Origin of the sequence: Micromonospora humi, from assembly GCF_900090105.1 — a bacterium.
Classification (GTDB): Bacteria; Actinomycetota; Actinomycetes; order Mycobacteriales; family Micromonosporaceae; genus Micromonospora; species Micromonospora humi.
Genome location: NZ_FMDM01000002.1, coordinates 55104 through 110126, shown reverse-complemented (window position 1 = coordinate 110126; position 55023 = coordinate 55104). Strand labels below are relative to the sequence as shown.

The window sequence follows — 55023 nt, the reverse complement described above, 5'->3', positions numbered from 1 at the left end:
CGGCGACGCCTTCGACGTGGCGAAGCTCGTCGACGTGCACACCCTGGTCCTCACCGCCGGCCGGCACCGCACCGAGGCGGAACTGGTCGGCCTGCTCTCCGACGCCGGCCTGCGGCTCGACCGCGTCGTCGGCACCCCCACGCTCACCGTGATCGCCGCCGGTCCCGCCGGGGCGCGGCCGACCACCCCCTAGGAGGTAATCGATGGCCCCGAGCCGACCCCGGATCGACATCGAATCGGTGTTCCGACTGACCGAACTGGCCGACTACATCGTGCCGTTCACCGTGCGCGCCGTCGCCGACCTCGGCATCGCCGACCAGCTCGCCGACGGCCCCCGCCCGGTCGACGACCTCGCCGAAGCCACCGGCGCGCACGCGCCCGCACTGCTGCGGGCGCTGCGCGCGCTGGCCGGCAAGGGCATCTTCACCGAGGTCGAACCCGAGGTGTTCGGCCTCACCCCGCTCGCCGAACCACTGCGCACCGACCACCCGCTGTCCCTGCGCGACGCCTACCCGCTGCTGGAACCCGACATCGAAGCGTGGGCGCACTTCGACCACAGCATCCGCACCGGCAGGGCCGCCTTCGACGAGGTGCACCCGGAGGGCTACTGGTCCTACATGGCCGCGCACCCGCGCGACAGCGCCCGCTTCGACGCCTCCCAACAGGCCGCCACCCGGCTGGAGCTGCGCGCCGCGCTGCCCGCGTACCCGTGGGGCGACCTGGCCACCATGGTCGACGTCGGCGGCGGCAACGGCGCGTTCCTCGGCGGCATCATGGCCCGGTTCCCGAACCTGCGCGGCACCCTGTTCGACCTGCCGCACGTGGTCGCCGAGGCCGAGCCGGTGCTGCAGAAGCTCGACGTCGCGCAGCGCTGCACCGTCACCGGCGGCAGCTTCTTCGAGACGGTCCCGGCCGGCGCGGACGCCTACATGCTCAAGCGCATCCTCTACGGCTGGGACGACGACAACGCCGTACGGCTGCTCAGCGCCGTGCGCGCGGCGATGCGGCCGGACAGCCGGCTGCTGGTGCTGGAGCCGGTGGTCGAGCCCGGCGACCGGTTCGACGTCGGTCGCCTCTACGACCTGCTGCTGCTGGCCATGGTCGGCGGCGGCGCCCGCTCCCGCGAGCACATCGAACGGCTGCTGGACGTCGCCGGCCTGCGGCTGGCCCGCAGCCTGCCGACCATGATGTTCCCCATCCTCGAGATCGTGCCGAAGACGGAGGCGTGAGCGATGCGACTGGTCGTGGACTACTCCCGCTGTGAGAGCAACGCCGTGTGCGTGGGGCAGGCGCCCGAGGTGTTCGACGTCGGTGAGGACGACCTGCTGCACGTCACCGAACAGCCGCTGGAGGGCGCCCTGGGCAAGCGGGTCCGCGAGGCCGCCCGCCGCTGCCCGAAGCAGGCACTCTCCGTCGTCGACGACTGAGCCGACAGTGTGCGGTCGCCGCCCGTCGGGCCCGGTCGGGCATCTTCCGGCCGGGCCCGGGTCCTGCTCGCTCGCCTAGATGGCGCTGTGGGTCGGGGGCAGCGCGTAGCCGAACCTGCCCGCCAGGGCGCGCACGTCGACAAGATCCTTCGGGGCCGGGTCGTAGGCGGTCTTGAATCGGAACATCCACTCCGGTGCGACGCAGTGCACATCGAGTCCGCCGAGAGTGGCGCGCCCGGTCAGCGACTCCGCCGGGTACGCGATGCCGTAGACGTTCTTCCCCTGCCCGTCGAACTCGAACACGTGCACGTCGACCTCCCGCCCCCGGGCGTCACCGAGCACGAAGTTCCACGCCGACTCGCCGGCCCTCGGCCGGTGCTCGTAACCCCGCCCGCCGAACCAGCCGCGCAGAGCCTCCTCGTCCGCGCGACTCACGGCGACGTCGAGGTCGGCGTGCTCGCGCAGCTCGCGCCCGACAAGGGCGTCCACGCACCAGCCGCCGTCGACCCACACGGTGATCCCGTCGGCGGCGAGGCCACCGACGATCTCGGTCACGTCCCGCACGGTCATCTTCGGCATGGCGCCACGGTATCGGCACCCTCGCCGCCGGCGGATCAGGCGGTCGCGGCCCGGATCGCCGACCAGACCCGCTCCGCGGTCAGCGGCATGTCGACGTGCCGCACGCCCAGGTGGCGTACGGCGTCGACCACCGCGTTCTGCACCGCCGGCGGCAGCCCCACCGCGCCCGACTCGCCCAGGCCCTTGGCGCCCAGCGGGTTCACCGGCGTCGGCGTCTGCATCGCCACCGTGTCGAACGAGGGCAGCTCCGCCGCACCGACCATCGCGTAGCGGTGCAGGTCGCCGTGCAGCGGCGTGCCGTCGGGGGCGAAGCGGACCTCCTCCACCAGCGCCTGCCCGGCGCCCTGCGCCAGCCCGCCGTGCACCTGCCCCTCGGCCAGCAGCGGGTTGAGCAGCACCCCCGCGTCGTCCACGGCCACCACCCGCAACAGCGTCACCCGGCCGGTCTCCACGTCCACCTCGACCACCGCCAGGTGCGCCCCGTACGGGCAGGTGGCGGCCGACGGCTGGAACGTCGCCTCGGCGGACAGGCCGTCGCCGCCGGCCAGGTCGGCCCAGCCGACGTCGACCCCGGAGGCGGCCCGGAACCGCCCGCCGGTGAACTCGACCGTCCCGGCCGGCACGCCCAGCCGGGCGGCGGCCGCGTCCCGGCCCCGCTCGACGAGCGCGAGTGCCGCCTCGCGGACCGCCATCCCCCCGGTCTGCAACGAGCGGGACCCGCCGGTGCCGCCGCCGGCCGGGACCGCGCCGGTGTCGGAGAACACCACGTCGACGCGCTCCACCGGCACGCCCAGCACGTCGGCGGCGAGCATCGCCCAGGCGGTGCCGTGCCCCTGACCGTGCGGGCAGGTGCCGGAGTGGACCGTCACCCGACCGTCCGGCTGGATCCGCGCCGAGGCGTACTCGCTGCGGGTGTCCGCGCCGGTCAGCTCGACGAAGGTGGACAGTCCGACGCCGAGCTGGCACACGTCGCCGCGAGCCCGGCGGGCCGACTGCTCGGCGCGCAGCGCCGGATAGTCGGCCTCGGCGAGCACCCGCTCCAGGGCGGCCGGGTAGTCGCCGTTGTCGTAGCGCGCGCGGGTGAGGGTGGTGACCGGGAAGCTCTCCGGCGGCAGCAGGTTGCGCCGGCGCACCTCGGCCGGGTCCAGGCCGATCTCGGCGGCGTACCGGTCGATCATGCGTTCCAGCGCGGCCACCGCCTCGGGCTGCCCGGCGCCCCGGTAGGAGACCACCGGGGTGGTGGTCGTGGTGACGCTGGCCGAGGAGAACCGGGCCCGGTCGATCCGGTACGGGCCGGTCAGCATGGTCCGGGTCCAGAACGGCAGGATCGACCCGATGCGCGGATAGGCGCCGGCGTCCTGCACCACGTCCAGCGCGTACGACACGATCCGCCCGTCGCGGGTGCCGCCCAGCTCGGCGCTCTGCTGCTGCGCCCGCCCGTGCCCGGCGGCGACCATGCTCTCGCTGCGGGTCTCCGCCCAGCGCACCGGCCGGTCCAGCCGCCGGGCCGCCCAGGCGAGCAGCACGTCCTCGCGGCTGGCGAACGCCTTGGAGCCGAACGCGCCGCCGACGTCGCCGTTGACCACCCGGACCCGGTCCTCCGGCTCGCCCAGCGCCGCCGCCAGCTGCGCCCGCCACAGGTGCACCGCCTGGCTGCCGGCCCGGTAGCGCAGCCCGTCCGGCCCCCACTCGGCAAGCCCGGCGCGCGCCTCCAGCGGACCGGGCGCGACCCGCTGGTTGGTCATCCGTTGCCGGATCACCACCTCGGCCCCCTCGTGCAGCTCGGCCCGGCCGGCCGGACGGCGGAAGCCGAGCTTGAGCACCATGTTGGTGCCGGCGTCGGGGTGCAGCACCAGCGCGTCGGTGAGCGCCTCGTGCGGGTCGACCAGCGGCGGCAGCGGGTCCACGTCGACGGTGACGAGCGCGGCGGCGTCGACCGCCTCGGCCCGGCCGGTCGCCACCACCGCGGCGACCGGTTCACCGACGAACCGGACCACGTCGTCGGCCAGCAGCGGCGTGGTCATCTTCTGGTTGAGCACCCCGGCCTCGGGGGGCAGCGGCGGCAGGTCGACGTCGGCGGCGGTGAACACGGCGACCACGCCGGGCGCCCGGCGGGCGGCCGCGGTGTCGACGCCGCGCAGCCGGCCGTGCGCCACCGTGGACCGGACGAAGACCAGTTCCAGGGCGCCGGGCACGACGACGTCGTCGACGTACGTGCCGCCGGTGGTGAGCAGGACACGGTCCTCGGTACGCCGGACCGGGCGGCCGATCAGGGACATCTGGTGACTCCTCGCGCTGCCGGCTCAGGCCGGGGTGACGGCGAGCGGGATCGACGCGTAGGACCGGAACAGGGCGCTGGGCTCCCGCTCCGGCGGCGCGGCCAGCTCCAGGCCGGCGAGCCGCCGGGCGAGCCGGTCGAAGATCACCGCTCCTTCGATGCGGGCCAGCGCCGCGCCGAGGCAGCCCCGGACGCCGCCGCCGAACCCGACGTGCGGATTGGGCCGGCGTCCGATGTCCACCCGGCCGGGGTCGGCGAACACCTCCTCGTCGTGGTTGGCGCAGCCGAGCAGCAGGAACACCGAGCGGCCGGGGCGGATCACCCGCTCGCCGACGGTGATCGGCTCCAGCGCCAGCCGGGCGGTGTACTGGATCGGCGCGTCGAACCGGACGAACTCCTCGGCGGCGGTGCCGGCCAGCGACGGGTCGGCGCGCAGCCGCCGCCACTCGTCCGGCTGTCGCGCCAGCGCCACGGTGCCGGTGCAGACCATGTTCATGGTGGTCTCGTAGCCGGTGAAGCAGAGGAAGACGACGTTGTCGACGACCTCCTCGACGCCCTCGGCCGGGTCGGCCACGGCGAGCATCCGGTCGAGCAGGTCGCCGTCGGGGTCCGCGCGCCGCTCGGCGAGCACCTCGCGCACGTAGCCGCGCAGCCAGCTCAGCGCGGCGTCGGCGGCCGGCCGGTCGGCCGCCGGCAGGAACGGGGTGAACGCCCGGCCGAGCGCCGCGGCGCGCGGCCACACCTCCGCCCGGGTACGCGCCACGGGCAGCCCGATCAGCTCGCAGACCACGCTCGCGGCGACCGGGAACGCCAGGTCGGCCACCGCGTCCAGGCGGCCGGTGTCGCACCCGGGCGTGAGCAGTTCGTCCACCAGCGCGCCGATGCGCTGGGCGCTGCGCCGGGCCACACCGGGGCTGAAGGCGCGCACCATCTGCTGGTGCAGCCGGCTGTGGTCGTCCGGGTCACGGGTCGGGATGATCCGCCGGAACACGTCGCGGGACAGGTCCGGCGCCATCCGGAACTGCGGGTCCTCCTCGGGGAAGGTGTTGCTCAGCCGGCGGTCGCGCAGCAGGGCGGCCACGTCGCGGTGGCGGGTGACGCCCCAGCTCGCCGGGCCGAAGCGGCACAGCGGGCCGGCGGCGCGCACCCGCGCGTACGTGGGGTAGGGGTCGGCGACGACCTCGGGGGAGAGCGGGTCCATCCGCGCCGGCAGGACCCGGCCGGCGGGCGTCACGGTCCGACCGCCACTGGCACGCTCGCGTACGAGCGCAGCGTCCCGTCGGTCTGCCGGCGCGCCGGGCCGGCGGCGGTGAGCGTGGGGAAGCGGCGCAGCAGCGTCTCGAACGTCACCTGTGCCTCGACGCGGGCCAGGTAGCCGCCGAGGCAGTGGTGGATGCCGCCGCCGAAGGACAGGTGCGGGTTGTCCTCGCGGGTGACGTCCAGCCGGTCCGGGTCGGGGAACTGCTCCGGGTCGCGGTTGGCGCTGCCCAGCAGCAGGATCAGCACCCGTCCCGCCCGGATGGTCCGGTCACCGACCACGACGTCCTCGCGGGCCAGCCGGGCCACACCCTGGATCGGCCCGTCGTAGCGGAGGAACTCCTCGACCGCCCGGGGTGCCAGCGCCGGGTCGGTCCGCAGCAGGGCCTGCTGGTCGGGGTGCTCCAGCAGCGCGGCGACGCCGGTGGCGATGAGGTTGGTGGTGGTCTCGAAGCCGGCGAAGAACGCGAACACCGCGTTGTCCACGATCTCGTCGGCGGCGAGCACCGCGCCGTCGTCGTCGGTGGCCGCGAGCATCCGGGACAGCAGGTCGTCGCCGGGTTCGGCGCGGCGCCGGTCGAGGATCTCGCCGAGGTAGCCGCGCAGCCACTCCACCGCCCGGTCGGCGGCCGGCCGGTCGGACTCGGGCACGATCGCGGCGAACGCCTTGCTGAGGTCCAGGGCGTAGGGCCGGATCTTCTCGTGGTCGGCCGGCGGGATGCCCATCAGCGCGCAGACCACCATCACCGGCAGCGGAAAGGCGAGATCCGAGACCGCGTCGAACCGGCCGGTGCGCGCCGCCGGGTCGAGCAGCTCGGTGACCATGGCCTCGATGGTGGGGCGCAGTCGGCGGACCAGGGCGGGGTTGAACGCCCGGGCCATCAGCCGGCGCAGCCGGCCGTGCTCGGGCGGGTCGCGGTAGAGGATGATGCTGCCGAAGAACGACCCGGCGGGGCCGTCGCCGGCCGACATCCGGTGGTAGTCGGGTGGGAACTCGCTGCCCAGGCGGGGGTCTCGGACCAGCCGGGCGACGTCGGCGTAGCGGGTGACGCCCCAGCTTCCGGGTCCCATCCGGCACAGCGGCCCGGCCGCGCGCAGCGCGGCGTAGGTGGGGTAGGGGTCGGCGACCACGGCCGGGTCGCGCGCGTCGAATCTCGGCGGCATGCGGGTACGGGCCGTCGTCATGCCCGCCAGTATGCGGAACCAAAGATACGAGAAACAAGTGCTTCCGAGATACGGGAAACGCGATTAGGCTCCGGTGTCATGACCGAGACCGTGGCGAGCGCTGATCCGTCGATCATCGCGATGGAGTTGCTGATGAAGGCCCCGGCCACCGTCAGCAGCCCCTACCCGCACTACCACGCGCTGCGTACCGCGGCGTCGAAGTACCGGATGGAACAGCCCGGCCAGGGAGTCGGCTGGGTGCTCACCGGCTACGACGAGTGCCGCGCCCAACTGCGCAACCCGGCGCTGGACAAGTCGGCGCAACGCCCCCGCATGGGCGACTCCCGTGGCCGCCAGGGCGCCCGTACGCTGCTCTTCCTCGACGGGCCGGAGCACACCCGGCTGCGCGGGCTGGTCAGCCGGGTGTTCACCCCCCGCCGGGTGGAGACGCTGCGTCCCCGGCTCGCCGGCTTCGTCGACGGGTTGCTCGACGACGTCGCCCGCCAGGTCGGCCCGGGCGGCGGCGAGGTCGACATCGTCGGCTCGTTCGGCTTCCCGCTGCCGGTGATGGTGATCGGTGAGCTGGTCGGCGTGCCGCCGGAGGACTGGCCGCTGCTGCGCCGGCTCACCCGCGCCGCCTCCGCCGGGCTGGAGATCTTCGCCCCGGAAGAGGTGCTCAAGGCCTCCGACCAGGCGCTCGGTGAGATGGAGGAATACTTCACCGACCTGGTCCGCAAGCGCCGCGAGAACCCCCGCGACGACCTCGCCTCCGCACTGGGGCAGGTCGAGATCGACGGCGACCGGCTCGGGCTCGACGAACTGATCCAGGTCATCGTGCTGCTCTTCGGCGCCGGTTTCCAGACCATGACCGACCTGATCGGCCTCGGCACCCACGCCCTGTGCCGCAACCCCGACCAGCTCGACCGGCTGCGCGCCGAGCCGGACCTGACCCGCTCGGCGATCGAGGAGCTGCTGCGCTACGACTCCCCGGTGCACGTGCTGGGCCGGGCCGCGGTCGAGGACACCACGTTCCTCGACGGCACCCCGCTGCACGCCGGCGAACACGTCATCACGCTGATCGGCGCGGCCAACCGGGACCCGGCCCGCTACGCCGACCCGGACACCCTCGACATCGCCCGCTTCGCCGGCGCCGAACCGCCGGAGACGCCACTGTCGTTCGCCTGGGGCCCGCACCACTGCCTCGGCGCCCAGCTCGCCCGCGCCGAGGGCCAGATCGCGTTCCGCCGCCTGGTCGACCGGTTCGCCGTGGTCGAACTGGCCGACCCGGACATCGACGAGATCGACCTGGAGTGGCGGCACAGCAGCACCTTCCGCGGGCTGGAGGAGCTGCGGGTGCGGCTCGTGCCCGCCTGAGCAGCCACACCACCACACGCCGACAGCCGAGAAGGGGGACCGATGCCGGACGCGGTGATCGTCGAGGCGGTCCGCACCCCGATCGGCAGACGCGACGGGGCGCTGTCCGGCCTGAAGGCCGTGGAGCTGCTGCGGCACGTCCAGGTCGAGGTGCTGCGCCGCGCCGCTGTGCAACCCGGCGACGTCGACCAGATCATCGGCGGCTGCGTCACCCAGGTCGGCGAGCAGAGCCTCAACGTCACCCGCAACGCGTGGCTCAACAGCGGCCTCGACTTCGAGGTCGCGGCGAGCACGGTGGACGCCTCGTGCGGCTCGGCGCAGCAGGCCAACCACCTGATCGCCGCGCTGGTCACCGCCGGCGCGATCGACGTCGGCATCGCCTGCGGCGTGGAGTCGATGAGCCGGGTCCCGGTCGGCACCAACCTCTACCAGGGGCCTGGCCACTACAAGACGCCCGACTACCCGTACGACGATCCGCCGCGGGCGCAGTTCGGCGGCGCCGAACGCATCGCCGCCCGCCAGGGGCTGACCCGCGCGGACCTGGACGCCTACGGCCTGCGCTCGCAGCGCCTCGCCGCCCGGGCCCGCGACGAGGGCCGCTTCGACCGGGAGACCAGCGCGGTGCCGCTGCCCGACGGCACACTCGTCACCACCGACGAGGGCATCCGCGACAGCACCGCCGAGGGCCTGGCCGCGCTGCGCCCGGTGGTCCCCGACGGCCGGCACACCGCCGCCACCATCTCCCAGATCTCCGACGGCGCGGCGGCGATCCTGTGGATGTCGCGGGAGCGCGCCACCGCCCTCGGGCTGCGGCCCCGCGCCCGGCTCGCCCACCAGGTGGTCACCGGCGCCGACCCCTACTACCTGCTCGACGGACCCGTCGTCGCCACCCGCAAGCTGCTCAAACGCGCCGGGATGAGCCTGTCCGACATCGATCTGGTCGAGGTCAACGAGGCGTTCGCGTCGGTCGTGCTGTCGTGGGCCGCGCACCACGACGCCGACCTGGACCGGGTCAACGTCAACGGCGGCGCGATCTCGCTCGGGCACCCGCTCGGCAGCAGCGGCACCCGGCTGCTGGTCACCGCGCTGCACGAGCTGGAACGCCGCGACCGGCACAGCGCCCTGGTCACCATGTGCTGCGGCGGCTCGCTGGGCACCGCCTCGCTGCTGGTGCGGGAGTAGGCGGGCATGGACACCGACACGAGCGCCACCACCGACGCCGCCGCGTTCTACGCCGACGCGCGCGCCGACCTGCCCGGACCGCTGCACGGCGTACGGGTGCTCGACGTGACGAAGGTCTGGTCCGGCCCGGTCGCCAGTTGCGTGCTCGCCGACCTCGGCGCCGACGTGCTGCGGGTGGAGATGCCCGGCAACCGGGAAGGGCTGATGCCGCCGCACATCCCCGGCACCGGGCTGTCCTGGTTCCGGCAGAGCGTGCACCGCAACAAGCGCAGCATCGGGCTGGACCTGCGGCGCCCCGGCGCCGCCGAGGTGTTCCTGCGGCTCGTCGCCACCGCCGACGTCGTGGTGGAGAACTACAAGCCCGGCACCCTGGACGCCTGGGGCGTCGGCTACCGGGCCTGCCGCGAGGTGCGCCCCGACGTCGTGCTGGTCTCCATCTCCGGCTACGGGCAGTACGGCCCGGACGCCGGGCGCCCCGGCTACGACCCGACCACCCAGGCCGCCGCCGGCTGGATGTCGCTCAACGGCGAACCCGACGGCGCCCCGCTCAAGGCGCCCACGTTCCTCGCCGACGACATCGCCGGCCTGCACGCGGTGATCGGCGCGCTCGCCGCCCTGCGCCACCGCGACCGCACCGGCGAGGGCCAGCACGTCGACGTGAGCATGCTGGACGCGCTGCTCTTCTCCAGCAACGGCTACCTGACCCTCGGCGCGACCGGCGTGCCGCTGCGCCGCTGGGGCGACCAGGCCGACTTCGTGGTGCCGGCCGGCTGCTTCCGCTGCGCCGACGGGCACGTCTACGTCGCCGTCGCGCTGGACCGCTCCTGGCGCGGCCTCGCCGAGGTGATCGGCCGGCCCGAGCTGGCCCGGGCGCCCGGCTACGCCACGAACGAGGAACGCCGGGACAACCGCGCCGAGGTCAACGCCGTGCTCGCCGGCTGGTGCGCGCAGCGCACCTGCGCCGAGGTGGTCGCCGCGCTCGACGGCGCGGGGATCACCGCCGAGCGGGTCCGCACCTTCGCCGACGCGGCCGCCGACCCGCAGGTGCGGGCCCGGGCCATGGTGCAGCAGACCGTGCTGGCCAACGGCAGCACCGCGCCGCTGACCGGGCCCGCGGTCAAGTTCTCCCGCACGCCGACGGCGGTGCGCGCCGGCGCCCCCGAACCGGGCGCCGACACCGAGCGGATCCTCGACGAACTGAAGGTGGACCCGGCCACCCGGGCGCGGCTGCGGGCGGAACGGGCGATCGGATGACCGGAGGTGGCATGGACACGGCGGGTGACACGGCGCGCTGCGCGCTGGTGACCGGCGCGTCGCGCGGCATCGGGCGGGCGGTCGCGCTGCGGCTGGCGGCCGAGGGCTACGCGGTCGCCGGATGCTTCAACACCGCCGGCGAGGCGGCCGAGAAGACCCGGGCGGAGGTCGAGGCGTACGGGGTGCCGAGCTGGTTCGCCCCGTGCGACGTCACCGACCGCGCGGCCGTCGACGAGTTCGTTGCCGCCGCCGAGAAGCGCCTCGGCCCGCTCACCGCGCTGGTCAACAACGCCGGCATCACCCGGGACCGGCCGCTGGTGCTGATGGGCCCGGACGACTGGCACGACGTCATCGACATCAACCTGACCGGCACCTGGAACGTCTGCCGCACTGTCGCGTTCCGCTTCCTCAAGCGCCGACGCGGCGCCGTGGTCAACCTCTCCTCGGTCGCCGGCGTCACCGGCAACACCGGGCAGAGCAACTACGCCGCCAGCAAGGCCGGCATCATCGGGCTCAGCCGCTCGCTGGCCAAGGAGGTCGCCGGGCACGGCGTCCGGGTCAACGTCGTGGCGCCCGGCTTCATCGAGACCGACATGACCGCGGCGCTGGCCGGCAAGCTGCGCGAGCAGGCGCTCAAGCAGATCCCGATGGGCCGCTTCGGCACCCCGGAGGACGTCGCCGAGCTGGTCGAGTTCCTGCTGTCCGACCGGGCCGCGTACCTCACCGGCCAGGTCGTGCGGGTCGACGGGGGGATCGTGCTGTGACCGTCGCCGCGCCCGCGTTCGCCCCGGACCGCACCCCCGCCCAGACGTACGCCGAGGCGGCCGCGCCGCTGCCGGCCGTCGCGTGGGTCGAGGTCGCCGCCGGCCCGCGCGGCGGGATCACCCTGCGCGCCGGCACCACCGTCGACCCGGACGACGTCTACCTGACCGGGCACTTCCCCGAGCTGACCGTCTACCCGGGGGTGTTCACCCTGGAGACGCTGCGGCAGGCGGTCACCGCGGCGGTCGGCCACTGCGCCGGCCGGCCGCCGGAGCTGCACCGGCTGCGCTCGGCCCGGTTCCTCGCCCCGCTGCTGGCCGGCGACACGCTGACCGTCGAGGCGTCCGTCGGCCCGGTCGCCCAGGACCAGTCCTTCGAGGTCACCGCCCGCTGCGTACGCGGGGACGGGGTGCGGACCGCGACCGTGCGGGCGGTGTTCCGCTGGCCGGTCGAGGACGGGGACGACGGCCGATGAGACTGGAGCACGCCGCGCTGCGCGCGCTGCTGCCGCACCGGTACCCGATGCTGCTGCTCGACCGGGTCGAGGACGTGACGCCGGGGGAGAGCCTGACCGGCGTCAAGGCGGTGAGCGGCTGCGAGCCCTGCTACCGGGGCATCGCCGAGGGACAGCCCGCCGACCGGTACGCCTACCCGGCGTCGCTGCTGATCGAGTCGTTCGGTCAGGGCGCGGCGGTGCTCTGGCTGCTGTCGCGGCGGGCCGGCACGGCGGGCCTGCCGATGTTCACCGCGGCCCGCGACGTCGCCCTGCTGCGCCCGGTGCACCCGGGCGACGTGATCCGCCACCGGGTCCGGCTGGAGCAGGTCGTCGACGGCGCCGCGTTCGCCTCCGGATCCAGCTGGGTCGGGGAGCGACGGGTGGCCGAGTTCGACTCGATGATGGCCGTCGTCCGGGCGGTCGACGCCATCGTCGAGCCGCGAGATGAGAGGGAGGAACCGCGATGAGTGAACGCGACAAGCACCTGGAGCAGCTGCGGGAGATCGTCGCCGAGGTGCTCGAGATGGAGCCGGAGGAGGTCGCCGACACGGCCGACTTCGTCGAGGAGTACGAGGCGGACTCGCTGCGGGCGATCGAGATCCTGGCCCGGATCGAGAAGACCTACAAGGTGGAGATCCCGCAGGCCGAGCTGAACGAGATGCGCAGCCTGAAGGCCGTGCACGAGGTGGTGGCGCGGTACGCCGGCTGGCAGGACTGAGGTGCACCGGGTCGTCGTCACCGGGCTCGGCCCGGTGTCGGGCATCGGCATCGGCGTCGACGAGTTCACCGACGGGCTGCGCCGGGGCCGCTCCGCCGCCGCGCCGATCACCAGCTTCGACGCGTCCGGCTTCCCGCACCGGTACGCCGGCGAGGTGCCCGCGTTCCGGCCGGCGGAGCTGCTGCGGCGGGTGCGGGTCGCGGAGTGGGGCCGCTCGGCGCTGCTGGCCGCGGCCGCCGCCCGGCTGGCCGCGACCGACGCGGACCTGCCGCTGCCGCTGGCCGACCCGGGGCGCGCGGGCGCGGTGATCGGCACCACCAGCGGCGAGTCGACGGTGGTGGAGCAACTCGTCGCGGACCTCGTCGCCGGCGGCTACCCGAGCATGTCGGCGCGCTCGCTGCGCCAGGCGCCCGCCGAGCGGCTGGCCTACGCGGTCAGCGCCGAGCTGGGCCTGGCCGGTGAGTCGGTCACGCTCACCACCGCGTGTTCGGCCAGCAACTACGCCATCGGCTACGCCTACGACCTGCTGCACACCGGCGAGGCGGACGTGATGGTGGCCGGCGGGGCGGACTCGGTGTGCCGGTGGGCGCACGCCGGCTTCTACCGGCTGGGCGCGCTGACCGAGCGGCAGTGCCGCCCGTTCGACCGGGACCGCTCCGGGATCCTCACCGGTGAGGGCGGCGCGGCGCTGGTGCTGGAGACGCTGGAGCACGCCCGGGCCCGGGGCGCCCGGATCTACGCCGAGGTGCTCGGCCACGGCCTGAACTGCGACGCCCACCACATGGTGGCGCCGAACGAGGACAGCGTCGCCGCCTGCATGCGGCTGGCCCTGGACAACGCCGGGATCAAGCCGGTGGACGTCGACTACGTGAGCACCCACGGCACCGGGACGCCGGCGAACGACCTGTGCGAGGCGCGGGCGATCCGGGCGGTCTTCGGCGACCGGGTGCCGCCGGTCAGCTCGATCAAGTCGATGCTCGGGCACACCATGGGGGCGGCCAGCGGCTTCGGCGCGATCGCCACCACCCTCGCCATCCGGCACGGGTTCCTGCCCCCGACCATCAACTGGGCGAATCCGGACCCCGAGCTGCCGTGGATCGACCCGGTGCCGAACGTCGCCCGGCCGGCGACGGTCCGGGTGGCGCAGAACAACGGGTTCGCCTTCGGCGGCAACAACGCCATCACGATCTTCGGGGCGATCCGGTGAGCGGCGTGGTGACCGGCTGCGGGGTGGTGTCCGCCGCCGGGGACTCCGTCGCCGAGGTGCTCGCCGCGATCCGCGCCGGCACGGCCGTCCGCACCGACGTGCACGACCGGTTCGCCGAGCCGCTGCCGGAGGCCGAGGCACCGGCGATCGCCGGCTTCGACGTACGCGGCCTGCTCGGCCGCAAGGGCACCAGCTTCCTGGACCGGGCCACCGCGCTGGCGATGGTGGCCTGCGGACGCGCGCTCACCGACGGGGAGTTGACGCCCGACGACGACAACCGGCACCGCATCGGGGTGGTGCTGGGCACCACCACCGGCAGCCTCAGGTCGACCATGGACTTCTCCCGCGAGACGCTCGTGCAGGACAAGCCCTACCTGGTCAACCCGGTGCTGTTCCCCAACACGGTGATGAACTGCGCCGCCGGCCAGGCGGCCATCCGCTACGGCCTGCGCGGCGTCAACGCCACCGTCGCCGGTGGACCGCTGGCCTTCCTCTACGCGCTGCGCTACGCGCTCAACGCCATCCGTCGCGGCTACGCCGACGCGCTGCTGGTCGGTGGCGTGGAGGAGTACACCCCGAACACGGCCTGGGCGGCGCGGCTGACCGACGCCGGACCGGCCGGCGAGGCGTCGGCGGTCTACCTGCTGCGCCGTCGCGGCGCCGAGGCGGGCGGCGCCCGCGCCGAGGTGCTCTCGGTGGCCACCGGTTTCGCGCCCGACGACGCCGACGCCGGGCTCGCCGGCTGCGCCGGCCGGGCGCTGGCGGCGGCCGACGTCCGGACGGCCGACGTCTGGGCGCTCGCCGGCGACGACGCCGACGGCCTGCGGAATGTGGTGCCCACCACCGTGGAACGGCTGCCGGTGCGTCCGGCGCTCGGCGACTGCCAGGCCGCAGCCGGTGCCCTGGCCTTCGGCGCGCTGCTCGCCCGGTGCGCCGAAGAGCCCGAACAGGCCGGACGCCCGGCGCTGCTCACCGCGCGTTCGCGCGACGGCGGGGTAGCGGCGGCCGTGGTGAGGGGGTGGGCCGGTGGCGGCGACGATCACCGCTAGCGCGGTGCGCACCTGCTTCGGCGACGGGCCGGCCACCTGGGACGCGCTGCGGCGCGGCGAGTGCGGCGTCGCGCTGCTGCGGCGGGTGGACCCGCGACGCGTCGGGGTGGCGCACGGCTACCCGATCGCCGACGACAGGCCGTTCGGGCCCGGTCGCTGGCTCGCCGACTGCGTCACCGAGGCGCTCGCCGCGGCCGGCGTGGATCCGCGGCGTCGCCGGGTGGTCAGCCTGGTCGGCACCGGGCTGCGCGAGTCGGCGGAGGTGGAACGCGCGGCGCTGGCCGGCGCGGTCGACTTTCCCGCCGAGCGGCTGCACTTCGGCCCGGCCGTCGCCGGCGCGGCGCCCGGCGTGGGTCCGGTGGTCACGCTCGCCAACGCGTGCAGCGCCGGCGGGCACGCCCTCGCGCTGGCCCAGGACCTGGTGGAGACCGGCGAGGCGGACGCGGTGCTGGTCGGCGGCGCCGACGGCAGCAGCGCGTCGATGCTGGCCATGATCGGTCGGGTGGCCGCCCGGCCGACCGGGCGGGTGCGGCCGTTCGACACCGACCGCACCGGGGTGCTGCTCGGCGACGGCGCGGTCGTGCTGGTCGTCGAGGCGGACCGGCCGGGCGCGGGGCTGGCCCGCCTGCTGGGCACCGGGCTGTCCTGCGACGCCGGGCACGAAACGGCCCCCGACCGGCACGGCATCCTGCGGGCCGTGCACGACGCGTACCGCCGGGCCGACCGCCGACCCGAGCAGGTCGACCTGGTGCTGGCGCACGGCACCGGCACCGCGCTCAACGACGAGACCGAGGCCGGAGTGCTCGCCGAGGTCTTCGCCGGCTGCGAGCCCGGACCGCTGGTGACCGCGCTCAAGGGCGCGGTGGGGCACACCTCGGGCGGGTCGGCGCTGCTCAGCGTCGCCGTCGCGATCGAGGCGCTGCGCACCGGGCTGGTCCCGCCGGTGGTCGGGCTGAGCCGGCCCACGCCCGAGGCGGCCGGGCTGCGCCTGGTGCGCGACCGGGCGGTGGCGGCGGCCCCGCGGGTCGCCCAGGTCGACGCGTTCGGCTTCGGCGGCCTCAACGCGGTCACCCTCCTGGAGACGACATGACCACCGTCCACGCCGTGCCGTCCCCGGCGACGGCCGGCTTCCGGCCGGTGGCCGCGGTGCTGAGCGTCGCGCTGAACGTGCCCGGGCTCGACCTGCCGACCCTGCTCGCGGGCGCCGGCCGGCTCGCACCGGACGCGGCTCTCGGCACACGTGGCGCGGATCCCGACCCGGCCGGCGGGCCCACGGTCCCCACCGACCCCGGCGCGGGACCCGGCGGAGCCGGTGCACCGGGCGACGCCGCCGACGGGCCGGGCTGGCCGGCGGAGCGGGCCGCCGAACTGCTCGGCCGCAAGGGCCTGCTGGCCAAGGAGCCGGCCACCCGGTTCGCGCTGTGCGCCGTGCACCGGGCGTTGGGCCTGCCGCCGAAGGCACCACGGCGCACCGGGCCGGCCGACCCGCGTACCGCCGTGGTGGTCAGCTCCAACCTGGGCAACGTCGCCACGGTGGGCGACCTCGCCGGACGACTGCGCGACGGCGGACCGCGGGAGGTCGGACCACTGGAGGCCCCGAACGCCTCCAGCAACGTCATCGCCGGGGCGATCGCGATCTGGTTCCGCTTCGGCGGCCCCAACCTCACCGTCTGCTCCGGCGCCACCGCGGGCCTCGACGCGATCTGGCTCGCCGGCCTGCTGCTGCGCGTCGGCCGCGCCGACCGGGTGGTGGTGGTCGGCGTCGAACCGGACGACCCGCAGGCCCGGGCCCTGCACGCCGCACGGCGCGGCGCCACGCCCGGTCGGCCGCTGCGCGCCGGCGCCGCCTGCCTGCTGCTCGGCCCGCCCGACCCGTCGGAGCGGCCGCTGCCGCCGCGCGACCCGGCCGACGTGGCGGGGCGAGAGCCGGCGTTACCCGACCCCACCGAGACGCCGGAGCGTCCACTGGCGCTGCTCGGGCCGGTGCGCGACGGCACGTCCTTCGGCGGTGCGCCGGTCGACGAGGCCCGGCTGGGCGCCGACCACTACGGCGCCGCCGGGGTCGTGCACACCGCGCTCGCCGTGCGGCTGACCGCCGGCACGCCGGCCGTCGCCGTGCGCTGCGGCGACCCGGTCGACGGCGTACGCGAGACGACCGTGCGGGCGGTGCCGCGATGACCCGGACCGCACCCGCCGCACCCGTGCACCCGGTAGCGGGCCCGGACTCCGGCGCGCCGACCGTGCTGCTGGTGCACGGCATGTCCGACACCTGGCAGAGCTGGCGGCACCTGGCGGCACGGCTGCCGGGCACCTGGCGGCTGCTCGCGGCCGAGCTGCCGTGGAAGGCCGGCACCGACCACCACTGGCGGCGGCGGGGCACCCCGGGCGCCTGGCTCGCCGGGACCGTCGAGGCCATGCCCGCGCCGCCCGACATCGTGGTCGGCCACTCGCTCGGCGCCAACGCGGTGCTGGAGATGCTGGCCACCGAGACGGCGGTGCGGCCGCGCGGCGCGATGCTCATCGCGCCCTTCTACTGCCCGCCGGACCTGCCGATCACCTGGGCGGTGCACGAACGGGCCCAGGCCAACTTCGTCCGGATCATCGACGAGGGACTGCGCAACCGGCTCGGCGCGCGTCTGGCCACGCTGGACGCCGCCACGCTGGCGTCGATGCGCGACATCATGGTGGACCGGATCGGCCCGGTCGGGTTCACCGCGCTGTTCGACCACTTCACCGCCACCGCCGGCCTGCCGCTGCATGCGGTGACGGTGCCGACCAAGGTGCTCACCGGCGGCCGGGACCCCAGTCTGGACGGCCCCCGCGCGAGCGCCCTGCGCGCCCGGCTGCCCGGCGCCGAGGTCATCGTCGAGCCGGAGTTCCACCACTTCTGCCACCTCGACCGCGCCGCCGAGGTGGCCCGGCACATCGCGGTCTTCGTCGCGCAGGTGTGCCCCGATCCCGCGATCCGAGGAGGTACGCCGTGACCACGGCGGTCCAGCACGAGCCCGTGACCCTGTCCGCCCGGCCCGGGTTCGAGGGCGCCAACATCCGCACCTGGATCGGGTTCAAGCACTTCGCGTACCTGGTGGAGCAGGGTGTCCTGCAGTGGTTCCGGGAGCGTGGCCACGGCCCGGGCCGGCTCTACCTGGAGCACGGCGTGGGGCTGTCGGTGCGGGAGTGCTCGCTGCTGCTCCCGGCCGTGCTGGAGGTCGACGACGAGGTCGACGTGACGGCCACCCCCGGTGCGGGCGGCCGGTTCGCGGTGCGGATCGCGCGCGCGGGCGGCACGGCCGGGGCCGAGACGGTCACCGCCTGCCGGGCCCGGGTCCGGGTCGCGCTGGTCCGCGAGCCGGACGCGCCGGCCTCGGCGCCGCTGCCGGCGGACCTGGCCGGCCTGCTGGAGGAGCCGGGCGCCGGGGAGCCCGGCCCGGCCGCCGGTGCCGACCCGGCCGCCACCCTGCGCGCCGCCGGCGCCGGCTTCGTCTGGGCCTGGCGGGTGCCCTACTTCTACTGCCAGTACTCGCAGCGCATGCAGCACGCCGGCTACGTCCGGCTGCTGGAGGAGGTGGTGGACCGCTACCTCGCCGACCGGGGCGTCTCGGTCGGGCGGATGCTGCGCGAGCGGGGCTGGATCCCGGTGGTGTCCCGGGCCCGGGTGGAGGTGCGCGGCGACGCGCGCGTCGAGGAACCGATGTGGATCACCTTCACGGTGACCGACGTGCTCAAGGACGTCACCTACGACGCCCGGATGACCTGCCACGTGGTGCGCGACGGCCGGTTGGTGCAGGTGGCGACCGCCACCATCCTGCACGGCTACGCGGCCAGCCGCGGGCCGGACGCGGGCAGCCTGGCCACCCTCGACCCGGAGACCGTGGCCGCGCTGACCGCGGGGAGCCGGTGATGGCGCCCCGGCCGCCCCGGTTGTACTTCTCCTTCCGCAGCCCGTACAGCTGGCTGGCGGTGGAGCGGCTGACCCGGGCGCTGCACCGCCCGCAGGAGGTGCTGGAGTTCATCCCCTACTGGGACCCGGACCCGCGTACCGAGGCGGCGCTGACCGCGGCCGGCGGCACGTTCCACTACGTGCAGATGAGCAAGCCGAAGCACCTCTACCTGTTGCAGGACGCCAAGCGCCAGGCCCGACGACTGGACCTGCCGATGCGCTGGCCGATCGACGTCGACCCGTGGTGGGAGCGGCCGCACCTGGGCTTCCTCGCGGCCCGGGAGCGGGGCGCGGGGGAGGCGTTCTACCGGGAGGTGATCGCGGCGCGCTGGCAGCGCGGCGAGGACGTCTGCACGCCGGAGGTCCTCGCCGGGGTCGCCGAGCGGGCCGGCGTCGACCCGCAGGTGGTGCTCGGCGCCGTCGACGACGACGCGGTCCGGGCCGCCGGGGTGGACTGCCTGATGCGCGCCTACGACGACGACATCTTCGGCATCCCCTACCTGCGGCTCGGCCCGCACCGGTTCTGGGGCGTGGACCGGGTCGACGACTTCCTCGCCGCCTACGCCGACCGGCCGGGCGCCCCGGCGGAGCCCGTGCCGGCCGGCGCCGGCGGGTACGACACCGACACCGGAGGCGGCTGTGGCTGAGCGACGCACCCCCGAGCAGGAGCGGGCGTACCGGCGTCGGCAACTGGTGCTGACCGTGCGCGCCTTCGCGCTGGCCGGCTTCGACGAGGGTGCCGGCGGGCACGTGACCGCCCGGGACCCGATCGAGCCGGACACGTTCTGGATCAACCCGTTCGGCCGGCACTTCGGCCACGTCCGCGACGACGACCTGCTGCGGGTCGACCACGCCGGCGAGGTGGTCGACGGCACGGGTCGGGTCAACCCCGCCGGGTACGCCATCCACTCCGCGATCCACAAGGCGCGGCCGGACGTGGTGGCCGCCGCGCACACCCATTCGATCCACGGCCGGGCGTTCGCCGCGCTGGGCCGGCCGCTCGCGCCGATCACCCAGGACGCCTGCGCGTTCTTCGAGGACCACGAGGTCCACGACGAGTACGGCGGGGTGGTGCTCGACGGCGCGGAGGGCGACCGGATCGCCGCGACGCTGGGCGCCGGCAAGGCGGTCGTGTTGCGCAACCACGGCCTGCTCACGGTCGGCGGCTCGGTCGCCGAGGCGGCCTGGTGGTTCCTCGCCATGGACCGCTGCTGCCAGGTGCAGCTGCTCGCCCAGGCCGCGGGCGAGCTGGTCCTGATCCCCGACGAGGCGGCCCGGGCGGCGCGCGCGGACATCGGCGCCCCCGGGATCGCCCGGCTCAACTTCCGGCCGGTGGCCGAGCACGTCCTGGCGGTCAGCCCGGACCTGACGGCCTGAACCACGCACAGACAGGAGGTTCGGATGGCCGAGCTGCTGGAGAACATGGTGCGCGACGCCGGCGCCGACACCGCGCTGGTCGACGAGGACGGCACCCGGACGTGGGCGGAGCTGGACCGGGCGGTCGACAGGTGGATCGGGGTGCTGCGCGGCGCCGGCCTGACCGGCGGCGACCGGGTGGCGTTCGTGCTCGGCAACCGGCACGAGACCTTCGAGGCGCTGCTCGCCTGCGTGCACGCCGGCCTGGTGGCGGTGCCGGTCAACTGGCACCTGACCGCGCCGGAGATCGCGCACATCCTGGCCGACTCCGGCGCCCGCGCGGTGCTCACCGAGGCCGCCTACGCCCCGACCGTACGCGCCGCCGTGGACCGGGTGCCGGACACGCCGGCCGTGCTGGTCACCGTGGACGGCGGGGACGGCTTCACCCCGCTCGCCGAGCTGCCCGTCGCGGACGCCGCCCCGGCGGTCTCCGGCGGCGTGCTGCTGTACACCTCGGGCACCAGCGGCCGCCCCAAGGGCGTGGTCAACCCGTTGCTCACCGTCGGCGCGCCGATCGAGCGGGTGGCCGCCACCACGGCCGCGCTCGGTGGCGGGCTGGGCATCCCGACCAGCGGGCGGGCCCTGCTGGTGGGCCCCTGGTACCACTCGGCGCAGCTGTTCTTCGCCCAGTTCCCGCTGCTGCGCGGCTGCGCCCTGGTGATGCGCCGACGGTTCGACCCGGTCGAGGTGCTGCGCGTGATCGACGACGAGAAGATCACCATCAGTCATCTGGTGCCGACGCAGTTCATCCGCCTGCTGCGCGTCGACGACGCCACCCGCGCCGCGTTCTCCGGCGCCGGCCTCACCCGCATCTGGCACGGCGGCGGTCCGTGCCCGCCGGAGACCAAGCGCGCGATGATCGACTGGTGGGGTCCGGTGTTCGTCGAGTACTACGCCGCGACCGAGGCCGGCATCGTCACCCTCGCCGACTCGCACACCTGGCTGGCCCGGCCCGGCACGGTGGGCCGGCCGGCGCCGCCGACCGAGGTCCTGGTGGTCGACGACGCGGGCCAAACGGTCCCGAGCGGGCAGGAGGGTCGGGTCGCGGTCCGGCGTCCCCCGGGCCGCGGTTTCCACTACCACAACGCCCCGGAGCAGACCGAGAGGGCGCACGTCGCCCCGCACACCTTCACCCTCGGCGACCTCGGCCGCCTCGACGACGACGGCTATCTCTACCTGACCGGCCGCTCGGCGGAACTGATCGTCTCCGGCGGGGTCAACGTGTACCCGGCCGAGGTGGAGGCGGTGCTGCTGACCCACCCGGCGGTGGCCGACGGGGTGGTCGTCGGGGTGCCGGACGCCGAGTTCGGCGAGCAGGTCAAGGCGCTGGTGCAGCTCGACCCGGCGTGGCCGGCCGAGGGCGTCGAGGCGGTCCTGGACGCGCACTGCCGGGCCGGCCTGGCCGGCTTCAAGGTGCCGCGCTCCTACGAGCTGGTCGACCGGATCCCCCGGGAGCCCACCGGCAAGGTGCCGCGCGCCGCGCTGCGCGAGCGCCACCGGCACGCGCCGGCCCCGCCGGGCCTGCTCGCCGACCCGGGTACGTATCTGACCGGCGTGCCGCACGCCGAGTTCGCCCGACGACGCCGGGAGGCACCCGTCGCCCGGGTCGACGAGGTCGCGCTGACCCGCACCGACCGGGACGGCGAGAGCACGACGCGCGGGCGGGGCTTCTGGGCGGTCACCCGCTACGCCGCCGTGTCGGCGGTCTCTCGGGACCCGGCGCTGTTCTCCTCGGCCGCCTGCGGCGCGTTCCTCGCCGACCCGCGTACCCCGGCGGACCTGGACCGCAACCGGCAACTTCTGATCAACATGGACGCGCCGGAGCACACCTGGGTACGCCGGCTGGTGGCCGGCGCGTTCACCCCGCGCGCCGTCGGGCGCCTGCGTGAGCTGGTCACCCGGCACGCCGAGGAGGTGGTGTCCCGGGCGGTGGCCGCCGGGGACGTCGACGTGGTGGCGGACCTGGCGGCCGAGCTGCCGCTGCTGGTCCTCACCGACCTGCTGGGCATGCCGGCCACCGACCGCAAGCTGCTGTTCGAGTGGAGCAACAACCTGGTCGGCTTCGACGACCCGGAGCACGGCGGCGGCAGCGTGGCGCGCTACCGGGACACCTTCGCCGCCGCCTTCGCCTACGTCCGGCAGCTCGCCGAGCAGCGGCGGGCCCGACCGGGCGACGACCTGATGAGCCTGCTGGTGCACGCCGAGTCCGACGGCCGGGGGCTGACCGACGCGCAGTTGTGCCAGCTGTGGCTGCTGCTGGTCATCGCCGGTAACGAGACCACCCGACACCTGATCTCCGGGGGCGTGCAGGCCCTGGTGGAGCACCCGGAGCAGCGCGACCGCCTGATCGCCGAGCCGGACCTGACCGGGGCGGCGGTGGAGGAGCTGCTGCGCTGGGTCACCCCGATCATGCAGTTCCGGCGGACCGCCACCCGCGACACCGTGCTCGACGGCGCCCGGATCGCCGCCGGCGACAAGGTCGTCGTCTACTACAGCTCGGCCAACCGGGACCCGGAGGCGTTCACCGACCCGGACCGGCTGGACCTGGGCCGCGACCCGAACCCGCACCTGGCGTTCGGCATCGGACCGCACTTCTGCCTCGGCGCGCACCTGGCCCGGCTGGAGATGGCGGCCTTCCTCACCGCGGTCCGACCGCACCTGGCCGGCCTGCGGCTGACCGGACCGGTCCGCCGGATGCGGACCAACTTCATGAACGCGATCACCGCGATGCCCGCGCGCTTCGACACCGCGCCGAGGGGGGAGTGACCCGATGCCACTGGAACTGCACTGGTTCCTGCCCTCGCACGGCGACGGCCGGGACCTGGCCGAGCCCACGCGGGGCGGCGCCCGGCCGGCGCGGATCACCCGCCGCGCACCGGACGTCGGCTATCTCGCCCAGGTGGCCCAGGCCGCCGACCGGCTCGGCTTCGCCAGCGTGCTCACCCCGGCCGGGCTGTTCTGCGAGGACCCGTGGATCGTGGCGTCCGCGCTGGCCGCGCAGACCGAACGGCTCAAGTTCATGATCGCGCTGCGGCCGGGGCTCGTCTCGCCCACCCTGGTCGCCCAGATGGCCGCGACCCTGCACCGGGTCACCGGTGGGCGGGTGCTGCTCAACATCGTCGCCGGCAGCGACCCGGACGAACAGCACCGCTACGGCGACTGGCTGGACCACGACGACCGCTACGCCAGGGCCGAGGAGTTCCTGGCCATCCTCAACCGGCTCTGGTCCGGTCGGCCGGTGGACCACACCGGCGCGCACTACCGGGTGCGGGGCGCGCTGCTGGCCCGGCCGCCGGAGGCCCCGCCGACGGTGTTCCTCGGCGGCTCGTCACCCGCGGCCCAGCAGGCGGCGGCCCGGCACGCGGACGTCTACCTCGCCTGGGGCGAGACTCCCGCCCTCCTCGGCGAGCTGCTGAACCGGGCCCGCGACCGGGCGGCGGAGGAGGGGCGGACGCTGCGCACCGGCAGTCGGCTGCACGTGATCAGCCGGGACACCGCCCGGGAGGCCTGGGCCGAGGCGGAGCGGCTGCTCGCGGGCGTGGACCAGGCGCGCATCGACGCGGCGCGCAAGCGGTTCTCGCGTACCGAGTCGGAGGGGCAGCGGCGGGCAGCGGCGCTGCACGCCGGCGGCAACGCCCGGATGGAGGTCCACCCGAACGTCTGGGCCGGCTACTCGCTGGTCCGGCCGGGCGCCGGCGCGGCGCTGGTGGGCAGCCACGAGGAGGTCGCCGAACGGATCGCCGAGTACCACGCCGCCGGCGTCGACCACCTGATCCTCTCCGGACAGCCGCACCTGGAGGAGGCGTACTGGGTCGGTGAGGGGGTGCTGCCGTTGCTCCGGCACGACGGCCTGCTCGCCGCCGACGCCGGCCGGGCGCCCGAGCCGGTGGCGCGGTGATGGCGGCGCCGGCGCGGCACCTGCCGCTGACCGTGGTGATCGGCAATCCGAAGCCGCACTCCCGGACCCGGACCGTGGCGCTGAGCACCGCGGCGGCGCTGCACGAGCGGCTGGCCGACGGCCGCACCCCGGTCGGACGACCCGGTGTGATCGACCTGTCCGAGCTGGCCGCCGAGCTGGTCGGTCAGGGCAGCCGCCCGGAGGCGCTGGACGAGGCACTGGAGTCCGTCCGCCGTCCCGGGCTGCTGCTGGTGGCCAGCCCCACCTTCAAGGCGGCGTACAGCGGCCTGCTGAAGCTCTTCGTGGACGTGCTTCCCCGCGGCGCGCTGGCCGGCGTGGTGGCGGTGCCGCTGATGACCGCGGCCCGGTCCGGGCACCGCCGCGTCGTCGACACCCACCTGGGTGCGCTGCTGGCCGAGGTGGGCGCCTGCGTCCCGGTGCCCGGGCTGTGCGTGCTCGAACGCGAGCTCGACACCGCCGAGGTGGGCATCGGGCGGTGGCTGGACGGCGCGGCGCCGGCGGTCACCGAGGCGTTGGCCGGCACGGTCGGACCGGGTTGAGCCGGTACGCCCTCCGGCCCGCGGGCTGGTCAGCCCGCGCTCACCTCGGTGCCGTGCTTGCGTCGCAGCCGGCTGATCCAGCCCTGCGCGGTGTGCACCGGCACGTCGAAGTGCTCAGCGACCCGGCTGATGGTGCCGACCTGCTCGTAGATCGCCTCGAGGTCGGCCGCGTCGGGCGCCCGCCGGTAGGCCCGCCCGCTCTTGAGTCGGCTGAGGCGCTCCGGCTCGGCCGGTCGGCGGGCGGGGCGCGGCGGCGCCGGCGGCGCGGCGGCGGGGGTGACGGCGGTGGCCGCGGGGACCGGTCCGACACCCTGTTCCGGGCGACCGCCGGAGCCGGCGCTGCGGCCGCGCTCGCGGTCCTGCGGCGGGACGAAGGCGCGCAGCAGGGCGTCGAAGTCGACGTACGGCAACTCGCCGGTGAGGCCGGCGCTCTGCGGAGCGCGGACGGTGAGCTCGCGGACGACCGGGTGACCGTCACCGGTGTCCAGACGCACGACGGTCTGGGCCACCGGACCGGTGATCTGCTCGCCGTCGTCCTCCACCGGGACGATGGTGATGATGTATTGGCTCACGGCGATGCCTTCCTGCGCATGTCCGGTGGGGCAGCGAGGCCGTCCGATCTGCTTGAACGGGGGTGCTCGACGGTGGGAGACAAGATATCGGATCTCAGTATGACAGGAGGCTAGATGTCCGACACCATCCTGCGGTCGCCTATCCTTCATCTCTCTTCGGGCCACCGGGGTGAACAGGGGTGCTAGGCGGGACCCCGATAGTTGACAGCGCCGGTGGCCAGCAGCGCCGCCAACGCCGCCCGGGAGGACACCCCGGTCTTGCGGAAGATCCGGGTCAGGTGGGCCTCCACCGTCTTCACTGTCACGTACACCTGCTCCGCGGCCTCGGCGTTGCTCGCTCCCGCCGCGACCAGCCGGGCGATGTCCCACTCCCGCCGGGTCAGCGTCAGCTCGCCCCGGGCCGCGCTGTCCGGGCGACGCCCCGCCGCGCCGGCCGCCCGGCTCTGCACACCGGCGACCGCGCGCCGCAACGGCGGCGAGCCGACCAGGTCGGCGATCCGGCGGGCCTCGGCCAACTCCACCTCCGCGGCCGCCCACTCCCGCACGTCGCACAGCGCCCGCGCCCGGACCAGCCGGGCCGACGCCTCGTCCAACCGCCAGCCGATGTCGGCGAAGCTGTCGGCGGCGGCGCCGGCGAGTTCCGCCGCGCCACGCGGATCGGCGTCGAGGGTCAACCGGGCCCGGCTGATGCGCACCATGGCGCTCTGCCCGCGCAGCCGCAGCCGCTGGGCGTGCCGCCCGGCCACCGCCAGCCAGTGCAGCGCCTCGTCCCGCCGGCCGGCGCGGTGGGTCATCTCGGCCAGCGACGAGGCCCAGCAGGCCCGGCCGGCAGCCTCCACCTGCCCGAGTTCGACGCCGCCGCAGGCGCGCAGCAACGCCGGCGCCGCGCCGACCCGGTCGCCGGCCAGGAACCGCAGTCGCACGGCCACCCGCTGGCTGACCCCGTCGTACCAGTTGGGCCGGCGGGTGGCGGCGTCCAGCACGGCGGTCTCGGCCAACTGGCGGGCCGCGGCCGGGCCACGCCGCCAGGCCACCGCGATGGCGCGATGCGCCCGGGCCAGCCCGACCAGCGGTTCCACCCCCATCGCCACGGCCACCTCCTCGGCGTCCTCGCCCTCGCTCAGCGCCCGGTCGAGGCTGCCCAGCCGGCAGGTCACCGCGCAGCGACCGATCAGCAGCCACGGGGTCAACGCGACCAGGCCGGCCCGGCAGCAGATCTCCAGCGCCCGGTCGAGGTGGTGCAACGCCGACCGGTCCCGTTCGAGCAGATGTTCGGCCCAGGCCAGCAGCGCCAGCAGATCGGGGTGTCGGGCGAGCTCGTCGTCGGCGAGCGCGTCCACCTCGGACGACGCACGGCTCAGCGCCTCCTCGGCCGGGAAGCCGCAGTCGACGTGCGCCGCGACGAAGCAGCGGACCACGGCGGCGGTGGTGCCGCACCCCGGTTCGTCGAGCTTGTCGGCGAGCCGGCCCAGTTCGCACGCGTGCTGCCCGGCGCCGGCCGCGCCGCACAGCGCGCCCGCCACGGCGGCCTCCACGGTCAGGTCGAACCGGGCCCGCGCCCCGGCCGGCGCGTCCAGGTGCGGCAGCAGCAGGGCGTACGCGTCGAACGGGCGCCCCAGCAGGCGCTCGACGCGGGCCCGGGCGACGAGCGCGCGTACCCGCTGGTCCTCGCCCGGCAACGCCCGGCGGCTGAGGTCCTGCAACAGGGTGCGGGCCTGGCGCAGCCGTCCCGCGCCGACCAGGGCGTCGGCGGTGGCGAAGTCCAGGCGGACCCGGCGCGGGTCGGTCGACCCGGCGTCCGGCAGCAGCCGGCGCACACCGGTCAGCCAGCGGATGGCGTCCGGGCGTGGCGTCCGCGGGCTCTCCGCCGCCTCGATCAGCGCGTCGGCCGCCGCCGGGTCGGTGCCCTGCCCACCGGCCGACAGGTGCTCGGCGTAGCGCGTCACCGGGTGGCCGAGGTCGCGCAGGATGTCGGCGGCGACGGCGTGCAGGCGGCGGCGCCGCCCGGGGGACAGCGAGCGGTAGACCACCGCCCGGTCGACCTCGTGGCGGAACCGCAGGGTGGGCGCCAGCGCCGGGTCGGTGCGCAGCAGGTCGGCGGCGACCAGCCCGTCCAGCAGGTCGCTGGTGGCGGCGGGATCCCGGTGGGCGAGCGCGCCCGCGAGCGTCGGCTCGAACCCCTCCGCGCACACCGAGACCGCCTCCAGCATCTGCCGCTGGTCGACCTCGAGCGCGTCCACGTCGAGCTGGACCGCGGCGGTGACCTCGAACGGCAACTCCGCGGGCAGGCCACGCAGCGCGGCCACCGCGCCGTCCAACGCCTCGGGCCGGTAGGCGAGCACGTAGCGGGGCACGCCGCCGGAGAGGCGGTGCACCCGCTGCCCGGCGCGGCCGTCCGGCAGTCCGAGCAGCGCGGCCACGCCGGCCGGGTCCAGCGGCGACAGGGTGAACGTGCGACGGTTCAGCTGGACGACGCCGCCGAGCGCGGCCGTCGCCCAGCCGGGCATCTGTCGCGGCCGGTACGCGACGACCAGCAGCAGCCCGGCCGGCGGCGCCTGCGCGAGGCGGGCCAACAGTGCCGCCACCGCCGGCGGTGCCAGGTGCAGGTCGTCCAGGAGCAGCACCGAGGCGCCGGTGACCGGTTCGGCCCGGTGCGCCGCCGGACCGACCAGCGAGGTGAGCAGTCGTCGCATGCGGTCGCCGTCGCGGCCGGCGGCGGCGAGCACCGGCACGGCCGCCTGCCCGGCCCGAACCGCCAGCTCCCGCAGCAGGCGGGTCTTGCCGCAGCCCGGGTCGGCGGCGAACTCCAGCATCGACGGCTGCCCGGCCCGCGCCGCGCACAGCGCCCGGTCGAACAGGTCGAGGGCGCAGTTGCGGCCGACCAGCGGCTCGAGGGGGCCGCCGGACGAGGCCGGCTCGACGCCGGTCACCGGCGCACCGCTGGCGGGTCCGCCTCGACGCGATCAGGTCGGGCGGGGCCAGGTGACATGGTCCGGTCCAGCATCAGCCGCCCCCCAGTTCCGCCCCTTGTGGACCGCGTGGCGCTCCCGAACCGGTGGATCGTCGCCGGCGTCGGGGCGAGCGCCCGGTGCCACTCTACGAGCGCGAAACAACTGTGACGATCGCGAGAGTGGCTGAATCTGACCGTCTGGGAAGAGGAATCGTGCGTGGTCGACCGACCACGTTCGGTTTCCCGAGCCGCGACTCAGCGCGCCGCCGCGCTCGCGCTCAGTTCACCCCAGTGTCGGGTTTTCCCTACTGTCGCATCGGTGGGCTTGGCCTACCGTCGACTGCGGCGGGTGCGACGCCTACGTTGGGGGAACCGTTCATGACGATGCAGGGCCCATCCTGTCTGGACAGTCCACCGGAGGTCCGGGCCGAGGGGAGACCGTCCGACCGCTGGCACGTGTTTCGATGCCTGCTGCCCGCGCGCGCGGCGGTGGCCGACGCGTTCGTGACACGGGGGGTCGGCCCGCTCCTGCGCGAGTTGCAGGCGGTCGGGGAGCTGTCCGGCTGGTCCTTCACCCGCCAGTCGCCGCGGGTGGTCGACATCCACCTGCTCGGTGGCGCGCCGGGGCTGCTGGCGGCCCGGCTGGCCGGGCTCTGCGCGGCGGTCGGCGCGCACGGGCCGGCGCGCCTGCCGCAGCTCGCCGGGCCGCCGACGCCCGACCTGCGGCTGGTCGACGTGGCGGTGGAGCTGATCGGCATGACGCCGAACCGACCGGCCCGCCTCGGCGCCGCCGTCGACCTGACCATGGTGGCGGCCGTGCGCACCTGTCCCGCGTTGCGGGTCGCCGACGCGCCCGTCGTGGCCGGCGCCCGGGACGTCGCGGTGGTGTCGCCGACACGGTGGCGCCGGATCGCCGCCGCGCTGGCCACCGAGCAGCACCCGCTGACCTGCTGGTCGCGGCTGCTGGAGACGCACCGGCGCGCACCCGGTTACGACGGCGCCGCGGCGTTCGGCATGGTGCACCTGCTGCACAACCAGCTCGGGCTGACCGAACGCGACGAACAGCGGGTGCACGCCGGGTTGATCCGGTCGATGTCCCGGCGGTCCGGCGGCCCGCGCCGCTCCCCGCGCTGGCACCAGGGCGTCGTACCGCCGGGGGCGGTCGGCCGGCGCGGCTGAGGAGCCCGGCGGGCCCCTCAGCGGCGGGCGGGCCGGCGCTCGGGGCGTGGGCGGTCGCGCTCCGGGTCGACGCCGACCTGCACGGCGAAGGCCGGGTCGACGGCGAGCAGCGGCCGGGGGCCGAACAGCGCCATGGCGGTCAGCAACGCGTCGGTGTCGCGCCCCTGCCAGACCGGGCGGCGCTCCGGATCGAGCTCGGCGTGCTCGCGGCGCAGCCGGCGCAGCAGCCGGCGGGCGGCGGCGCCGGTCTCGGGCACCTCGGTCAGCCACCAGCCGCCCAGCGCGGTGGCCAGGCAGCACAGCAGCAGACCGGCGACGGACGCCGGGCCGCCGGCGGTGCGCCCCTCGACCGCGCTCTCCACGAGCCGGGTCACGCCGACGGCGGCGACCGCGAACAGGGGCAGGGTGCCCAGGGCCACCCGCCGCCGTTGCCCGGGGGTGAGCAGCCAACCGTCGCGGGCCAGCCGGGCGACGCTGCGGCGCAGCGCCCGGCCGACGTCCGGGTCGGCGAGGACCGCGGCCCAGGTCTGCGGGCGGCGCAGCGCGGTGTGCAGGGCGCGGACCAGCCCGGGTGCGCGGGGCGGCGGCGGGCCCTCGGCCTGCAGGGTGGCGAGTTCACCGACGGTCACCCCGCCGGCGCGGCGCAGCGCGGCCACGCCGACCTGGCAGGCCAGCAGCGCCCGGTCGGTGAGGTACGCCAGTTCGACCCGGTCGGGCGTCGCGCCGCGGGCCCGGCGCCCGGTCAGCTCCCGCACCGCCAGGGCGACCGCGACGGCCACGGCCACCGCGCCCAGGTAGTCGAGGAGGAAGAGCGGCCCGCTGACACCCCAGAGCATGGCGACAAGTATGGCCGTCGCCGCTCAGGAGGCGTGCCGGACCTCGCCGTCCCAGATGTCGGCCCACGGCCGACGCAGGCCCCGACCGAGGAAGATCGGTTCGCCGTTCTCCTCGTTGTCGACGTCGACCCGCTGGTCGACCCGGCCGACCTCGGTGACCTCGGTGAACCAACGGCGCAGCTGGTCGGGGCGGGACCAGCCGACGGCGATCACCACGTCGGCGTCGGCCGGCGGCCGGCCGAACGCAGCCATGCTGTTGTGCCCGGAATAGGCGCGGGGCAGGCCGCGCGCCGGACCGTAGCGGGCCAGCGCCCCGGCCTCGCCGTAGTTGCCGGTGAGCACGACCGCCCGGTCCCGCTCCGGCGCCGGCAGGCCGCGGTGCACGGCGGCGACGGAGTCGGCGAACGCCGGCCAGCCGATGGTCTCGCCGGCGTCGTAGTTCACGTCGACCACGAAGCCGGGCAGCCGGTCCGCCGGCAGGACGGGCAGCATCAGCACCGCGCCGCCGGCCACCATCGGCACGGCGGCGACGGCGAGCAGCGCCTGCCGGGCCCGGGCCGGGCCGCGCCGCGCCCACCCGACCGTCGGCACCGCGCCGGCCGCGGTGAGCACCAGCAGCAGCGGGGCGGCGTAGTAGCCCTTGCCGCCGGCCAGCACCACGATCGCGACCACCACCGGCCAGGCCCAGGCGAGCGCCCGGAACGCCGCCCAGGCCGGGCGGCGCAGCAGGGCGACCAGCCCGGCCACCCACACCGGCACCGCGAACGGGCTGATGATCTCCAGCTGCAGCACGACCGCGTCGAGCCGGCCGCTGTAGGAGCTGTCGCCCCCGGCGATGGCGGAGGCGACGGAGAGCTGCGGAAAGCCGTGCGCGGCCTGCCACGCGACGTAGGGCGCGGCGAACAGCACGGCGACCGCCGCGCCGGCGAGGACCCACCGGTCGCGCACCAGCGGACGCGGCCCGGCGATCAGCACGCCGGCGACCAGGCCGACGCCGAGCAGGGCGGGCAGCGGTTTGTTGAGCAACCCCACGCCCAGGGCCAGCCCGGCGCCGAGCGCCCATCGGGTGTCGCCGGTGCGCAGCATCCGGGTCACGCAGAGCGCCGCGACCAGCCACACCAGCAGGTCGACGGTGGTGGTGCTGAGCAGGTGGCCGCCGGCCAGGACGATGCCGGAGGCGGCGGCGAGCACGGCCGCGGTCGACTGGGCGGCGCGGCCGGCGCCGAGCTCCCGGGCGATCGCGCCGACCAGCACCACCGCGGCGCCGCCGATCAACGCCGAGGGGGTACGCAGCAGCACCAGGTTGCCCGGCGCGATCGTGTCGGCGGCGCGGGCCAGGGCGGGCACGAGCGGCCCCTGGTCGACGAAGCCCCAGTCGAGGTGCCGCCCGCACAGCAGGAAGTAGAGCTCGTCACGGTGGTAGCCGTAGCGGCCGGCGAGCAGGAGCAACACGGCGGTGAGGGCGGCGCCGACCAGCCAGGGCGCCACCGTGCGCGGCCCGGCGGGCGGCGGCTCGGGCGTGGCGACGTCGCGACGGGCGACGTCGGTGACGGATTCGGCCACCCGTCCATGATGGCCCGCCGTCGCGCGTCGGCGCTGCCCCGCCGGTCCGGGACGGACGCAGAGCGGTACGGGGACGCCCCGGGCGGACGCAAAGCGGTGGCGGGACGCCCCGGGCGGCGCTACCGTGCCGGCGATGCGTATCCGTGACTGCACCGAGGCCGACTGGCGTCAGGTCTGGCCGATCGTCGAGGACGTCGTCACCGCCGCCGACACGTTCGTCTACGACCCGGCCTGGCCGGCCGAGGTGGCGCGCGAGGTGTGGCTGGAGCGGCCGCCGGGGCGTACCTCGGTGGCGGTGGACCACGACGGCGCGGTGCTCGGCACCGCGAAGATGGGCGCCAACCGGCCCGGGCCGGGCTCGCACGTGGCGACGGCGAGCTTCATGGTCGCCGCGGCCGCCCGCGGCCGGGGCGTCGGTCGGGCGCTGTGCACCGACGCGCTGGACTGGGCGCGCCGGCGCGGGTTCGCCGCGATGCAGTTCAACGCCGTGGTGGAGACCAACACCGCGGCGGTGGCGCTCTACCGGCAGTTGGGCTTCGCGGTGGTCGGCACCGTGCCGCAGGCGTTCGCCCACCCGCGCGCGGGTCGGGTGGGCCTGCACGTCATGCACCGGTTCCTGTGACCGTCCACGGTGCGCGAGGATGGCCGGATGAGCGCTGAACCGATCGAGCTGGCCGCCGCCCTGGCGCGTTTCGACCAGCTGTGGAGTCCCCGGATCGTCACCACTGTCAACGACTACGACGTGCGGATCGCGAAGGTGGCCGGCGAGCACGTCTGGCACAGCCACGACCACACCGACGAGTTCTTCCTGGTGCTCGACGGCGAGCTGCGCATCGCGCTGCGCGACGGCGCCGACGGTGGGCAGCGCGAGGTCACGCTGCCGCGCGGCGCGGTGTTCGTGGTGCCGCGCGGGGTGCAGCACCGGCCGTACGCGCCGGACGGCGCGTCGATCCTGATGTTCGAGCCGTCCGGCACGTCCAGCGTCGGGGACCGGCACGACGCGGTGCCCGGGCACGTGGACGCCACCACCGGGCACCGCCTCTGAACCGGCCCGGAAGTGTCGGGGGCCACGGTTAGGTTCGTCGCGACGACAGCCGCCGAGGGAGTCCCGCCATGACCACGCTCACCGACCGCCCGCGCACCGCCCTGCTCGTCATCGACGTGCAGAACGGCGTGGTGGGCGACGCCCACGACCGCGACCGGGTGGTCGCCACCATCGCCGACCTGGTCGAGCGGGCCCGCGCCGCCGGTGTGCCGGTCGTCTGGGTGCAGCACCACGCCGACGACCTGCCCACCGGCAGCGAGCCCTGGCAGATCGTGCCGGAGCTGACGCGCCGCGACGACGAGGCGCTGGTGCACAAGGCCTACGGCGACTCGTTCGAGGACACCGACCTGGAGCGGGTGCTCGCCGACGCCCGGGTGGGCCGGCTGGTCGTGACCGGCGCGCAGACCGACGCCTGCGTCCGCTCGACGTTGCACGGCGGGTTCACCCGCGGCTACGACGCCGTCCTGGTCGCCGACGCGCACACCACCGAGGACCTGTCCGGCTACGGCGCGCCCCCGCCGGCGCAGGTCATCGCGCACACCAACCTCTACTGGCGGTTCCAGAGCGCCCCGGGCCGCACCGCCGGCACCGTCGACGCCGCCGACGTCGACTTCGCCGCCACCGTCGTGGCCTGACCGCCGCGCCCCGACGTCGTCGCGACGCGGCCGGCATCCACGCCCCGTGGTCGCCGGCAACCACGCCCGGTCCGCCGCCTGCCGGTGACCCGGCCGGGAAAACGCCTCGCTGTGCGGCCGGGCCGCTGGCAGGCTGCCGGCCATGACCGCACAAGCTCTCGCGGGGGCGCTCGCCGACGAGCGTCGCCGTGTCGTGTTCGCCGCGATCGTGCTCGGCGCGCGGGACGTGCCCGCCGTGGTGGCCCGCACCGGCCTGCCCGCCCGCGACGCCGCCACCGCCGTGCGTCGGCTGACCGACGCGGGCGTGCTGACCGACGACGACAACGCCGGGCTGCGGGTCGACGCCGACCGGCTGCGCGAGTTCGCCCGGGCCGCCGCGGTGGCCCCGGCGGCGCCGACGGCCGACCCGCGCCAGACGATCCTGCGCACCTTCCTGCGCGACGGGGCGCTGACCCGGCTGCCGGCGCAGCGCGGCCGACGTCGGGTGCTGCTGGAGCACATCACCGAGCGCACCTTCGAGCCGGGGCTGCGCTACCCGGAGCGGGCGGTGGACGAGGCCCTGCGCCCGTGGTGCGAGGGCGGCGAGGCCGACCACGTCACGCTGCGCCGCTATCTGATCGACGACATGCTGCTCACCCGCGAGCACGGCGTCTACTGGCGGACCGGCCCGTGACCGGCTGGACGACCGGCCTCGCCCGGCCGGACGACCCCGACGCGGGCGTGCTGCTGCACGAGTACATGGCGGAGATGGTCCGCCGCTGGTACGGCCGGCCGGAGCGCCCCGGCGAGGTGGACGCCGCGCTGGCCGAGATGCCCAGCGACGACCTGGCCCCGCCGACCGGGCTGCTGGTGCTGGCCCACCGTGGCGGTCGGCCGGCCGGCTGCGCCGGGTTGCGGTGGCAGCCGGGTTGGGCGGAGCTGACCCGCGTCTACGTGCGTCCGGCGCACCGGGGATCCGGTGGTGGCGCCGCCCTGCTCGCCGCCGTCGAGACGTACGCGGGCGACGCCGGCGCGGACCGGATCCGGCTGGACACCCGCGCCGACCTGCTGGAGGCGCGCGCCCTCTACGCCCGGCACGGCTACCGGGAGATCCCGGCGTTCACCGCCGGCCCGTACGCGCAGCACTGGTTCGAGAAGTCACTGCCGGCGCGAGTTGACGAGACATCGGTGTCGCGCTAAAACAGAAACCGGAAGTTGAGTCACCCCGACTCAACAGGAGACCTTGGGCCAGGAGAACCGAGGAGGCAAGGGCCATGCTGATGCGTACCGACCCGTTCCGCGAGATCGACCGGATCGCCGAGCAGTTCTTCGGCACCACCGCCCGGCCGGCGGTGATGCACCTGGACGCCTACCGCGATGGCGACCACTTCTACGCCGCGTTCGACCTGCCCGGCGTCGATCCGGACAGCATCGACTGCACGGTCGAGCGCAACGTGCTGACCGTCCGTGCCGAGCGCCGCCGGCCCACCGGCGAGCACATCGAGCTGGTCGCCGCCGAGCGGCCGATGGGCACGTTCACCCGGCAGCTGTTCCTGGGCGACACGCTCGACACCGACCGGCTGGAGGCCGGCTACGACAACGGCGTGCTGACGCTGCGCATCCCGATCGCCGAGCGCGCCAAGCCGCGCCGCATCGCGGTCACCGCGACCGAGGGCAACGGCCACCGGCAGCTCACCACCGCCTGAGCGCGCCTCACGACGACGCGGGGGAGGCCGGCGCGCCGCCGCCCCCCGCGTCGTCGGGATAGAGCCGGGTCAGCGCGTGCGCGGTCGCGGTGAACCGGTCGCGCAGCTCGACCGGCGCCAGCACCTCCACCTCCGCGCCGAGCTTGAGCAGCTCACCGTGGGCGTGCCGCACCGACTCGATCGGCACGGTGGTCTCCAGCCAGCCGTCCGGGCCGGGTTCGCCGGCCGCCGCCCGGGCGCCCCGGCTCATCTCCGGCGGGAAGACGTACGGCATGAACTCCAGCGCGGCGACGGTGAGCCGGATCCGCGCCTGCTCGCGGTAGACGTCCCGCTCGTAGCGGGCGGTCCACTCCCGCCAGTAGCCGGCCAGGTCGAACCCGTCGGGCCGCTCGAAGCACTCGTCGGTGACGGTCGCGTCGAGCACCGCGCCGACCCGGTAGGTGCGCACCTCGTCGTCACAGCCGGCGACCAGGTACCACCGGCCGGCCTTGAGCACCACGCCCAGCGGAGCGACCAGCCGGGTGACCTCGCGCGGGGCGCGCCAGCGCCGGTAGCGCAGCCGCACCAGCCGGTCGGCCCACACCGCACCGGCCAGCGTCTCCAGGTGCGGCACCGGTTCCGGGTGGCGGAACCAGCCGGGCGCGTCGAGGTGGAACCGTTGCCGGATGCGACCGCTGCGGTCGGCCAGCTCGTCGGGCAGGGCCGCGCGCACCTTCAGCTCGGCGGCGGCCACCGCGGAGGCCAGCCCCAGCTCGGCGGCCGGCCCGGGCAGGCCGGCGAGGAACAACGCGTCGGCCTCCGGCCCGGTCAGGCCGGTGAGCCGGGTACGCCAGCCGGCCAGCAGCCGGTAGCCGCCGGCCGGGCCCCGGTCGGCGTACACCGGGACGCCGGCGGCGCCGAGCGACTCGACGTCGCGGTAGACGGTGCGCACCGACACCTCCAGGGCGTCGGCGAGTTCCCCGGCGGTCATCCGCCCCCGGGTCTGCAGGAGCAGCAACAGGGAGACCAGCCGGCTGGCGCGCACCCGCTGACGGTAACCCGGGCCGGAAAACCGGTCGGGCGCGCCTCGTCGCGAAACGCCTCACCGGCTGAGAACCTTTCTCACATGCTGCGTCCCGAGGTGCTGCCCCGCGCGCGTCCCGCCCTGCCCGGCGGCCCGGCCGACTTCACCGAGGCGTGGCTGCGCAACCGGCGCCTGTCCGAGCACACCCGCGACGCCTACCGCCGCGACGTCACCGGCTGGCTGCGCTGGTGCGCCGAGCACGGGGTGGAGCCGCTGCGGGTCACCTTCCTCGACGTCAACGCGTACGGCCGGGACCTGGAGTCCACCCCACGCGGGCGCGACGGGCGTCCACTGACCCCGGCCACCGTCGCTCGCCGGCTGTCCGCGCTGTCGTCCTGGTACGACTTCCTGGTCAAGCTGGGCGCGGTGCCGGCCAATCCGGTCGCCGCGGCGGACCGGCCCCGGGTCGACCGGGACCACTCCGCGACCGTCGGCCTGAGCCCCGAGGAGGTCGACGCGCTGCTGGCCGCCGCCGAGGCCGACACCGGACCCACCGCCGCCCGCAACCGGGCCGCGCTGGCGCTCCTGGCCGACCTGGGGCTGCGCGTCGGCGAGCTGGTCTCGCTGAACCTGGCCGACCTGGGCGCGGAGCGCGGGCACCGCAGCGTCCGCTTCGTCGGCAAGGGCGGCAAGGTACGCCGCCGCGCGCTCACCCCGGGCACCGCGTACGCGCTGGACGCCTACCTGGCCGAGCGGGCCGCCGCCCAGGGGGTGACGGTGCCGGAGTTGACCGGCCCGCTGCTGGTCACCGCCACCGGTGGGCGACTGGACCGGCACGCGGTGTTCCGGCTGGTGCGTCGCCTCGCGCAGAGCGCCGGGATCGCCGCCTGGGCGCGGCTGTCGCCGCACTCGCTGCGGCACTCGTTCGCCACCACGGCCCGCTCGGAGGGGGTGCCGCTGGAGGACGTGCAGGACGCGATGGGGCACGCCGATCCGCGCACCACCCGCCGCTACGACCGGGACCGGCACAACCTGGACCGCGACCCGGCGTACGCGATCTGGGCGGCCCGCGCCCGCCGGCGCGGCTGAGCGTCGCACCCCGACCGTAGGGTGCCGGCATGCGACACGGCTTGGAGATCCCCTGCGGCGGCGCCTCGGTGGCGGACCTGGTGGCCCTCGGCGAGCTGGCCGAGCGTTCCGGCTGGGACGGCGTGTTCCTGGAGGACTATCTCATCCACCACGCCGGTGACGACCCGCCGACCTGGGATCCCTGGCTGGTGCTGGCGGCGGTGGCCGGGCGCACCGCGCACGTCCGGCTGGGCACCACGGTGACCGCGCTGCCGCGGCGTCGCCCGGCGAAGCTGGCCCGGGAGGTGCTCACCCTCGACCACCTCTCCGGGGGCCGGGCGGGCGTCGCGGTCGGCGTCGGCGACCCGGCCGACCGGGGGCTTGCCGCGTTCGGCGAGCCGACCGACGTGAAGACCCGCGCGGCGATGCTCGACGAGGGCCTCGACCTGCTGGTCGCGCTGCTCGGCGGCGAACGGGTCGACCATCGGGGCGCCCACTACCGCGCCGAGGACGTCGCGCTGCGCCCGGCGCCGGTGCAGTCGCCCCGGGTGCCGGTCTGGGTCGGCGGCAGCACCCAGGCCAAGGCGGTGCTGCGGCGGGCGGCTCGGGCCGACGGGATCGTGCCCTACAAGCTCACCGACACCGACGGCTGGTCCGACTTCACCGCCGACGAGGTGGCCGCCCTGGTCGCCGCGCTGCCGGCCACCCGCGCCGACGGCCAGCCGTTCGACGTGGCCGTCGGTGGCCGGCGGCGGCGTGCCGACGAGCGCGCCGAGCGGGCCTACCTGGCCGAGGTGGCGGCGGCGGGCGCCACCTGGTGGCTGGAGTACGTGCCGGCCGGTGACCCGGCCGCGATGCGGGCCGCGGTCGCCCGCGGCCCGCTGCGCTGAGTCAGTCCTTGCGGCGCGGGCAGAGGCAGAACGGTTGCCCGATCGGGTCGAGCAGCACGGTCCAGCCCTCCCCGCCGGGCTGGAACTCGGGGCGGGTCGCGCCGGCGGCCAGCAGGTCCTTCTCCGCGAGCGCCACGTCGTCGACGACCAGGTCGAGGTGGTAGCGCTTGGCGCCGGTCTCGTCCGGCCAGGCCGGCGGCGCGTAGCCGGGCACCAGGCCGAAGCCGATCGACGTGCCACCGGAGACGATCATGGCGTATTCGGGCTGGCTGTGGGTGATCTCCCCGCCGAGGGCGTGGGCGTAGAAGGCCGCGTGGGCGGCCGGGTCGGAGCTGTCCAGGTTGACCATCGCGAGGTCGGCGTGCGTCGTCATGTCGGGGAGTCTGCCGACCGTACCTGCCACCTGCTGTCAGGTACCGCCGGCGGGTCGCAGGGTCAATCGGCCGTCGGGGCCCCGGCAGGCCAACGCGTCGGCGACCAGATGGCAGTCGCGGGTGCCGGCGGGCAGCGTGCCGCCCGGGCGGGGGCCGTCGGGTCCGACGTCGACGAGCGAGGCGCGGCCGCCGCCGGCGCGCAGCAGCACCTGCCGGGTCGGGTCGGACCCGCCGGGCACCGGCTGCCAGCCGGCGCCTCCCGGCCACCGCCACAGTGGCGCGCCGCTGCCCGCGTCGAGCGCGCGCCACTCGGTCATCCCGGCCAGGCAGAGCACCCGGGGGCAGCCGGGCGCGGGTGTCTCCCCGACCGGCAGCAGCCGCTGCCAGCGCGGGGTGAGTGACGGCAGGTCGTATCCGCTGAGCGTGGTGCCGCCGGGCGCGGGGTGCCGCAGCACCAGGTGGTCGCCGACGACGAGCGGGTTGTCCGGCGCGTACCCGGCCGGTGGCAGGCGGGTCTCGGCGATCGTCGCGCCGTATCGGGTGTCGTGCACCCGGGCCAGTCCGCTGTCGTGCACCACGACGACGCGCCCCGGTGACGTCGCGAGCACGGCGGTCGACGGCACCGGCACCGACCAGCGGTTCGCGCCGGTAGCCAGGTCGACGCCGCGCACCGCGCCCTGGATCCGTTGGCCGGGGTCGGCGACGCTGCGCACCTCGGTGACGGCCACCGCGGCGGCGCCGGCCACGTCGACCCGGTCGGGGCGGCGCCAGCGCAGCCGCCCGGTGTCGGCCGCGTAGGCCGAGGTGCCGGTCACCTGGCGGGCGGAGTCGCGGGTGGTGACCAGCACCAGGTCGCCGACGGATGCGGCGGACCGTGCGCCGGCGGGCGCCGGGACGCGCCACGTCACCCGGCCGGTCGGGGTGTAGCCGGTCAGCGTGGTCGGGTCGGCGACCAGCAGCAGGGCGCCGGCGGGCAGCAGGAGGGCCCGCGCCGGCAGCGGCGGCCCGCTGATCGCCGGTCGGGCCGGCGCGGCGGCGGCGCCCAGCAGCAGGCAGCCGGCGAGCACCGGCGCGACCAGCCACCGTCGGGTCGACGCCGGTCGTGGCGTCGGCGCGGCGGCCGGCCGGTCCAGCTCGATCACCGGTCCGGGGCGGTCGGGTGTCATCCGGGCTCCTCGCGAGGGGTGGCCCGACGGTAGACGATCCGTGGTCGCGGGGGCGACTGCGGCGCAACCGGCTGCGGGCCGGTCGCGGTTTGCCTACCGTCGGTGGTGATGGGCAGGGAGCAGGTGTGGCACCGGCCGGCCCGGCGTCGCCGGCCGATGCGCGCGGGTGTGCTCGCCGCCGGGCTGGGGCTGGGCACCTGCCTGATCGGGGTGGCCGGGTTGGCGGTGTGGAACGCCCAGGTGGTGCTGCAGGCCGGCGGGCCGGTGCGGGAGACCACCGACGGGTTCTTCCGCGAGGTGGCCGCCGGCGACACCGACCGGGCGTACGGGCGGCTGTGCGCCGAGGCGCGCAGCCGGTGGAGTCAGGCCGGGTTCGGCAGTTGGGTGCGCACGCCGCCGCTGGTCAGCGGCTACGAGATCGTCGACGTGTCGGTGACCACCCGGGCCGGGCGTCCGCGCGCCACGGTGGTGGTGCGGCTCAACCGCGACGGCGGTGGCAGTGAGGAACGTGAGCTGCCGGTGGTGCCGGAGGACGGCGGCTGGCGGGTGTGCGGGGATCCGTTCTGAGGCTCAGGCGCGCGGGCCGAGGTCGCCGGAGCGGTAGTGCCGCCGGCACAGCACCTGGTAGCGCACGTCGGCGGTGTCGACGGTGTCGCCGATGACGACCTGCGCGCCCTCGCGGACCACCCGGCCCTGCACCACCCGGGCGTTGAGCAGCCCCTCGCGGCCGCACCAGCACAGCACCTCGACCTGGATGCGGGCCACCTCGTCGGCCAGTTCGAACAGCCGCTGCGCGGCCGGGAAGAGGCAGGAGCGGAAGTCGGTGGCCAGGCCGAAGGCGTAGACGTCGACGTCGAACTTGTCGACCAGCTCGGCCATCTGCTCGACGTGTTCCAGGTCGTAGAAGGACGCCTCGTCGCAGATCAGGTAGTCCACCCGTACCCCTTCGGCCCAGGCGGAGCGGACCAGGTCGCGCAGGTCGAGGCCGTCGGTGACCTCGATGGCCTCGTGGGCCAGGCCGATGCGGGTGGTGACCTGCGGGCCCAGCGAGCGGTCGATGCGGGTGGTGACCAGGCCGCGGCGGCCCTGCCGGGCGTGGTTGTAGTTCATCTGCAACGCCATGGTGGACTTGCCGCAGTCCATCGGGCCCCAGAAGAACTTCAGCGCGGCGGCGTGCAGGGGTCGGCCGTCGACGCCACGGGCGGCGGCGCAGCCGCCGGCGCGGTCGTCGCCGGGCCCCGGCAGGGGGCGGGCCAGGCAGGTCGGGGCAGCGGCGTCGTCGGTCACGTCGGGGCAGCCTAGTCGATCGACGCCGCCGCATACCGGCCGCGATGATCGACCGGCCCGGGTCAGAGCACCCGGGGTGGGGTGTTGCCGGCGGCGAGGATGGCCCGGCGCATCGGCACGGCGGCCAGCAGCGCGAAGCCGACCACGAAGAAGATCAGCAGGGAGACCAGGCCGACCCGGTAGGACGAGGTCAGCTGGAAGACCAGGCCGAAGGCGAGCGGGCCGAGCCAGCTGGTGCCCTTGTCGCTGATCTCGTAGAAGCCGTAGTACTCGCCCTCCTTGCCGGCGGGGATGAGCTGGCTGAACAGCGACCGGCTCAGCGCCTGGCTGCCGCCGAGGACCAGGCCGATGCAGCCGCCGAGGATCATGAACGGCACGGGCGCCTCGGCGGGCAGCCGGAACGCCGCGATGATCACGCCGGTCCAGAGCACCAGCGACAGCAGCACGGTCTTCCAGGCGCCGATGCGCTTGGCCAGGGCGCCCAGGGTGAGCGCGCCGCCGAAGGCGAGGAACTGCACCAGCAGGATGGTCACGATCAGCGTGCTCTGCTCCAGGCGCAGTTCCTCGGTGCCGTACTGGCTGGCGAGGGTGATGACGGTCTGGATGCCGTCGTTGAAGACCAGGAAGGCGAGCAGGAAGAACAGCGTCAGCGGGTACGCCTTGATCTCGCGCAGGGTGCGCCCGAGCTGCCGGAACCCGTCGGTGAGCACGTTCGCGCCGCCGTGCAGCGCGGCGGCGGTGGGGTGTTCGCGCAGCCAGCGCAGCGGGATCAGGGTGAACGCCGCCCACCACACGCCGGCCGAGACGATCGACCAGCGGGCCAGGTCGAGGGTGCGCTGGGCGTTGCCCTCCTCGCTGAGCATCGTGACCGCGACCAGGTTGAGCGCGAGCAGCAGCCCGCCGCCGAGGTAGCCGATGGCCCAGCCTCGGCTGGAGATGCCGTCGCGGTCGTCGGGGCCGCCGAGCTGCGGCAGGAACGAGTTGTAGACCACCACGGCGGCGCCGAAGGAGATGTTCGCGATCAGGAACAGCGCGCCGCCGAGCAGGTAGCGCTCGCCGGTGACGAACGCGAAGGCGATGGTCGCCCCGGCGCCGGTGAACGCGGCGGCGGCGAGCAGCCGCTTCTTGTGCGCCGACCGGTCGGCGATCGCGCCGACCACCGGCAGCACGAACACGGTGAGGAAGACCGACAGCGAGATCAGGTACGGGTAGTAGGAGCCGGCGGCGACGCGGATGCCCAGCGGGTGCACCACGCCGTCGCAGCTGTCGGCGCCCAGTTCGCAGCCGGCGGCCAGTTCGGTGACGGTGGTCAGGAACGGGCCGAGGAAGACCGTGATGACGGTGGTCTGGAACGCGGAGTTCGCCCAGTCGTAGAAGTACCAGCCGGTGCGTTCGCGTCGGGTGCTGCCCGGGCGTGCGGGCTCGGCGACGGCGGGGGTGACCGTATCGGCCATCGGGCGGTCCTCGAGTGGCTCAGGCGGCCCAGTGGCCGCGGCTGCGGTAGACGTCGCGGAGCACGCCGACGTGATCGGTCATGATGCCATCCACACCAAGATCAAGTAAGTGGTGCATCTGGGCGGGTTCGTCGATCGTCCAGACGTGCACCTGCAACCCGATCCGGTGGCAGTAGGCGAGGAACCGCCGGTCGACCACCGGGATCCGCCCGTAGGAGACCGGCACCTGCGCGGCGACCACGGACGGCGGCAGCCGCAGCGACCGCCCGTGCAGGGAGGCCATCCGCAGTCGGGCCACGCCGCGCATGCCGAGGCTGGTGGCGACCTTCGGGCCGGCCAGGGCGCGCAGCCGGGTCAGCCGCGCGTCGCTGAAGGAGGCCAGCAGCACCCGGTCGGCGGCGCCGGCCCGGCCGACCGCGGCGACGGCGGGCTCCACCCCGCCGTCGGCCTTGACGTCGACGTTGAACCGGACCTCCGGCCAGGCGGCGAGCACGTCGTCCAGGCGGGGCACCACGGCGGCGCCGCCGACGCGCACCGAGGCGAGGTCGGCCCAGCGCAGGTCGGCGATGCGCCCGAGCTCGCCGGTGACGCGGCGCAGCGTCGGGTCGTGGAAGACCACCGGCACGCCGTCGGCGGTGGCGTGCACGTCGGTCTCCACGTACCGGTAGCCCATGGCCACCGCGCGGGCGAACGCGGCGGCGGTGTTCTCGTCGCCGTCGGCCGCGCCGCCGCGGTGGGCGAAGGCCAGCGGCGCGGGCGCGTCGAGGTAGCCGTGACGGGGCTGCACGCCGGCAGTATGCCGGGCGCGGATGGCGCGCGGACGTCCGGCGGGCAAAATTCCCTATCCTTCCCTCAATTCGCTAGCATAGGGTGCGATGAGTAACGACATGTATTCGGTGGAGCAGGTGGCGGAGCTGCTCGGGCTGCACGTGCGCACCGTGCGCGGCTACATCCGCGCCGGCCGGCTGCGCGCGACCCGGATCGGCAAGCAGTACCGCATCACCCGCGTCGACCTCGACGCGTTCACCGGGCGTCCGGCCCCACCGCCGGGCGCGGCGGCGGAGGTGTCGAGCATCGTGGCGCTCGACGGCGTCGACCGGGCCGGCGCCGACCGGCTCGCCACGCTGGTGCTCGCCGGCGTCAACACCCACCACGACCCGGACCGTCCGCTGCGGGTGCGCACGGTCCACGACGAGGAACGGCACCGCATGACGATCGTGATCCTGGGCGACCTGGCCGCCACCGCCGAGCTGCTGCGGCTGCTCGACGCGGTGCTCGACGGCGACAACGGCCTGCGGGTCGACCATGGCTGACGAGCTTCGGGAGCTGGCCGGAGCCACCGTGCTGCTGTGCGATCCGGCCGGTCCGCCGATCGCCACCGAGGCCGACGCGCTGGACCTGATCGGCGCGGCGTTCGCCGGCGCCAGCGTGGTCGCGGTGCCCGCCGGGCGGCTCGACCCGAGCTTCTTCGCGCTGGGCACCCGCTTCGCCGGGGAGGTCATGCAGAAGTTCGTCAACTACCGGCTGCGCCTGGCGGTGGTCGGCGACATCTCCGCGCACCTGGCCGCCAGCGGCGCGCTGCGCGCGCTGGTCGCCGAGTCCAACCGCCACGACCAGGTGTGGTTCGTCCCCGACCTGGCCGCCCTCGACGCCCGCCTGGCCGCCACCCGCTAACCTCCGCCGATCTTGCGCTTCCGGCCCTCGTTCGGGGCGGTTCTGCCCGTTACGTCCGGGCAGCAAGTGCAAGATCGGCGGGGGAGGCGCTCAGCGCAGCCAGCCCGCGGTCAGGGCGGTCACCCCGAGTCCGTCGGTGTCGGCCAGCTTGACCGCGACGAACTGCCGGGCGGCCGCCGAGGTCTGCACCCGGGGCGCGGGTTCCGGGTCGGTCAGCGTCGCCACCACCACCGCGGCGGCCTCGGTCGGGGACTGCGCGGCCGCGAACGCGCCGGCGCTGCGATCGAGGTACGCCCGCAGCGCCGGCCCGTACGGCCCGGCGGCGGTGACGGCGGTGTCCGGGTCGACGCCGACGTTGGCGACGAACTCGCTGGCCACCGCGCCGGGCTCGACCACGCACACGCTCACGCCCACGGTGGCCGCGACCGGGGCGAGGGACTCCATGAACCCCTCGACGGCGAACTTCGCCGCGCAGTACGCCTCGTTGAACGGCTGCCCCACCACCCCGCCGACGCTGGTGACGGTGATCAGGCGGCCGTTCGCGGCCCGCAGGTGCGGCAGGGCGGCGCGGGTGACGTGCAGGACGCCGAAGAAGTTGACCTCCAGCACCGCCCGCACGTCGTCGACGGTCTCCCGCTCGAGGGTGCCGACGTGCCCGGCGCCGGCGTTGTTGACCACCGCGTCGAGCCGGCCGTGACGGGCCACCACGTCGGCGACGCAGGCGGCGACCGAGGCCTCGTCGACGACGTCGAGCCGGCGTACCTCCAGCAGGTCGCCGACCCCGGCGGCGTCGGCGGCCTCGCGCAGCGCGCCGGAGCGCCCCGGATCGCGCAGCGTGGCGACGGTGCGCCAGCCGGCGCGGGCCGCGCCCACGGCGGTGGCCAGGCCGATGCCGGTGGACGTGCCGGTGATCAGGACGACGGGTGCGCTCACACCTGTCACGGTCCCACCCCGGCGCCGCCGGCGCGCCGGGTTCAGCCGGTTCGGTGCCGCCGGTGCGCGCGGCTGAGGTCGACCGGGCGGCCCGGGTCGACGTGGCGCGGGCGGTCCGGCTCGTGCGGGCGCAGCGGGGCCAGGGTGTCGGTGATCGCGTCGATGATCCGGTCGGTGGCGTGCCGGGCCGCGCCGGGGACGCCGGGGCGCAGGTCACGCAGGGCCACCGGGGCGCCGAAGTGGACCCGGATCACCGGGCGCCGGCGCAGCGCCCGGGCCAGGCCGCGCAGCATCCCTTTGGGGGCGCGGTAGGGCAGCACCTCGTGCGAGCCCCACTGGGCGACCGGGACGACGGCGGCGCCGCTGGCGAAGGCGAGCCGGGCCGCGCCGGTCTTGCCCCGCTCGGGCCACATGCCGGGGTCGAGGCCGATGCGGCCCTCGGGGTAGACCAGCACCACCGACCCGCCGGCCACGGCCTCGGCGGCGATCTCCAGCGACCGGTGCACGGCGGTGGTGCCCCGGTCGACGCGGATGTGCCCGGCGCGGCGCATCAGCGCGCCGAGCACCGGGGCGCGGAACAGGCCGCCGGTGGCCATGATCCGGGGGGCGACCCGCCGGGCCCGGCAGGCGGCGGCGAGCACCACCGGGTCGAACGGGCTGATGTGGTTGGCCGCCAGGATCAGCGGCCCACGGCGCAGGTCGGCCGGCACGTCGCCGGTGACCTCGAGGCGGCCGATCAGCGCCACGACGGCGCGGGCGAGCGTCTGCGCGCCGCGCCACAGCAGCGGCGCGCGCCAGGGGGAGGTGTCCATCAGTGGTGGATGGTCGCACGCCCCGGCGTGATCAGGGTCATTGGTCCCGGGTCGGTTCGGGACCTGCGGCCCTCACTTTTTCACTACGACGCCGAGTAGTATTTACTACGTCTCGTAGTACGAAGGCTGGGGGTCTCAAGGTGGACGCGTTGGACGTCGCCCGCTGGCAGTTCGGTGTCACCACCGTCTACCACTTCTTGTTCGTGCCGCTGACCATCGGCCTGTCCGTGCTGGTCGCCATCCTGCAGACGATGTGGCACCGCACCGGCAACGAGCGCTACCTCAAGCTCACCAAGTTCTACGGCAAGCTCTTCCTCATCAACTTCGCGATGGGGGTGGTCACCGGCATCGTGCAGGAGTTCCAGTTCGGCATGAACTGGAGCGACTACTCCCGCTTCGTCGGCGACATCTTCGGCGCGCCGCTGGCGATCGAGGCGCTCGTCGCGTTCTTCCTGGAGTCCACGTTCATCGGCCTGTGGATCTTCGGCTGGGACCGGCTGCCCAAGCGGCTGCACCTGGCCGCGATCTGGGCCGCCGCGATCGGCACCAACCTGTCGGCCTACTTCATCCTCGCCGCGAACTCGTTCATGCAGAACCCGGTCGGCTTCCGGATCAACCCGGACAGCGGCCGCGCCGAGCTGACCGACTTCGTCGCCGTGCTCACCAACAAGGTCGCCCTGGTCACCTTCCCGCACACCCTCGCCGGGTCGTTCCTGGTCGCCGGGTCCCTGGTGGTCACCGTCGGGCTGTGGCACGTGATGCGCAACCGCGGCAGCGCCGACACCGGCGCCTACCGCTTCGCCACGAAATTCGGCTCCTGGGTGGTGCTGGTCTCCTCGGCGCTCGTGGTGCTCACCGGCGACATCCAAGGCAAGATCATGACCGAGGTGCAGCCGATGAAGATGGCCGCCGCCGAGGGCCTCTACACCACCGAGAGCCCCGCCTCGTTCTCCGTGCTCACCGTCGGCAGCCTCGACGGCAGCCGCGAGGTCTTCGCCCTCAAGATCCCGTACCTGCTGTCGTTCCTCGGCACCGGCGACCCCCACGGCACCGTGCAGGGCATCAACGACCTGCAGGCCCAGTACGCCAGCCAGTACGGCCCCGGCAACTACGCCCCGATCATCCCGGTCACCTACTGGAGCTTCCGCTTCATGATCGGCTTCGGGTTGGCCGCCGCCGCGATCGCCCTGCTCGTGCTGTGGAGCCAGCGCAAGGGCCGCACCCCGAGCAGCAAGTGGCTGCTGCGCGCCGGCCTGGTCATGCCGGTGCTGCCGCTGCTGGCCAACTCCTTCGGCTGGATCTTCACCGAGATGGGCCGCCAGCCCTGGATCGTCTTCGGCGAGATGCTCACCCGCAACGGCGTCTCCCGCAGCGTCTCCCTGACCGAGGTGCTCACCTCGTTCACCGCCTTCACCCTCATCTACGCCACCCTCGCGGTGATCGAGTTCAAGCTGCTGGTCCGCTACGCCCGCGCCGGCGTACCCGACGTCAGCGACGAACCCGCCGACGACGACACCGACGACGCCGAGCGCCCGCTCGCGTTCGCCTACTGACCCGGAGCCCACCGTGGAACTGACGACCGTCTGGTTTCTCCTCGTCGCCGTGCTCTTCACCGGCTACTTCATCCTCGAAGGCTTCGACTTCGGCGTCGGCATGCTGCTGCCCGTGCTCGGCCGCGACGACCGGCAACGCCGCGTCCTGATCAACACCATCGGCCCGGTGTGGGACGGCAACGAGGTGTGGCTGATCACCGCCGGCGGCGCCATGTTCGCCGCGTTCCCCGAGTGGTACGCCACCCTGTTCTCCGGCTTCTACCTGCCGCTGCTGCTCATCCTGCTCGCCCTGATCGCCCGCGGGGTGGCCTTCGAATACCGGCACAAGCGCCCCGAGGCGTCCTGGAAACGCCGCTGGGACCAGGCGATCTTCTGGGGTTCGGCGGTGCCGGCCGTGCTGTGGGGCGTGGCGTTCGCCAACATCTTCCGGGGCGTGCCGCTGGACGCCGACCACGAGTACGTCGGCGGCCTGCTCGACCTGCTGCACCCGTACGCGCTGCTCGGCGGCCTGACCACGCTCGGGCTGTTCCTCACCCACGGCGCGGTGTTCCTCGCGCTCAAGACCACCGGCGACATCCGCGAGCGTGCCGGCGCCCTCGCCGTCAAGCTCGGCGCCGGCACCGCCGTGGCCGCGGTGGCGTTCCTCGGCTGGTCGCTGACCATCCGCTCCAGCGCCGCCGCCGTCGTGCTCGCCGTCGGCGCCGCGCTCGCCCTGCTCGGCGGCCTCGCCGCGGCCCGGGTACGCCGCGAGGGTTGGGCGTTCACCGGCACCGCGGTGGCCATCGCCCTGGCCGTGGCGACCCTGTTCGCCGCGCTGTTCCCGAACGTGCTGCCGTCCACCCTCGACGCGGCCGGCACGCTCACCGCCACCAACGCCGCGTCCACCCCGTACACCCTGAAGATCATGACCTGGGTGGCGGTGGTGTTCACCCCGATCGTGCTCGCCTACCAAGGTTGGACCTACTGGGTGTTCCGCCGCCGAATCGGGGTACAGAACATTCCGCAACACTGATGGACCTGTGGGCGCAGGGGTACGCGGGGCCGGTGCGAGGGGGTCGCACCGGCCCCGCGGGGCGTCCGGGACCCGCTCAGCGCGCCTCGCGCAGCTCCGCCAGCCGCGCCTCGATCTCGGCCAGCTCGGCGCGCAGCTTCTCCGCCTGCTGCTCCGCCTCGGCCCGCTCGGCGGCCAGGATCTGCTCCACCGCCTCCTGCACCCCGGGCACGTCCACCAGCGCCACCATCCGCAGCGCCTCCGCCGGCTTCACCACGTACGGCCGGGCCAGCGCCTTCGTGCCCTGCTGCGCGGCGACCGTCCACTCACCCTCGGCGTAGGCGAGCGTCACCGTCAGCCCGGCCGGGCTCTTCGGCTTCGCCGCCTTCACCGCCCGCTTCGCCGGCTTCGCCTCCACCGCCTGCTGCTGCTCCACCTTCGGCTCCTCCCGCCGCGGCGCCGGCACCCGCGGCGTGTCCAGCACGAACTCCGGCTCCGCGACCGCCGGCGCGCTCGGCGGCGCCGGCTCCGACTTCGCCTCGGCGGCCGGCTTACGCCCGGCGCCCTTGGGGGCGATCGCCACGTCGGCGGGGGAGAAGGGCAACTCGTCGCGGCCGAAACGCACCACCACGAACTCCTCCGACGCCGCCGGGTCGGTCAGCTCCACCACCTGCCCGAGCTGCCCGGCCATCTGCCCGGCCGCCTCGGTGAACACCACCCGCGGTTTACGGCCCGCCGCCAACGACTCACGGATCTGCTGGACCTCGTCAGTGGACAAACCCTGGACCGCCATCACGCCACGCCCTCTTCCGTACACCTGTTTGATGCAGCCTTGATACCAGTCGGGGGCGACAGCGCCACGCTCAGCCCCCGAGCGCGCGCAACGCCGCGTCGGCGTGCTCGTTCATGCTCAGCTCGCTGTGCACCACCGCCAGCACCCGCCGGTCCGCGCCGATCACGAACGTCATCCGCCGGGTGCTCAACGCGCCCAGCGGCAGCCGCCGCCGCACCCCGAACGCGTCCGCGACCACGCCGTCGACGTCCGACAGCAGCGGATAGTCGAAGTCGTGCCGGCGGGCGAACTCCGCCTGCCGGTCCACCGGGTCCCGGCTGATCCCCACCCGGGTCGCGCCCACCGCCGTGAACTCCGCCGCCAGGTCCCGGAAGTGGCAGCTCTCCGCCGTGCACCCGCGGGTCATCGCCGCCGGGTAGAAGAACAGCACCACCGGACCGGCGGCCAGGAACTCCGACAGCCGCCGCGGCGTGCCCGTCTGGTCCGGCAACGTGAAATCCTCGACCAGGTCACCGACGCTCAACCCTTTACTCATGGCACGAGGATAGGTAGACATCGCCGAGGCGGCTCCGACGTACCCGGCGAGCGACGGAGACGCCGCCGCCCGAGACGAGGGCACGACAGTGAAGTACGTCATCATGAGCGCTGGCGCTGATGCTGCTCACCCACGCCCGGTCACCGACGCCGCCGGCGACCTCGTACCGCTCGCCGAGCAGGACCGCTCGCGCTGGCGCGGCGACCTCATCGCGGAAGGGGTCACGCTGCTCGGCCAGGCCCTGCCCCACGGCCCGGTGGGCCGCTACCAACTCCAGGCGGCCATCGCCGCCGTGCACGCCGAGGCACCCACGGTCGAGGCCACCGACTGGCTCCAGATCAGCATCCTCTACGACATGCTCAACCGGGTCGCCCCCACCCCGTTCGTCACGCTCAACCAGGCCGTCGCCGTGGCCATGGCGCACGGCCCGGACCTCGGCCTGGCCCTGCTCCACCCGCTGCTCGCCGACCCGGCGATGCGCCGCCACCACCGGTTGCACGCGGTGCGCGCCCACCTGCTGGAGTTGGTCGGCGACCCGGCGGCGGCCGCCGCGCACTACCGCACCGCCGCCCGCCTGACCGACAGCCTCCCCGAACAGCGCTATCTCAACCGGCGGCTCGCGCGCCTGCGCCAGCAGCACCCGGGGTCGTGACCCGACGACCGCGCACCCGCCGTCGGCGCTGCCGGCCACCCGTCACGCCCAGACGGCCGCCACCTCATCGGCCACCGCCGCGGCCTGCGCGAACCCGGCCCGCGCCGACGCCGCCCGCCGCGCCGGGTCCAGCACGTTACGGCCGATCGCCGTGCGGGCCGCGCGGTCCGGCGACACCACGGCCACCCGCGCCCCCGCCTCCCGCAGCGCCGCGACCTGCGCCGGCAGCCGCGGTGCGGGTCCCACCGCCGCGACCGTCGGCGCCAGCACCACCACCTGCCCGTACCCGGCGGCCAGGTCGGCGTTCACCGGTGAGCGGACCCCGCCGTCGACGTAGCGGCGCGCACCGATCGTCACCGGCGGCCAGACGCCGGGCACCGCGCAACTGGCACCGACCGCGTCCACCAGCGGCACCCCGGCGTCGGCGTCGAACACCACGAACTCGCCGGAGGCCGCGTCCACGGCGGTCACCAACAGCCGCGCCGCAGGCCACTGCGACGACGGCAACCGCGCCGCGATCACCGCGCGCCGTGACTGCTCCGACGGGGTACGCGCCGACAACGCCATCGCGCCGACCCGCGCCCTGGCCCGCGCCGCGTCCCGACCCCAACTGCCGGCCCACGCCCAGCGCGCCAGCACCCCCAGGCCGAGCCGCGCCGGCAGCTCGTCGCGCGGCGGCCGCAGCTGCGCCTCGTACAGCTCGGCCAGCGGCGTGCCCGAACGCACCTGCGCCCCGACCACCGACCCGGCCGACGTCCCCACCACCAGGTCCGCCTCGTCCAGCGGCAACCCGCGTGCGGCCAGCCCGGCCAGCACGCCCAGCTCCCAGGCCACCCCGGTGACCCCGCCGCCGCCCAGCACCAACGCCCGCCCCATGTGACCGTCCTCTCCGTCCCCGGTGGTCCCGCCCACGGTAACGTCGCCTCCACCACCGGGGCAGGGGAGAACACATTGACCTGGGTCACCATCGTCACCGGCGGCGGGCGCGGCATCGGCGCGGCCACCGCCCGCCGGCTCGCCGCCGACGGGCACGACCTCGTCCTCGGCTACCGCACCGACCACGCCGCCGCCACGGCCGTCGCCGCCGACGTGCGCGCCGCCGGCCGCCGCGCCGTCACCGTCGCCGCCGACACCTGCGACCCCGAGCAGGTCCACCGGCTCTTCGCCGCCGCCGACCAGCTCGGCCCACTCACCGGCCTGGTCAACAACGCCGGCGTCACCAGCCCGATCGGCCCCTTCACCGACCTGCGCGCCGAGGACCTGCGCGAGGTCGTCGACGTCAACCTCGTCGGCTACGTGCTCTGCGCCCAGCAGGCCGCCCGCCGGATGGGCGCCGGGGGCGCGATCGTCAACGTCTCCTCCGCCGCCGCGACCCTCGGCAGCCCCGGCGAGTACATCCACTACGCCGCCGTCAAGGCCGCCACCGACACCCTCACCGTCGGCCTGGCCAAGGAACTCGCGCCGCGCGGCATCCGGGTCAACGCGGTCGCCCCCGGCATCATCCGCACCGACATCCACGCCCGATCCGGCGTGCCGGACCGCCCCGACCGCGCCGCCGGCCGGATCCCGCTGGGCCGCGCCGGTGAACCCGACGAGGTCGCCGGCGCGATCGCGCACCTGCTCGGCCCGGACGCCTCCTACACCACCGGCGCGGTCCTGCGCGTCGCCGGCGGCCTGTAGAGACGGCGGCGGCCCGGGGGAGGACCCCCGGACCGCCACCACCGTCGTCAGTTCGTGAACAGCTTCGCCGCCGTGATCAGCGTCTGCACCACGCCGTACCCCAACAGGACGGCCACCACCAGCCACGACACCACCAGGCGGACCTGCTGCCCGCCGCCGCTGCGCTCCTCGTTCACGATCCGCTCCTGTCCGCCGTCACCGGCTGTCCGTCCGCCATCTCGTCCCGGCCCGACGCCGGCTCGTGGAACCGCTGCGGCACCGGCCGGATCAGCAGGTTCGCCAACAGCCCCACCGCCAGCACCCCGACCATCGTGAACAGCGCCGGCCGGTACGCCGACGCGGTCAGCGAACCCGGCTCGCCCTGCGCGTCGAGGAACGCGTTGACGATCAGCGGCCCGGCCACCCCCGCCGCCGACCACGCGGTCAGCAGCCGGCCGTGGATCGCGCCCACCTCGAACGTGCCGAACAGGTCCCGCAGGTACGCCGGCGCGGTCGCGAACCCGCCGCCGTAGAACGACAGGATCACGCAGGCCAGCAGCACGAACAGCGCCGTCGCGCTCTGCCCGAACAAGGCCAGCAGCAGGTACAGCACCAGCCCGACACCCAGGTACACCACGTAGATCGGCTTACGGCCGATCACGTCCGACGTCGAGGACCAGACGAACCGGCCGGCCATGTTGAACAGCGACAGCAACCCGACGAAACCGCCGGCCGCCGCCACCGACACCGCCGAGGTGCCGTTGTCCCGGAAGAAGTCCTGGATCATCGGGCTGGCCTGCTCCAGGATGCCGATGCCCGCGGTCACGTTGCAGAACAGCACCACCCACAGCAGCCAGAACGAGCGCGTCTTCACCGCGTTGGCCGCCGACACGTTCGCGGTGGTCACCAGCGGCTTCTTCGCCACCGTCGACGGGTCGAACCCGGCCGGGCGCCAGTCCGGCGCCGGCACCCGCACGTTGAACACCCCGAACATCATGATCGCGAAGTAGCCGACACCGAGCGTGACGAACAGCCACACCAGTGCCGAACCCGACGCCGTCGACCCGCTGTTCGACGGGTCGTACCCGGAGTCGAAGAACGACAGCAGCTGCCGGGACAGGGGAGAGGCCACCATCGCCCCGCCACCGAAGCCCATGATCGCCAAGCCGGTGGCCAGGCCCGGCCGGTCCGGGAACCACTTGATCAACGTGGAGACGGGGGAGATGTACCCGATCCCCAGCCCGATGCCGCCCAACACCCCGTACCCCAGGTACAGCAGCCACAGCTGCGAGGTCGCGATACCCAGCGCACCCACCAGGAACCCGGCCGCCCAGAAACACGCCGAGACGAACATCGCCTTACGCGGCCCGTTCGCCTCCACCCAGGTCCCGGCCACCGCGGCCGACAACCCCAACATCACGATCGCGATGCTGAAGATCACGCCGATCGCCGTCTGCCCGGTGTCGAAGTGCGCGATCAGGGAGTTCTTGTACACGCTGGTCGCGTAGACCTGCCCGATGCAGAGATGGATCGCCAGCGCCGCCGGCGGGATCAGCCAGCGGCTGTACCCCGGCGGAGCGATGGTCTTCCGACGATCGAGTGCGGAAAGCATCAGTGCTTCCTCCGTCCAGATGGCGAGAACCCCTCGCTTCATGCCCCCAGCGCACGCTGCGCCCAAACCCGCGACGCGCCCGGCGGTCGAAACCCTGAGCCGAGCGGTCGACGCTACCCCCGCCCGTCGCCCGACGACCACTGAGCGTGACCACCCGCCGGGATGCGACGATGGGCCGGTGAAGATCCTGTCCATCCAGTCCTCGGTCGCCTACGGCCACGTCGGCAACTCCGCCGCCGTGTTCCCGCTGCAACGCCTGCGGCACGAGGTGTGGCCGGTGCTGACCGTGCACTTCTCCAACCACACCGGCTACGGCGCATGGCGCGGCCCGCTGCTCGCCCCCACCGACGTCGCCGAGGTCATCGCCGGCATCGCCGACCGCGGCGTGCTCGGCACCGCCGACGCCGTGCTCTCCGGCTACCAGGGCGACCCCGCCGTCGGCGCGGTGATCCTCGACACCGTCACCCAGGTCAAGAACGCCAACCCCGCCGCGCTCTACTGCTGCGACCCGGTCATGGGTGACGTCGGGCGCGGCATGTTCGTCCGCCCCGGCATCCCCGAATACCTGCGCGACACCGTCGTCCCACGCGCCGACATCGTCACGCCCAACCAGTTCGAGCTGGAATTCCTCGCCGGCCGCCGCACCGACACCCTCGACGACCTGCTCGCCGCCGTCGACACCGTGCGCGCCACCGGCCCCGAACACGTCCTGGTCACCAGCGTCCTGCACGGCGACCTGCCCGCCGACCACCTCGAGGTCGTCGCCGTCTCCTCCCACGGCGCCTGGGCCGTCACCACCCCACTGCTGCCCATCAGCCCCAACGGCGGCGGCGACGTCACCGCCGCCCTCTACCTGGCCCACCTCGCCACCACCGGCTCACCGCAGACCGCACTCGAACACACCACCAACTCGATCTTCGCGGTGCTGGAGGCCACCCTCGCCGCCGGCACCCGCGAACTGCAACTCGTCGCCGCCCAGGACGCCATCGCCGACCCACCCACCCGCTTCACCGCCCGCCGCCTGCGCTGACCCACCCCGACCGGGTGCGGGGGCCCACCCACCCCGCACCCGCCGACCACCGTCGAAACGCCGGCCCAGAAGGTGGCCGACGACCCGACCCAGCAGCGAAGATGCACCCGTGCACCCCGACGACCCCGCGTTCGCCCAACGCCTGCGCGACCTCACCCGGCTGCGCCGCGTGCGCGACCGCATCGACCGCGAGTACGCCCGACCCCTCGACGTCGAAGCACTCGCCCGCGGCGAACACATGTCCGCCGGCCACCTCAGCCGCCAGTTCCGCCAGACCTACGGCGAATCCCCGTACGCGTACCTCATGACCCGCCGCATCGAACGCGCCATGGCCCTGCTGCGCCGCGGCGACCTCACCGTCACCGACGTCTGCTTCGCCGTCGGCTGCCAGTCCCTGGGCACCTTCAGCACCCGCTTCACCGAACTCGTCGGCGAACCACCCAGCGCCTACCGCGCCCGCCACGCACCCGGCACCCCCGAACCACCCACCTGCCTCACCAAACAGGCCACC

The 55023-nt window shown here is 75.1% G+C and carries 60 protein-coding genes (2 of these 60 running past the window's edge); 39 read left to right on the top strand and 21 right to left on the bottom strand.

Annotated features, from left to right (window positions below; genetic code table 11):
- The 3 genes in view from GA0070213_RS03620 to GA0070213_RS03610 are tightly spaced (at most 10 nt apart) and all read left to right on the top strand, a layout consistent with a single transcriptional unit that may run on beyond the window.
- Positions 1-193 carry the end of a methyltransferase gene (locus GA0070213_RS03620; protein WP_175441185.1) on the top strand. The gene continues 845 nt to the left of window position 1, outside the view, so the window shows 193 of its 1038 coding nt (coding positions 846-1038); its start codon lies beyond the left edge, outside the window; its stop codon occupies positions 191-193.
- Positions 194-203: 10 nt separating this feature from the next.
- Positions 204-1229 (top strand): methyltransferase, encoded by a 1026-nt coding sequence (locus GA0070213_RS03615; protein ID WP_091057129.1) that lies wholly within the window; start codon positions 204-206, stop codon positions 1227-1229.
- Positions 1230-1232: 3 nt separating this feature from the next.
- Positions 1233-1427 carry a ferredoxin gene (locus GA0070213_RS03610; RefSeq protein ID WP_091057126.1) on the top strand — a complete coding sequence of 65 codons (195 nt, stop codon included), beginning with the start codon at positions 1233-1235 and terminating at the stop codon, positions 1425-1427.
- Between the two features lie 75 nt (positions 1428-1502).
- Here GA0070213_RS03610 and GA0070213_RS03605 read toward each other — a convergent pair whose 3' ends face one another.
- The 4 genes from GA0070213_RS03605 to GA0070213_RS03590 are packed head-to-tail and all read right to left on the bottom strand — an operon-like array spanning position 1503 to position 6726.
- The gene (locus tag GA0070213_RS03605) at positions 1503-2006 is read right to left on the bottom strand and encodes a nucleotidyltransferase domain-containing protein (protein ID WP_217628577.1); all 504 of its coding nucleotides are present in this window, start codon (positions 2004-2006) and stop codon (positions 1503-1505) included.
- 35 nt (positions 2007-2041) lie between these two features.
- A complete protein-coding gene (locus tag GA0070213_RS03600) occupies positions 2042-4285 on the bottom strand; it encodes a xanthine dehydrogenase family protein molybdopterin-binding subunit (protein ID WP_091057122.1) in 2244 nt (747 codons plus the stop codon).
- Between the two features lie 24 nt (positions 4286-4309).
- A complete protein-coding gene (locus tag GA0070213_RS03595) occupies positions 4310-5518 on the bottom strand; it encodes a cytochrome P450 (RefSeq protein WP_091057118.1) in 1209 nt (402 codons plus the stop codon).
- Positions 5515-6726 (bottom strand): cytochrome P450, encoded by a 1212-nt coding sequence (locus tag GA0070213_RS03590; protein WP_091057115.1) that lies wholly within the window; start codon positions 6724-6726, stop codon positions 5515-5517. The genes GA0070213_RS03595 and GA0070213_RS03590 overlap by 4 nt, the downstream gene beginning before the upstream one ends.
- A 78-nt stretch (positions 6727-6804) precedes the next feature.
- Here GA0070213_RS03590 and GA0070213_RS03585 point away from each other — a divergent pair, with 78 nt between their 5' ends.
- The 18 genes from GA0070213_RS03585 to GA0070213_RS03500 are packed head-to-tail and all read left to right on the top strand — an operon-like array spanning position 6805 to position 24561.
- Complete coding sequence (locus GA0070213_RS03585) at positions 6805-8079, top strand: cytochrome P450 (RefSeq protein ID WP_091057111.1); 1275 nt, start codon at positions 6805-6807, stop codon at positions 8077-8079.
- Between the two features lie 42 nt (positions 8080-8121).
- A complete protein-coding gene (locus GA0070213_RS03580; RefSeq protein ID WP_091057107.1) occupies positions 8122-9261 on the top strand; it encodes a steroid 3-ketoacyl-CoA thiolase in 1140 nt (379 codons plus the stop codon).
- Positions 9262-9267: 6 nt separating this feature from the next.
- Positions 9268-10515 (top strand): CaiB/BaiF CoA transferase family protein, encoded by a 1248-nt coding sequence (locus tag GA0070213_RS03575; protein ID WP_091057103.1) that lies wholly within the window; start codon positions 9268-9270, stop codon positions 10513-10515.
- Positions 10516-10526: 11 nt separating this feature from the next.
- Positions 10527-11279: a 3-oxoacyl-[acyl-carrier-protein] reductase gene (fabG, locus tag GA0070213_RS03570; RefSeq protein WP_091057100.1), complete on the top strand. Its 753-nt coding sequence runs from the start codon at positions 10527-10529 to the stop codon at positions 11277-11279.
- Positions 11276-11752 carry an ApeI family dehydratase gene (locus tag GA0070213_RS03565; RefSeq protein ID WP_091057097.1) on the top strand — a complete coding sequence of 159 codons (477 nt, stop codon included), beginning with the start codon at positions 11276-11278 and terminating at the stop codon, positions 11750-11752. Before fabG ends, GA0070213_RS03565 begins: the two co-directional genes overlap by 4 nt.
- A complete protein-coding gene (locus GA0070213_RS03560; protein WP_091057092.1) occupies positions 11749-12240 on the top strand; it encodes a 3-hydroxyacyl-ACP dehydratase FabZ family protein in 492 nt (163 codons plus the stop codon). The genes GA0070213_RS03565 and GA0070213_RS03560 overlap by 4 nt, the downstream gene beginning before the upstream one ends.
- Positions 12237-12491 (top strand): acyl carrier protein, encoded by a 255-nt coding sequence (locus GA0070213_RS03555; protein ID WP_091057089.1) that lies wholly within the window; start codon positions 12237-12239, stop codon positions 12489-12491. The genes GA0070213_RS03560 and GA0070213_RS03555 overlap by 4 nt, the downstream gene beginning before the upstream one ends.
- Before the next feature lies 1 nt (position 12492).
- Positions 12493-13698, top strand: a complete 1206-nt coding sequence (locus tag GA0070213_RS03550; RefSeq protein ID WP_091057086.1) for a beta-ketoacyl-[acyl-carrier-protein] synthase family protein — start codon at positions 12493-12495, stop codon at positions 13696-13698.
- Complete coding sequence (locus GA0070213_RS03545) at positions 13695-14747, top strand: beta-ketoacyl synthase N-terminal-like domain-containing protein (protein ID WP_091057082.1); 1053 nt, start codon at positions 13695-13697, stop codon at positions 14745-14747. Before GA0070213_RS03550 ends, GA0070213_RS03545 begins: the two co-directional genes overlap by 4 nt.
- A complete protein-coding gene (locus tag GA0070213_RS03540; RefSeq protein WP_091057079.1) occupies positions 14725-15837 on the top strand; it encodes a beta-ketoacyl synthase N-terminal-like domain-containing protein in 1113 nt (370 codons plus the stop codon). The genes GA0070213_RS03545 and GA0070213_RS03540 overlap by 23 nt, the downstream gene beginning before the upstream one ends.
- Complete coding sequence (locus tag GA0070213_RS03535; protein ID WP_091057075.1) at positions 15834-16925, top strand: beta-ketoacyl synthase N-terminal-like domain-containing protein; 1092 nt, start codon at positions 15834-15836, stop codon at positions 16923-16925. The genes GA0070213_RS03540 and GA0070213_RS03535 overlap by 4 nt, the downstream gene beginning before the upstream one ends.
- Positions 16922-17731 carry an alpha/beta fold hydrolase gene (locus GA0070213_RS03530; RefSeq protein ID WP_091057071.1) on the top strand — a complete coding sequence of 270 codons (810 nt, stop codon included), beginning with the start codon at positions 16922-16924 and terminating at the stop codon, positions 17729-17731. Before GA0070213_RS03535 ends, GA0070213_RS03530 begins: the two co-directional genes overlap by 4 nt.
- Complete coding sequence (locus GA0070213_RS03525) at positions 17728-18648, top strand: acyl-CoA thioesterase (protein WP_091057067.1); 921 nt, start codon at positions 17728-17730, stop codon at positions 18646-18648. Before GA0070213_RS03530 ends, GA0070213_RS03525 begins: the two co-directional genes overlap by 4 nt.
- Positions 18648-19334, top strand: a complete 687-nt coding sequence (locus GA0070213_RS03520) for a 2-hydroxychromene-2-carboxylate isomerase (protein ID WP_091057063.1) — start codon at positions 18648-18650, stop codon at positions 19332-19334. The genes GA0070213_RS03525 and GA0070213_RS03520 overlap by 1 nt, the downstream gene beginning before the upstream one ends.
- The gene (locus GA0070213_RS03515) at positions 19327-20064 is read left to right on the top strand and encodes a class II aldolase/adducin family protein (RefSeq protein WP_091057059.1); all 738 of its coding nucleotides are present in this window, start codon (positions 19327-19329) and stop codon (positions 20062-20064) included. Before GA0070213_RS03520 ends, GA0070213_RS03515 begins: the two co-directional genes overlap by 8 nt.
- Before the next feature lie 24 nt (positions 20065-20088).
- Positions 20089-22869, top strand: a complete 2781-nt coding sequence (locus GA0070213_RS03510; RefSeq protein ID WP_091057057.1) for a cytochrome P450 — start codon at positions 20089-20091, stop codon at positions 22867-22869.
- 4 nt (positions 22870-22873) lie between these two features.
- On the top strand, positions 22874-24001 hold the full coding sequence (locus GA0070213_RS03505; protein ID WP_091057053.1) for an LLM class flavin-dependent oxidoreductase: 1128 nt from the start codon (positions 22874-22876) through the stop codon (positions 23999-24001).
- A complete protein-coding gene (locus tag GA0070213_RS03500; protein WP_091057050.1) occupies positions 24001-24561 on the top strand; it encodes an NADPH-dependent FMN reductase in 561 nt (186 codons plus the stop codon). The genes GA0070213_RS03505 and GA0070213_RS03500 overlap by 1 nt, the downstream gene beginning before the upstream one ends.
- 29 nt (positions 24562-24590) lie before the next feature.
- On the opposite strand, the gene GA0070213_RS03495 is transcribed toward GA0070213_RS03500, so the two are convergent.
- Together GA0070213_RS03495 and GA0070213_RS03490 are read right to left on the bottom strand one after the other, a co-directional pair.
- Positions 24591-25133, bottom strand: coding sequence for a hypothetical protein (locus tag GA0070213_RS03495; RefSeq protein ID WP_091057047.1), 543 nt, complete (start codon positions 25131-25133; stop codon positions 24591-24593).
- A 182-nt stretch (positions 25134-25315) separates the two neighbouring features.
- A complete protein-coding gene (locus GA0070213_RS03490) occupies positions 25316-28063 on the bottom strand; it encodes a LuxR C-terminal-related transcriptional regulator (protein WP_091057043.1) in 2748 nt (915 codons plus the stop codon).
- Positions 28064-28461: 398 nt separating this feature from the next.
- Here GA0070213_RS03490 and GA0070213_RS03485 point away from each other — a divergent pair, with 398 nt between their 5' ends.
- Positions 28462-29262, top strand: coding sequence for a hypothetical protein (locus tag GA0070213_RS03485; protein ID WP_139128611.1), 801 nt, complete (start codon positions 28462-28464; stop codon positions 29260-29262).
- A gap of 17 nt (positions 29263-29279) precedes the next feature.
- Here GA0070213_RS03485 and GA0070213_RS03480 read toward each other — a convergent pair whose 3' ends face one another.
- Both GA0070213_RS03480 and GA0070213_RS03475 read right to left on the bottom strand, forming a co-directional pair.
- Positions 29280-30098, bottom strand: coding sequence for a TIGR04222 domain-containing membrane protein (locus tag GA0070213_RS03480; protein ID WP_091057036.1), 819 nt, complete (start codon positions 30096-30098; stop codon positions 29280-29282).
- A gap of 24 nt (positions 30099-30122) precedes the next feature.
- Positions 30123-31661: a glycosyltransferase family 39 protein gene (locus GA0070213_RS03475; protein WP_091057033.1), complete on the bottom strand. Its 1539-nt coding sequence runs from the start codon at positions 31659-31661 to the stop codon at positions 30123-30125.
- A gap of 133 nt (positions 31662-31794) precedes the next feature.
- Between GA0070213_RS03475 and GA0070213_RS03470 the strand changes: the two genes are divergently transcribed.
- The 6 genes from GA0070213_RS03470 (at position 31795) to GA0070213_RS03445 (ending at position 35026) form a co-directional block, all read left to right on the top strand.
- Complete coding sequence (locus tag GA0070213_RS03470; RefSeq protein WP_091057029.1) at positions 31795-32283, top strand: GNAT family N-acetyltransferase; 489 nt, start codon at positions 31795-31797, stop codon at positions 32281-32283.
- 27 nt (positions 32284-32310) lie between these two features.
- Positions 32311-32706 carry a cupin domain-containing protein gene (locus GA0070213_RS03465; protein WP_091057025.1) on the top strand — a complete coding sequence of 132 codons (396 nt, stop codon included), beginning with the start codon at positions 32311-32313 and terminating at the stop codon, positions 32704-32706.
- A gap of 68 nt (positions 32707-32774) precedes the next feature.
- A complete protein-coding gene (locus GA0070213_RS03460; RefSeq protein WP_091057021.1) occupies positions 32775-33341 on the top strand; it encodes an isochorismatase family protein in 567 nt (188 codons plus the stop codon).
- A 142-nt stretch (positions 33342-33483) separates the two neighbouring features.
- A complete protein-coding gene (locus GA0070213_RS03455; protein WP_091057017.1) occupies positions 33484-34014 on the top strand; it encodes a DUF2087 domain-containing protein in 531 nt (176 codons plus the stop codon).
- On the top strand, positions 34011-34520 hold the full coding sequence (locus GA0070213_RS03450) for a GNAT family N-acetyltransferase (RefSeq protein WP_245716237.1): 510 nt from the start codon (positions 34011-34013) through the stop codon (positions 34518-34520). Before GA0070213_RS03455 ends, GA0070213_RS03450 begins: the two co-directional genes overlap by 4 nt.
- Before the next feature lie 74 nt (positions 34521-34594).
- Complete coding sequence (locus tag GA0070213_RS03445) at positions 34595-35026, top strand: Hsp20/alpha crystallin family protein (RefSeq protein ID WP_091057014.1); 432 nt, start codon at positions 34595-34597, stop codon at positions 35024-35026.
- Between the two features lie 7 nt (positions 35027-35033).
- Here the strand turns inward: GA0070213_RS03445 and GA0070213_RS03440 are convergent, their stop codons facing one another.
- Entirely contained in the window at positions 35034-36050 is a 1017-nt protein-coding gene (locus GA0070213_RS03440) for a helix-turn-helix transcriptional regulator (protein ID WP_091057010.1), read from the bottom strand.
- Positions 36051-36131: 81 nt separating this feature from the next.
- Here GA0070213_RS03440 and GA0070213_RS03435 point away from each other — a divergent pair, with 81 nt between their 5' ends.
- A complete protein-coding gene (locus GA0070213_RS03435) occupies positions 36132-37118 on the top strand; it encodes a tyrosine-type recombinase/integrase (protein ID WP_091057006.1) in 987 nt (328 codons plus the stop codon).
- Between the two features lie 29 nt (positions 37119-37147).
- The gene (locus GA0070213_RS03430) at positions 37148-37987 is read left to right on the top strand and encodes an LLM class flavin-dependent oxidoreductase (protein WP_091057003.1); all 840 of its coding nucleotides are present in this window, start codon (positions 37148-37150) and stop codon (positions 37985-37987) included.
- A 1-nt stretch (position 37988) separates the two neighbouring features.
- Here the strand turns inward: GA0070213_RS03430 and GA0070213_RS03425 are convergent, their stop codons facing one another.
- Together GA0070213_RS03425 and GA0070213_RS03420 are read right to left on the bottom strand one after the other, a co-directional pair.
- Positions 37989-38360: a VOC family protein gene (locus GA0070213_RS03425; RefSeq protein ID WP_091057000.1), complete on the bottom strand. Its 372-nt coding sequence runs from the start codon at positions 38358-38360 to the stop codon at positions 37989-37991.
- Positions 38361-38396: 36 nt separating this feature from the next.
- On the bottom strand, positions 38397-39527 hold the full coding sequence (locus GA0070213_RS03420) for an outer membrane protein assembly factor BamB family protein (protein WP_091056997.1): 1131 nt from the start codon (positions 39525-39527) through the stop codon (positions 38397-38399).
- Positions 39528-39635: 108 nt separating this feature from the next.
- On the opposite strand from GA0070213_RS03420, the gene GA0070213_RS03415 reads away from it, so the two are divergent.
- Positions 39636-40094 carry an Rv0361 family membrane protein gene (locus GA0070213_RS03415; protein ID WP_091056994.1) on the top strand — a complete coding sequence of 153 codons (459 nt, stop codon included), beginning with the start codon at positions 39636-39638 and terminating at the stop codon, positions 40092-40094.
- Positions 40095-40097: 3 nt separating this feature from the next.
- On the opposite strand, the gene GA0070213_RS03410 is transcribed toward GA0070213_RS03415, so the two are convergent.
- The 3 genes from GA0070213_RS03410 to GA0070213_RS03400 all read right to left on the bottom strand — a co-directional run bounded on the left by GA0070213_RS03410 (position 40098) and on the right by GA0070213_RS03400 (position 43055).
- Complete coding sequence (locus GA0070213_RS03410) at positions 40098-40814, bottom strand: thymidine kinase (RefSeq protein WP_091056990.1); 717 nt, start codon at positions 40812-40814, stop codon at positions 40098-40100.
- 62 nt (positions 40815-40876) lie between these two features.
- Entirely contained in the window at positions 40877-42268 is a 1392-nt protein-coding gene (locus GA0070213_RS03405) for an MFS transporter (RefSeq protein WP_091056986.1), read from the bottom strand.
- A 19-nt stretch (positions 42269-42287) separates the two neighbouring features.
- Complete coding sequence (locus tag GA0070213_RS03400) at positions 42288-43055, bottom strand: glycerophosphodiester phosphodiesterase family protein (protein ID WP_091056984.1); 768 nt, start codon at positions 43053-43055, stop codon at positions 42288-42290.
- 88 nt (positions 43056-43143) lie between these two features.
- On the opposite strand from GA0070213_RS03400, the gene GA0070213_RS03395 reads away from it, so the two are divergent.
- Together GA0070213_RS03395 and GA0070213_RS03390 are read left to right on the top strand one after the other, a co-directional pair.
- Positions 43144-43581: a helix-turn-helix domain-containing protein gene (locus GA0070213_RS03395; RefSeq protein WP_245716236.1), complete on the top strand. Its 438-nt coding sequence runs from the start codon at positions 43144-43146 to the stop codon at positions 43579-43581.
- Positions 43574-43942, top strand: a complete 369-nt coding sequence (locus tag GA0070213_RS03390) for a DUF4180 domain-containing protein (RefSeq protein WP_091056977.1) — start codon at positions 43574-43576, stop codon at positions 43940-43942. The genes GA0070213_RS03395 and GA0070213_RS03390 overlap by 8 nt, the downstream gene beginning before the upstream one ends.
- Positions 43943-44032: 90 nt before the next feature.
- Here GA0070213_RS03390 and GA0070213_RS03385 read toward each other — a convergent pair whose 3' ends face one another.
- Positions 44033-44875 (bottom strand): SDR family NAD(P)-dependent oxidoreductase, encoded by an 843-nt coding sequence (locus GA0070213_RS03385; RefSeq protein WP_091056974.1) that lies wholly within the window; start codon positions 44873-44875, stop codon positions 44033-44035.
- Positions 44876-44916: 41 nt separating this feature from the next.
- Positions 44917-45687, bottom strand: coding sequence for a lysophospholipid acyltransferase family protein (locus GA0070213_RS03380; RefSeq protein ID WP_091056970.1), 771 nt, complete (start codon positions 45685-45687; stop codon positions 44917-44919).
- Positions 45688-45827: 140 nt separating this feature from the next.
- On the opposite strand from GA0070213_RS03380, the gene GA0070213_RS03375 reads away from it, so the two are divergent.
- Both GA0070213_RS03375 and cydB read left to right on the top strand, forming a co-directional pair.
- The gene (locus GA0070213_RS03375) at positions 45828-47240 is read left to right on the top strand and encodes a cytochrome ubiquinol oxidase subunit I (RefSeq protein WP_091056967.1); all 1413 of its coding nucleotides are present in this window, start codon (positions 45828-45830) and stop codon (positions 47238-47240) included.
- Positions 47241-47253: 13 nt separating this feature from the next.
- Positions 47254-48252 (top strand): cytochrome d ubiquinol oxidase subunit II, encoded by a 999-nt coding sequence (gene cydB / locus GA0070213_RS03370; RefSeq protein ID WP_091056964.1) that lies wholly within the window; start codon positions 47254-47256, stop codon positions 48250-48252.
- A 76-nt stretch (positions 48253-48328) separates the two neighbouring features.
- On the opposite strand, the gene GA0070213_RS03365 is transcribed toward cydB, so the two are convergent.
- Together GA0070213_RS03365 and GA0070213_RS03360 are read right to left on the bottom strand one after the other, a co-directional pair.
- Complete coding sequence (locus GA0070213_RS03365; RefSeq protein ID WP_091056960.1) at positions 48329-49024, bottom strand: hypothetical protein; 696 nt, start codon at positions 49022-49024, stop codon at positions 48329-48331.
- A gap of 70 nt (positions 49025-49094) precedes the next feature.
- Positions 49095-49559, bottom strand: a complete 465-nt coding sequence (locus tag GA0070213_RS03360; RefSeq protein WP_281182234.1) for a peroxiredoxin — start codon at positions 49557-49559, stop codon at positions 49095-49097.
- Positions 49560-49662: 103 nt separating this feature from the next.
- Between GA0070213_RS03360 and GA0070213_RS03355 the strand changes: the two genes are divergently transcribed.
- Positions 49663-50211 (top strand): DUF6596 domain-containing protein, encoded by a 549-nt coding sequence (locus GA0070213_RS03355; RefSeq protein WP_425412798.1) that lies wholly within the window; start codon positions 49663-49665, stop codon positions 50209-50211.
- Positions 50212-50253: 42 nt separating this feature from the next.
- On the opposite strand, the gene GA0070213_RS03350 is transcribed toward GA0070213_RS03355, so the two are convergent.
- On the bottom strand, positions 50254-51087 hold the full coding sequence (locus GA0070213_RS03350) for a patatin-like phospholipase family protein (protein ID WP_091056953.1): 834 nt from the start codon (positions 51085-51087) through the stop codon (positions 50254-50256).
- A 75-nt stretch (positions 51088-51162) separates the two neighbouring features.
- Here GA0070213_RS03350 and GA0070213_RS03345 point away from each other — a divergent pair, with 75 nt between their 5' ends.
- Complete coding sequence (locus GA0070213_RS03345; protein ID WP_091056951.1) at positions 51163-51891, top strand: SDR family NAD(P)-dependent oxidoreductase; 729 nt, start codon at positions 51163-51165, stop codon at positions 51889-51891.
- 47 nt (positions 51892-51938) lie between these two features.
- Here the strand turns inward: GA0070213_RS03345 and GA0070213_RS32475 are convergent, their stop codons facing one another.
- Both GA0070213_RS32475 and GA0070213_RS03340 read right to left on the bottom strand, forming a co-directional pair.
- On the bottom strand, positions 51939-52067 hold the full coding sequence (locus tag GA0070213_RS32475; protein WP_281182233.1) for an MFS transporter small subunit: 129 nt from the start codon (positions 52065-52067) through the stop codon (positions 51939-51941).
- Positions 52064-53482 (bottom strand): OFA family MFS transporter, encoded by a 1419-nt coding sequence (locus GA0070213_RS03340; protein WP_091056947.1) that lies wholly within the window; start codon positions 53480-53482, stop codon positions 52064-52066. The genes GA0070213_RS32475 and GA0070213_RS03340 overlap by 4 nt, the downstream gene beginning before the upstream one ends.
- Before the next feature lie 178 nt (positions 53483-53660).
- On the opposite strand from GA0070213_RS03340, the gene pdxY reads away from it, so the two are divergent.
- Together pdxY and GA0070213_RS03330 are read left to right on the top strand one after the other, a co-directional pair.
- Positions 53661-54512 carry a pyridoxal kinase PdxY gene (pdxY, locus tag GA0070213_RS03335; RefSeq protein WP_091056944.1) on the top strand — a complete coding sequence of 284 codons (852 nt, stop codon included), beginning with the start codon at positions 53661-53663 and terminating at the stop codon, positions 54510-54512.
- A 109-nt stretch (positions 54513-54621) separates the two neighbouring features.
- A protein-coding gene (locus GA0070213_RS03330) for a helix-turn-helix transcriptional regulator (protein WP_091056941.1) crosses the window boundary here: on the top strand, positions 54622-55023 show its 5' portion. 51 nt of this gene lie beyond the right edge of the window; the window shows 402 of its 453 coding nt (coding positions 1-402); it begins with the start codon at positions 54622-54624; the stop codon falls past the right edge of the window.

Bases quoted from the DNA above. Each gene is read 5' to 3' on its own strand.
- GA0070213_RS03615 (WP_091057129.1), top strand. From the start codon at position 204: ATGGCCCCGAGCCGACCCCGGATCGACATCGAATCGGTGTTCCGACTG.
- GA0070213_RS03610 (WP_091057126.1), top strand. From the start codon at position 1,233: ATGCGACTGGTCGTGGACTACTCCCGCTGTGAGAGCAACGCCGTGTGC.
- GA0070213_RS03605 (WP_217628577.1), bottom strand. From the start codon at position 2,006: ATGCCGAAGATGACCGTGCGGGACGTGACCGAGATCGTCGGTGGCCTC.
- GA0070213_RS03600 (WP_091057122.1), bottom strand. From the start codon at position 4,285: ATGTCCCTGATCGGCCGCCCGGTCCGGCGTACCGAGGACCGTGTCCTG.
- GA0070213_RS03590 (WP_091057115.1), bottom strand. From the start codon at position 6,726: ATGACGACGGCCCGTACCCGCATGCCGCCGAGATTCGACGCGCGCGAC.
- GA0070213_RS03585 (WP_091057111.1), top strand. From the start codon at position 6,805: ATGACCGAGACCGTGGCGAGCGCTGATCCGTCGATCATCGCGATGGAG.
- GA0070213_RS03580 (WP_091057107.1), top strand. From the start codon at position 8,122: ATGCCGGACGCGGTGATCGTCGAGGCGGTCCGCACCCCGATCGGCAGA.
- GA0070213_RS03575 (WP_091057103.1), top strand. From the start codon at position 9,268: ATGGACACCGACACGAGCGCCACCACCGACGCCGCCGCGTTCTACGCC.
- fabG (WP_091057100.1), top strand. From the start codon at position 10,527: ATGGACACGGCGGGTGACACGGCGCGCTGCGCGCTGGTGACCGGCGCG.
- GA0070213_RS03560 (WP_091057092.1), top strand. From the start codon at position 11,749: ATGAGACTGGAGCACGCCGCGCTGCGCGCGCTGCTGCCGCACCGGTAC.
- GA0070213_RS03555 (WP_091057089.1), top strand. From the start codon at position 12,237: ATGAGTGAACGCGACAAGCACCTGGAGCAGCTGCGGGAGATCGTCGCC.
- GA0070213_RS03535 (WP_091057075.1), top strand. From the start codon at position 15,834: ATGACCACCGTCCACGCCGTGCCGTCCCCGGCGACGGCCGGCTTCCGG.
- GA0070213_RS03530 (WP_091057071.1), top strand. From the start codon at position 16,922: ATGACCCGGACCGCACCCGCCGCACCCGTGCACCCGGTAGCGGGCCCG.
- GA0070213_RS03520 (WP_091057063.1), top strand. From the start codon at position 18,648: ATGGCGCCCCGGCCGCCCCGGTTGTACTTCTCCTTCCGCAGCCCGTAC.
- GA0070213_RS03510 (WP_091057057.1), top strand. From the start codon at position 20,089: ATGGCCGAGCTGCTGGAGAACATGGTGCGCGACGCCGGCGCCGACACC.
- GA0070213_RS03505 (WP_091057053.1), top strand. From the start codon at position 22,874: ATGCCACTGGAACTGCACTGGTTCCTGCCCTCGCACGGCGACGGCCGG.
- GA0070213_RS03500 (WP_091057050.1), top strand. From the start codon at position 24,001: ATGGCGGCGCCGGCGCGGCACCTGCCGCTGACCGTGGTGATCGGCAAT.
- GA0070213_RS03485 (WP_139128611.1), top strand. From the start codon at position 28,462: ATGACGATGCAGGGCCCATCCTGTCTGGACAGTCCACCGGAGGTCCGG.
- GA0070213_RS03480 (WP_091057036.1), bottom strand. From the start codon at position 30,098: ATGCTCTGGGGTGTCAGCGGGCCGCTCTTCCTCCTCGACTACCTGGGC.
- GA0070213_RS03470 (WP_091057029.1), top strand. From the start codon at position 31,795: ATGCGTATCCGTGACTGCACCGAGGCCGACTGGCGTCAGGTCTGGCCG.
- GA0070213_RS03465 (WP_091057025.1), top strand. From the start codon at position 32,311: ATGAGCGCTGAACCGATCGAGCTGGCCGCCGCCCTGGCGCGTTTCGAC.
- GA0070213_RS03460 (WP_091057021.1), top strand. From the start codon at position 32,775: ATGACCACGCTCACCGACCGCCCGCGCACCGCCCTGCTCGTCATCGAC.
- GA0070213_RS03455 (WP_091057017.1), top strand. From the start codon at position 33,484: ATGACCGCACAAGCTCTCGCGGGGGCGCTCGCCGACGAGCGTCGCCGT.
- GA0070213_RS03445 (WP_091057014.1), top strand. From the start codon at position 34,595: ATGCTGATGCGTACCGACCCGTTCCGCGAGATCGACCGGATCGCCGAG.
- GA0070213_RS03435 (WP_091057006.1), top strand. From the start codon at position 36,132: ATGCTGCGTCCCGAGGTGCTGCCCCGCGCGCGTCCCGCCCTGCCCGGC.
- GA0070213_RS03430 (WP_091057003.1), top strand. From the start codon at position 37,148: ATGCGACACGGCTTGGAGATCCCCTGCGGCGGCGCCTCGGTGGCGGAC.
- GA0070213_RS03425 (WP_091057000.1), bottom strand. From the start codon at position 38,360: ATGACGACGCACGCCGACCTCGCGATGGTCAACCTGGACAGCTCCGAC.
- GA0070213_RS03420 (WP_091056997.1), bottom strand. From the start codon at position 39,527: ATGACACCCGACCGCCCCGGACCGGTGATCGAGCTGGACCGGCCGGCC.
- GA0070213_RS03415 (WP_091056994.1), top strand. From the start codon at position 39,636: ATGGGCAGGGAGCAGGTGTGGCACCGGCCGGCCCGGCGTCGCCGGCCG.
- GA0070213_RS03405 (WP_091056986.1), bottom strand. From the start codon at position 42,268: ATGGCCGATACGGTCACCCCCGCCGTCGCCGAGCCCGCACGCCCGGGC.
- GA0070213_RS03395 (WP_245716236.1), top strand. From the start codon at position 43,144: ATGAGTAACGACATGTATTCGGTGGAGCAGGTGGCGGAGCTGCTCGGG.
- GA0070213_RS03390 (WP_091056977.1), top strand. From the start codon at position 43,574: ATGGCTGACGAGCTTCGGGAGCTGGCCGGAGCCACCGTGCTGCTGTGC.
- GA0070213_RS03380 (WP_091056970.1), bottom strand. From the start codon at position 45,687: ATGGACACCTCCCCCTGGCGCGCGCCGCTGCTGTGGCGCGGCGCGCAG.
- GA0070213_RS03365 (WP_091056960.1), bottom strand. From the start codon at position 49,024: ATGGCGGTCCAGGGTTTGTCCACTGACGAGGTCCAGCAGATCCGTGAG.
- GA0070213_RS03360 (WP_281182234.1), bottom strand. From the start codon at position 49,559: ATGAGTAAAGGGTTGAGCGTCGGTGACCTGGTCGAGGATTTCACGTTG.
- GA0070213_RS03355 (WP_425412798.1), top strand. From the start codon at position 49,663: ATGAGCGCTGGCGCTGATGCTGCTCACCCACGCCCGGTCACCGACGCC.
- GA0070213_RS03350 (WP_091056953.1), bottom strand. From the start codon at position 51,087: ATGGGGCGGGCGTTGGTGCTGGGCGGCGGCGGGGTCACCGGGGTGGCC.
- GA0070213_RS03340 (WP_091056947.1), bottom strand. From the start codon at position 53,482: ATGCTTTCCGCACTCGATCGTCGGAAGACCATCGCTCCGCCGGGGTAC.